This window comes from Pseudomonas kitaguniensis, assembly GCF_049199985.1.
GTDB lineage: Bacteria > Pseudomonadota > Gammaproteobacteria > Pseudomonadales > Pseudomonadaceae > Aquipseudomonas > Aquipseudomonas kitaguniensis.
Genome location: NZ_JBLZPT010000024.1, coordinates 1 through 57671 on the forward strand (window position 1 = coordinate 1; position 57671 = coordinate 57671).

The 57671-nt window shown below is 63.0% G+C and carries 24 protein-coding genes and 3 pseudogenes (1 of these 27 running past the window's edge); 11 read left to right on the forward strand and 16 right to left on the reverse strand.

Annotated elements, in window-relative coordinates; all coding sequences use genetic code 11:
- Positions 1-116: pseudogene (locus tag ACOZK9_RS27500) on the forward strand (IS110 family transposase); the annotation flags it as partial.
- A gap of 13 nt (positions 117-129) precedes the next feature.
- Here ACOZK9_RS27500 and ACOZK9_RS22805 read toward each other — a convergent pair.
- Complete coding sequence (locus tag ACOZK9_RS22805; RefSeq protein ID WP_058411541.1) at positions 130-510, reverse strand: RidA family protein; 381 nt, start codon at positions 508-510, stop codon at positions 130-132.
- Positions 511-709: 199 nt separating this feature from the next.
- Between ACOZK9_RS22805 and ACOZK9_RS22810 the strand changes: the two are divergent.
- Positions 710-1477: pseudogene (locus ACOZK9_RS22810) on the forward strand (PAS domain-containing protein); the annotation flags it as partial.
- Between the two features lie 111 nt (positions 1478-1588).
- Positions 1589-2065: pseudogene (locus ACOZK9_RS22815) on the forward strand (methyl-accepting chemotaxis protein); the annotation flags it as partial.
- Positions 2066-2091: 26 nt separating this feature from the next.
- Here ACOZK9_RS22815 and ACOZK9_RS22820 read toward each other — a convergent pair.
- The 5 genes from ACOZK9_RS22820 to ACOZK9_RS22840 all read right to left on the reverse strand — a co-directional run bounded on the left by ACOZK9_RS22820 (position 2092) and on the right by ACOZK9_RS22840 (position 6159).
- A complete protein-coding gene (locus ACOZK9_RS22820) occupies positions 2092-2883 on the reverse strand; it encodes an amino acid ABC transporter ATP-binding protein (RefSeq protein WP_058411539.1) in 792 nt (263 codons plus the stop codon).
- Positions 2876-3526, reverse strand: a complete 651-nt coding sequence (gene ehuD, locus ACOZK9_RS22825; protein WP_152745232.1) for an ectoine/hydroxyectoine ABC transporter permease subunit EhuD — start codon at positions 3524-3526, stop codon at positions 2876-2878. The genes ACOZK9_RS22820 and ehuD overlap by 8 nt, the downstream gene beginning before the upstream one ends.
- Positions 3523-4203 carry an ectoine/hydroxyectoine ABC transporter permease subunit EhuC gene (ehuC, locus tag ACOZK9_RS22830; protein WP_058411537.1) on the reverse strand — a complete coding sequence of 227 codons (681 nt, stop codon included), beginning with the start codon at positions 4201-4203 and terminating at the stop codon, positions 3523-3525. The genes ehuD and ehuC overlap by 4 nt, the downstream gene beginning before the upstream one ends.
- A gap of 6 nt (positions 4204-4209) precedes the next feature.
- The gene (gene ehuB / locus ACOZK9_RS22835; protein ID WP_421556611.1) at positions 4210-5082 is read right to left on the reverse strand and encodes an ectoine/hydroxyectoine ABC transporter substrate-binding protein EhuB; all 873 of its coding nucleotides are present in this window, start codon (positions 5080-5082) and stop codon (positions 4210-4212) included.
- A gap of 207 nt (positions 5083-5289) precedes the next feature.
- The gene (locus ACOZK9_RS22840) at positions 5290-6159 is read right to left on the reverse strand and encodes an isocitrate lyase/PEP mutase family protein (protein WP_058411535.1); all 870 of its coding nucleotides are present in this window, start codon (positions 6157-6159) and stop codon (positions 5290-5292) included.
- A gap of 202 nt (positions 6160-6361) precedes the next feature.
- On the opposite strand from ACOZK9_RS22840, the gene ACOZK9_RS22845 reads away from it, so the two are divergent.
- From ACOZK9_RS22845 to ACOZK9_RS22865, 5 genes are all read left to right on the forward strand, one after another.
- Positions 6362-7303: a cupin domain-containing protein gene (locus ACOZK9_RS22845; RefSeq protein WP_122251489.1), complete on the forward strand. Its 942-nt coding sequence runs from the start codon at positions 6362-6364 to the stop codon at positions 7301-7303.
- Between the two features lie 191 nt (positions 7304-7494).
- The gene (locus tag ACOZK9_RS22850) at positions 7495-8451 is read left to right on the forward strand and encodes an ABC transporter substrate-binding protein (protein WP_421556612.1); all 957 of its coding nucleotides are present in this window, start codon (positions 7495-7497) and stop codon (positions 8449-8451) included.
- A 22-nt stretch (positions 8452-8473) separates the two neighbouring features.
- Entirely contained in the window at positions 8474-9793 is a 1320-nt protein-coding gene (locus ACOZK9_RS22855) for an LLM class flavin-dependent oxidoreductase (protein ID WP_421556613.1), read from the forward strand.
- Between the two features lie 132 nt (positions 9794-9925).
- Positions 9926-11083, forward strand: coding sequence for an HNH endonuclease (locus ACOZK9_RS22860; RefSeq protein WP_241678149.1), 1158 nt, complete (start codon positions 9926-9928; stop codon positions 11081-11083).
- On the forward strand, positions 11080-12294 hold the full coding sequence (locus ACOZK9_RS22865; protein ID WP_152749167.1) for an MBL fold metallo-hydrolase: 1215 nt from the start codon (positions 11080-11082) through the stop codon (positions 12292-12294). The genes ACOZK9_RS22860 and ACOZK9_RS22865 overlap by 4 nt, the downstream gene beginning before the upstream one ends.
- 18 nt (positions 12295-12312) lie before the next feature.
- On the opposite strand, the gene ACOZK9_RS22870 is transcribed toward ACOZK9_RS22865, so the two are convergent.
- A complete protein-coding gene (locus ACOZK9_RS22870) occupies positions 12313-14016 on the reverse strand; it encodes an ABC transporter ATP-binding protein/permease (RefSeq protein ID WP_421556614.1) in 1704 nt (567 codons plus the stop codon).
- A gap of 226 nt (positions 14017-14242) precedes the next feature.
- Between ACOZK9_RS22870 and fhuF the strand changes: the two genes are divergently transcribed.
- Positions 14243-14899 carry a siderophore-iron reductase FhuF gene (gene fhuF / locus ACOZK9_RS22875; protein ID WP_153000327.1) on the forward strand — a complete coding sequence of 219 codons (657 nt, stop codon included), beginning with the start codon at positions 14243-14245 and terminating at the stop codon, positions 14897-14899.
- Here the strand turns inward: fhuF and ACOZK9_RS22880 are convergent.
- The 8 genes from ACOZK9_RS22880 to ACOZK9_RS22915 are packed head-to-tail and all read right to left on the reverse strand — an operon-like array spanning position 14890 to position 52851.
- Positions 14890-16530: a cyclic peptide export ABC transporter gene (locus ACOZK9_RS22880; RefSeq protein ID WP_421556615.1), complete on the reverse strand. Its 1641-nt coding sequence runs from the start codon at positions 16528-16530 to the stop codon at positions 14890-14892. The two genes, fhuF and ACOZK9_RS22880, sit on opposite strands and share 10 nt — an antisense overlap.
- Positions 16530-20282, reverse strand: coding sequence for a non-ribosomal peptide synthetase (locus tag ACOZK9_RS22885; RefSeq protein WP_152749170.1), 3753 nt, complete (start codon positions 20280-20282; stop codon positions 16530-16532). Before ACOZK9_RS22885 ends, ACOZK9_RS22880 begins: the two co-directional genes overlap by 1 nt.
- Entirely contained in the window at positions 20279-30358 is a 10080-nt protein-coding gene (locus tag ACOZK9_RS22890; protein ID WP_421556616.1) for a non-ribosomal peptide synthetase, read from the reverse strand. The genes ACOZK9_RS22885 and ACOZK9_RS22890 overlap by 4 nt, the downstream gene beginning before the upstream one ends.
- Before the next feature lie 54 nt (positions 30359-30412).
- A complete protein-coding gene (locus ACOZK9_RS22895; RefSeq protein WP_421556617.1) occupies positions 30413-44323 on the reverse strand; it encodes a non-ribosomal peptide synthase/polyketide synthase in 13911 nt (4636 codons plus the stop codon).
- A 46-nt stretch (positions 44324-44369) separates the two neighbouring features.
- Positions 44370-47393 carry a non-ribosomal peptide synthetase gene (locus ACOZK9_RS22900; RefSeq protein WP_421556618.1) on the reverse strand — a complete coding sequence of 1008 codons (3024 nt, stop codon included), beginning with the start codon at positions 47391-47393 and terminating at the stop codon, positions 44370-44372.
- Positions 47394-47427: 34 nt separating this feature from the next.
- Positions 47428-48474, reverse strand: a complete 1047-nt coding sequence (locus ACOZK9_RS22905; protein ID WP_421556619.1) for a TauD/TfdA family dioxygenase — start codon at positions 48472-48474, stop codon at positions 47428-47430.
- A 16-nt stretch (positions 48475-48490) separates the two neighbouring features.
- Complete coding sequence (locus ACOZK9_RS22910) at positions 48491-51862, reverse strand: condensation domain-containing protein (RefSeq protein WP_421556620.1); 3372 nt, start codon at positions 51860-51862, stop codon at positions 48491-48493.
- Between the two features lie 8 nt (positions 51863-51870).
- Complete coding sequence (locus tag ACOZK9_RS22915; RefSeq protein WP_122250729.1) at positions 51871-52851, reverse strand: TauD/TfdA family dioxygenase; 981 nt, start codon at positions 52849-52851, stop codon at positions 51871-51873.
- A gap of 265 nt (positions 52852-53116) precedes the next feature.
- On the opposite strand from ACOZK9_RS22915, the gene ACOZK9_RS22920 reads away from it, so the two are divergent.
- Both ACOZK9_RS22920 and ACOZK9_RS22925 read left to right on the forward strand, forming a co-directional pair.
- Entirely contained in the window at positions 53117-55177 is a 2061-nt protein-coding gene (locus ACOZK9_RS22920) for a TonB-dependent receptor (protein ID WP_058412028.1), read from the forward strand.
- A gap of 117 nt (positions 55178-55294) precedes the next feature.
- Positions 55295-56710: a diaminobutyrate--2-oxoglutarate transaminase gene (locus ACOZK9_RS22925; protein ID WP_152749173.1), complete on the forward strand. Its 1416-nt coding sequence runs from the start codon at positions 55295-55297 to the stop codon at positions 56708-56710.
- Positions 56711-56814: 104 nt separating this feature from the next.
- On the opposite strand, the gene ACOZK9_RS22930 is transcribed toward ACOZK9_RS22925, so the two are convergent.
- Positions 56815-57671: the 3' end of a TonB-dependent receptor gene (locus ACOZK9_RS22930; RefSeq protein ID WP_421556621.1), read on the reverse strand. It continues 1147 nt past the right edge of the window; the window shows 857 of its 2004 coding nt (coding positions 1148-2004); its start codon lies beyond the right edge, outside the window; the stop codon is at positions 56815-56817.

A 57671-nucleotide genomic window follows, 5' to 3' on the forward strand; every position in this document is an offset into this window, starting at 1 on the left:
CGACTCAGGCCCTGGTCATCATCGCCCGCAAGCTGGCTCGCATCGCGTTTTCTCTCATGAAAAACCTGAGCGAATACCAGTCGAAAGCGGTTTTGGAGGCTTCCCCAAAACCATAGAATCTCCCACAATTCAGGCCTTGGCGGCCATCGCGGTGACTTCCACGCGCATGCCGTCAACGGCCAGGGCGGCGACGCCTACCGCGGCGCGAACCGGCCATGGCGTGGCGAAATAGCGTTTGTAGACCGCGTTAAACGCAGCGCGGTCGGCCATGTCGGTGAGGTAGATGGTCAGGTGCATCACGCGGTCCATCGAGCTGCCGGCTTTTTCCAACGCAACCTTCAGGGCTTGCAGGGTGCATTCGCTTTGCAGCGTTATATCGCCAAGCTCCAGGCTGCCATCGGCGCGGGTCGGGATCTGGGTAGACACCAGAATCCCGTTGAAGCCAATAACGTCGGAGGAAATCGAGTCGGCATCGGGGTCGGGAGTGTAGCTCAGGTCGTGGTTGGCCATGTTGTATTCCTGGCGGAAAAAAGAGTGCCAATTTAACCACAGACGCCGCGTACAACCTTACGTTTGCGGGGTTGCAACGCTGGGTAGCCAGCGAATATTTGACGTCAATTAATAATTATTTTTTACCCATCAAGTCGCGTCTTTACGGGTCGATAGCCAACTGGAACACCTGGATTTTCCGCACGGCAGAGGCTACGTCATGTTCAACAAAAAACTCAAAACAGAACTGGCGGCCAGGAGGGCCGACGTTACCGAGTACAAAGGACTGATTGCTGCACTCGAGCGCTCCATGGCCGTGGTCGAATTTGACCTTAACGGCAAGGTGTTACGCGCCAACGATAACTTTATGAGGACGATGGGTTACACCGCCGATCAATTGGCCAGCAAGTCGCACCGTGACTTTTGCTTGCCGGCGCTGACCAACAGCCCTGCCTATACCGAGTTCTGGCGCGAACTCAAAGCCGGGAAGTTTGCTTCCGGCACGTTCAAACGTGTGCACAGCAGCGGCCGCACGGTGTGGTTGGAGGCCAGCTACAACCCGGTGCTGGATGAGCGCGGGCAAGCCATGAAAGTGGTCAAGTACGCGTTGGACGTGACCGACAAGGTCGAACAGGAAGCCGTCACTCGCAGCAAACTGACGGCATTGGATCGCGCCATGGCGGTGATCGAGTTTGACCTGAACGGCCAGGTATTGGACGCCAACCCGAACTTTTTGCAGGTGATGGGTTACGCGTTGGCGGAAATCAAAGGCAAGCACCATCGTCTGTTTTGCGAACCCAGCTTGATCAACAGCAGCGAGTACGCCGATTTTTGGCGACGCTTGAACAACGGTGAGTTTTTTACCGGGCAATTCAAACGCCTCGGCAAGCATGGCCGGGTCACGTGGCTGGAGGCCAGTTACAACCCGGTGTACGACGGTGAAGGCAAGCTGGTGAAAATCGTTAAGTTCGCCAGCGACATCACCGAGCGCGTCGAGAAGTTCGAGGAAGATTCGCGCGGTGCCTCTCGGGCGTACCATATTTCCTCGGAAACCGAGCGGTTCGCCGAACACGGCACACAGGTGATCCAGGACACCGCCAGTGAAATGCGCCGCATCGCCGATAACATCGGCACCTCGGCCAAGCTGGTGGGCCAGTTGGGCGAACGCTCCGAGCAAATTACCGCCATCGTCAACACCATTCGCGGCATCGCCGACCAAACCAACTTGCTCGCGCTAAACGCCGCCATCGAGGCTGCACGCGCGGGTGATCAGGGCCGTGGTTTCGCGGTGGTGGCGGATGAGGTCAGGCAACTGGCCGGGCGCACCAGCCGCTCCACGGCAGAAATTGCCGAGATGATCGGCATGATCCTCTCGGAAACCCGTGACGCCGTGACCAGCATGAACGCCACCCAGGAAGGCGCGCAGCGCGGCGTCAGCCTGGCCGACCAAGCGGGCTCGGTTATCTTGCAAATCCGCACCAGCACCAGCGATGCCGTCGAAGCGGTGAGCATGTTTGCCTCCAAACTGGATGAGTCGGAGGTGATTCCCAAAAGCGCTGTCGGCTGGGTAGGGTAGAACCGGCCCATTAACTGCGCGCGCGATTAACGCTGCTCAACCAGATTGAGGAAGCGTCGCGTGCGCGGGTTGTCGGGGTTGACCAGGATCTGCTGCGGTGAGCCATCCGCGACGATTTTGCCGGCCTCCATAAACAACACCCGATCAGCGATGTCCTGGGCGAACTTCATTTCATGCGTCACCAAGAGCATGGTCATCTGCTGCTCGTGAGCAATCGCGCGTATCACCGCCAACACTTCGCCGACCAATTCCGGGTCGAGGGCCGAGGTGACTTCGTCGAACAGCATCACCTGCGGCCGCATCGCCAATGCGCGGGCAATCGCCACGCGCTGTTGTTGCCCACCAGAAAGCTGGCTCGGGTACGCGTCGGCCTTGTGGCTCAAACCGACCAGGCCCAAGTATTGCTCTGCGCGGGCAGCGGCCTCGTCACGGCTGAGCTTCAATACGCGCAATGGCGCTTCGGTGATATTTTGCTGAACTGTCAGGTGCGGAAACAGGTTGAACTGCTGGAACACCATGCCTACGCGATGCACCACCGGTGCTCTTTTGGCGCCGGGCCAACGCCAGCCGGCAGGCTTTGCGGGCACCGGCGCACCAGCCACTTCGATACGGCCGTGTTGGTAGGTTTCCAGCCCCTTGATCAAGCGCAGTACCGTGGATTTACCGGAACCACTGGGGCCGATCAAGGCGACCTTTTGGCCTTGCGCAATGCTCAGGTCGAGGTGGTCGATGACCCGCGTTTTGCCAAAGTCTTTGACCACTTGCGTGAGCTGAATCTGCGCCGGCGCCAGGCGGTGAGGGTGGGCGAGATCAGTCATGGCTGCGCCTTTCAAGGTAGCGGAAGAACAGGGAGGTCGGCACGCTGATCGCCAGGAACATCAAAGCCATGACCGTGTAGGGTTCGTTGTAACGGTAGGTCATGCCTGCGATCTGCTTGGCCGCCTGGAACAGTTCCGGAATGGTGATCACCGCCAGCAGCGGGGTTTCCTTGAACATGCCGATCAGGTAGTTACCCAGAATCGGCAGCATCGGTTTAAGTGCTTGTGGCAACACCACCCGCCGCCATGTGGTGGCGGTATCCAGGTCCAGCGCCTTGGCGGCCTCCCATTGACCGGCTGGCACGCCCTCGATGGCGCCGCGGTAGGCTTCGGCAATGTAGGCGCCGTAATAAAGCCCCAACCCGATAACGCCGGTCGAGATCGCGGGCAGGGTGATGCCAATCAGCGGGAAGGCGAAAAACAGCACATACAACTGCACCATCAATGGCGTGTTGCGAAAGAAACTCAGGTAGCCGCGGCTCAGCGCGTGAAGCACGCCAACACGCGAGCGTTGCGCAATGGCCAGCGCCAACCCCAACAACACCGCAAGCAGAAAACCCAACACCACTACTTGCAGGGTCACCAGCAAGCCGAGCAACAGGTCGGGAACAATCGACCAGGCAAACGCGTAGTCGAAATTCATGCGCTGCGGTCCTGTCGCCATGCGGTTACGCGTCGTTCATAGCGCCTGACCAGCCAGCTCAACGGCCACGCCATGACGAAATAACACACCAGCACGAGGCTCCAGATCAGCGTTTGCTGCCCCAAGGTGGTCACCAATTGGCCGCCGGAAAAGGTCAAATCACTCAAGGTGATCAGCGACACCAGCGAGGTGGTTTTCAGCAGCTCCACGCACTGGTTACCCAGCGGCGGCAGCATGAACGGCAAGGCTTGGGGCAACAGGATGCGGCGAAAGGCAGTCACTGGCGCAAAGTCCAGCGCACGCAGGGCGTCGTGCTGGCCGCGACTGACGTTGATCAGCGCCGAACGCACGATCTCTGAACCATACGCCGAAAATGTCAGGCCCAGGCCAAGTACGCCGGTGGTCATCGGCGACAGGCGGATGCCGAACAACGGCAAGATAAAAAACAGGTAAAACAGCAGCACCAGCGCCGAGATACCGCGCAGCACTTCGACGTACACCGTGGCGATCCAGCGCAGCGCGCGGGAGGGTGACAACCGCATCAGCGCAATCACCAGGGACAACACCAGCACCAGCACCTCTGCCAGCACGGTGATGTGCACGGTGGTCAGCGCGCCTTGGGCTAACTGGCGCGCAATAAACGCTGCGGTGTCCAGCGTTGACGGTTCAATCGACATGACGCCTCAGAGCGCGCAGCGTTGTGCGGCAGTCACACCTGCTTCCGGCAATTCATTTTCGCTGTAGCCGTATTTTTGCAGGATCTTCAGCAACTCACCGGACGCGCGCATTTTTGCCAGTTGCTCGTTAAACGCTTGAGTGAACTCAGGGTCGTTTTTCGGCAGGCCATAGGCGTGGTAATTCCACGACGGTTGGCCGTGCGCATCAGGGATTTGCTCAAAGGGCAGGGCGCGCTCGATGGCCTGGCTGTTGGCTTTTTTGACCAGGCTGATGATCTCGGCATCCGGGAAATACACCACGTCAACGCGGTCGGCTTCAAGCGCGGCAAGCGCTTCGGTGTCTTTGTCGAACAGCACCACATTGCTCGCGGCAATCTTCGTGTCTCGGGCTTCCTGCACCTGGTTGGAGCCGGTCTGCGTGGCCAGCCGCGCCTTGGGGTTCGCGGCAACGTCCTGCAGGCTGTGCAGCTTCAGCGGGTTACCCGCCTTGACGATAAAGGCACCGCCGGAACGGGTGACGGGGTTGGAGTAGCCAATCACTTTGCAGCGGCTGGCATTGATAAAGAGCCCTGCGCCAATCAGGTCGAAACGCCCCGCCGCGAGCCCCGGCACTAAAGAACCGAAATCGGTGATCGGGGTTTCAATGCGGGTGATGCCCAAGGATTTGAGGATGGCCTCAAGCACCTCGACATTCGCCCCGGTGATTTTTCCATCGGTGCCGATATAGGCGTAAGGCTGTTCATTGGCGATGCCGGCAACCAGCCCGTTGGTGCGGCCTTTCTCGAGCAAACCGGCCATGGCTGATGACGCAAACAGGGCGCTCAGCAGCGCGGCGCACCCCAGGGTGGCGGACAGCGAGCGAAGGTTGATGCCTTTCATGATGAACTCGACGAGGAAGTGGAATCGGGGGATTTGCTGGCGACAGCGCGCGGTCACGGCGACTGAAATCAGGCGCGACAGGCTTTGCCAAGTGTTGGGGGATGACTCTATAGATATAACAAATATTGTTTAAATATCGTTAGAGCATATGCATAGATCGAAGGGGCGGCGGACAGTCGGGCGACTCTCCGCCGGTGTGGGGCAGATTTACTCGTTCACATCCATGAATTCTTCAGCCCAGGCCACGTAGCTTTCCGGCAGCGTGTAGGTGTGCGTCAACTCGGTAGCGCTGAGGTTGGAGGTGCTGTGGGTCAACTTGCGTTGGGCACGCAGGCTGTCGTAAGTCGCCTTGATCGACGCAAAGTAGGCGCCGTGGCCAGCGACCACAATGCGCACGCCCAGCGCGGCCAGGCGCTCACTGTCATTGAGCTTGGGGTTGCCGTAGGTCACCAGCATCAGTGGCACGCTGAGGTTTTGCGCGATCTGCTCAAGGTGCTCGAAGTCTTTCACGCCGACCATGCAGATACCGTCCGCGCCGGCCTTTTCATAAGCTTTGGTGCGCGCGATCACGTCTTCGGTCGGCAACACGCCGGCATTCGTGCGGGCGATGATCGACAGTTCCGGGTCGACGCGCGCTTCAAGCGCCGCCTTGACCTTGCCGATGCCTTCCTCGACCGTAATCAGGTCGGTGGACTTGCGCCCGAATTGCGCGGGCAACAGCGTGTCTTCGATGGTGAGCGCCGCAACGCCTGCACGCTCAAGTTCTTCGACGGTGCGCATCACATTCAGCGCATTACCGTAGCCGTGGTCGGCGTCGGCGATGAACGGCAACTGGGCCACACGGCCGATCCGGGTCGCCTGCTCAACGAACTCACTCAGTGTAATCAGCGCAAAATCGGGTGCCGCGAGTACCTGCAACGAAGCGACTGAGCCACCCAGAATGCCCACTTCAAAACCCAGGTCGGCGGCGATGCGCGCAGACATGGGGTCGAAGACGGAAGCGGTTTCAACGCAGATTTGCTTTGCAAACAGTTCACGGAATTGGCGGCGCAGCGCTGAGTGAGAAATTTTTGGCATGTTCTTTCCTGGCTCTGGTCATCGTCGAGTGACGATCAATGTCTATTCATGGTGGCGCGAGATTACCACGCAGACGAACAGGGGATTATGACGTTTGAGCATGAGCGGCGCGCCAAATGCACAGACGGAGCGCCTATAGTGGTTCTACCGCCCCGTTGATTCACCGGGTGGCCGTGAACGCCAGACAATAAAGGTGAGCATAATGAACCGCGAATTCAAGCCCGACCTGCCCGACGATGTGTCAAACCCCTTAGTCGATGCCGAGTACTTTGAGTACAGCAAAGCGGCCAACCCGATCAGCGCTAATCTGATCAGCCGGATTCCTTACCACAGCTTCCCGGCGTCGCTGTATGACAGCGGCCCCTCACGGGTCGTGCCGCTTGACCTCAGCGCTGAGCTGGGCTGCGAAGGCCCGGCGACCGGGCCTGGGCTGTGCGCCAATTTCATTCGGCTGAACGCCGGTGAAGCGCTGAACCTGCACCCGAATGCCACTTCACAAGTGTTTTATGTGATAGCAGGCGCGGGCACAGTGGTGCAGGGCGAGCACGCCATTGAATGGTCCGCCGGCTGTTTTATCGCGCTGCCTGGCCTGCTGCAAGCGCGCTTTCGCGCCACCCAGGATGCGCGTCTTTACTACGTGCACGATGAACCGCTGTTGCGCTACCTGGGCGTGACGCGCAGCACCGACCGCTTCTTGCCGACGCTGTATCCCGCAGCGCTGGCTAACTTGAAACTGCGCGAAGCGGCAGACGACCCGCGTGCTCAGGACCGCAGCCGTATCAGTATTTTGCTGGGCAATCGCAACTTCCCGCAGACTCGAACCGTGACGCATGTGCTGTGGGCCATGTACGGAATCCTGCCCGCCGGCTCGATCCAAAAGCCCCACCGCCACCAATCGATAGCACTCGACTTCATCATCGACTGCCCCACGGGCTGTTATTCGCTGGTGGGCACCGAGCTGGACGCGCAAGGGCAGATTCACAACCCGGTACGCGTCGACTGGTCGCCCGGCCTCGCGTTCGTGACGCCACCGGGCTACTGGCACGCGCACTTCAATGAGTCCGACAAGGAGGCGTTCCTGATCCCGATCCAGGACGCGGGGCTGCAAACGTATTTGCGCGCGTTGGATATTCGGTTCAGTTGAGGGGCGACGACCAGAGGCGACACTAGGCCAGTAAACGAATGCATTTATTGCATTTTTTGTGAATTACGTTATGCGTTATCAGTATTTTACAGGCGGCGCTCAGGCCTTCATCGTGTGCACCCCTACACAGAATGCCGAGACCGTGCGCGCGGATCGACTTGAAATGCCCGAGAGGGCATCTGGAGACGAACGTGCGTTACCTGACAAAACTCGCGGCGGCCATGGCCGCCGCATTCCTGTGCCTGACCGCGAACGCGCAAACGCTGGTGGTCGGTGACCAAAGTTACAACGCTCAAGCGGTGATGGAAGCGGCGGGCGTGCTCGACGATTTGCCCTATCAGCTTGAATGGAAGCAATTTACAGCGGGGTCGCCGGTCGCCGAAGCGCTCAACGCCAACAGCCTGGATATTGGCTTGCTGGGTGACGCGCCCGTGCTGTTCCTGGGCGCTTTGGGCGCGCCGATCAAGGTGATTGCAGTCAGTCGGCAAAACCTTGACGGCGTGGCCATTCTGGTCAAAAAAGACTCGTCGATCCACAGCCTCGCAGACCTTGCAGGCAAACGCGCGGCCGTCTGGAAAGGCTCCTGGAGCCAGCAACTGCTGCTCACCGCGCTGGACAAAGCCGGTGTGCCACGCGACTCGCTGACGTTGCGCTACCTGAGCGCGCTGGACGCATCACATGCGCTTGAGGGCGGCTCGGTTGACGTCATCGCCACGTGGGAGCCCTACGTGACGCAGCTTGAGCGCCAAGGTGCACGGGTGCTGGCAACCGCCGACGGGTTGATCCCCGCTCAAAGTTTTATTGCCGCCAACGCGAAAGCTGTGGATACCAAGCGCGCGCAAATCAGTGACTTCCTCCAGCGCCTGAAAAAAGCCCGTGACTGGACACGTCAAAGCCCCGCCAACACCGACGCTTATGCAGACGCCTGGGCCAAACGCACCCGCGCCGATGCAAACATCGCACGCGCCTGGTTTGCCAGAGCGCGCACCACGGTCGAGCCACTCACGGCGCAGTCGCCCGTCGAAGCGCAAAAGACCGTGGACTTTTTCGCAGGCCAGGGCCTGGTCAAATCGTACCCGGCAGCCAGCCTGTTCGACCTGTCATTCGCGGCCGCATTGCAGCCCGCCGTCGCCACCACTCAGCCCTGAACGCTTGAAGGAATAGTTCGATATGACCAAAAGACAGCTCAAACTGGGCGCCTTGACCATGGGCTGTGGTGGGCCAGGCCGCCACAACCTGTGGCTGGATCCTCAACTGCCTGCCGACGCCAGCGTAAACGTCGACTGGTACATCGACATCGCGCGCCAGGCCGAGGCGGCACTGCTCGACTTGATGTTTATCGTCGACAGCCAGTTCATCACCGAGGGGTCGCCCTCTCATTATCTGAATCGCCTGGAGCCGCTGACGCTGCTCTCGGCGCTTGCCGTCAGCACGCGGCATATCGGCTTGGTCGGCACGCTGACCACTTCGTACAACTCGCCGTACAACGTCGCGCGGCGCCTGGCCTCACTCGACCTGATCAGCAAAGGCCGCGCCGGCTGGAACGTGGTGACCAGCGGCGACGCTGGCACTGCCGGTAATTACAGCCGCGACGAACATTATGATTACGACACCCGCTATGGCCGGGCGGCCGAACACGTCCAGGTGGTGCAGGGGCTGTGGAACTCTTACGAGGACGATGCGTTTGTGCGTGACAGAGCCACCGGCGAGTTTCTCGACCCACGCAAACTGCACAGCCTGAACCACAAGGGCGAGCACTTTTCGGTGGTCGGCCCGCTGAATATCCAACGCTCGCCGCAAGGCCAGCCAGTGATATTCCAGGCCGGCGATTCGGCACAAGGCCGCGACCTCGGCGCCGCGACGGCCGATGTCATTTTTACCCATGCAGCCAGCATCGAGCAGGGCCAGGCTTTTTACCGCGACATAAAGGCCAGGGCGGCGCAGCACGGTCGCGACCCAGAGCAATTACTGATAATGCCGGGGGCCGAAATCTACGTCGGCGACACCGACGAGCACGCACGTGAAATCGAACAGCACTACCATCAGGCCGACCATAGTTTTGAGCTTGCGCTGAAAGAATTCGGGCGTAATTTCGGCTGGCATGATTTCAGCCAATATGACCTCGATGCGCCGTTTCCGCAGCAGAGCCTGGAGGCCGCACGCAGCAGCTTTTTCACCGCCGCCAAACGCATTGCAGACCAGGCCCGCGAGCAAGGCTTCACCTTGCGCCAAGCCATAGCGTTCGGTCGACAACTGCGCCCCGGCGCTTTCGTAGGCACGGCTGAGACCGTCGCACAAAAGATCGCCGCGTGGTTCGAAGCACGCGCCGTGGATGGTTTTAATCTCTACATCGGGCACCCGGAGCAATTCACGCGCTTTACCCAGGAAGTCATACCGTTGTTGCAAGCACGTGGTGTTTATCGCACGGCGTATGAAGGTACGACGCTGCGGGAGAGCTTGGGGTTGCGGATTCCGCGGTGTGCGCGCTGAGGGGAGTAGTCCGTACCGTTATTGGGTGGTGGCATTTTGCCTGTATTTTGCTCTAGGATTGGCCTGGAAAGAGATCAGCCCGATCACTCATCAGGCCTCTAGGTAGGTTCGATGAGGGCCTGGTACCTCCGAATGACTGCACCACAGAGATTAATCAAGGACGAAAAACCAATGGCCCTGTTTATTCAGAAACCTATTTTTTGGAACACTAACCAGTACCTGGCACCTTCGGGGGTACTTGGGACTAGCGGTTTCCCTGAAGCAAACGGTTATGGGCATGAAGAATGGAACAACTCGCCCAACATGTTACTGTCGCGCGGCGATAGTCGTTTTCGAGTGTTTCACACTGAGAGGGTCGGCGCGGCGCCCATTGACGAAAATGCCGGGCAGACATTTGTATTCTTGACCGCCTCTCACGATGGTATTCAGCAGTTGGTCGGCATCGCAGGGAATGCAATCGGTCTGTTAGAACAACACCATAAAGTACAACGGGAAGCCATCGCTCGCGAGTTATCGTTGAACGATCTTTGGGACGAAGTGTGGGGTGTTGAAAATGTCCGACAGCGGTTTGGAGGCGACCAAAAGAAGTTTTTGAAAGCGTGGGAAAAAGACCTGAACTGGATTCCAAACTGGATCTGTCCCGAGGAGTTTTTTTGGTGGTTTGACACACCGATCACCTTAGACCCACGCACGATCACGGGAAAGCAGAGGCTACTTGGGATGTACAGTACGTACACCGATTTGGACCTACCGACGGTAGGTCGAATTCTGGATGCTATACCGGCGGCGCAGCGCAACGAAAAATGGGATCGCCTGATTGACGCTATTCAATCTGCGCCTTCCGAGCCATTGCCGGCCGAGGACATGGCCAGCGGCAATGAACCTGTCACGCAGGTACTGACTCGGGTTAACGCGCGCCGTGGCCAGGGCAAGTTTCGTGAGGACCTGATGCAGATTTGGGGTGGAGCTTGCTCGGTGACGGGTTTGGCGTGCAGGCAGATTCTTCGTGCGTCTCATGTAAAACCCTGGATCAAGTCCAATCCCAAGCAACGCCTGGACCGGCATAACGGTCTTCTACTGTCGGCGAATTTAGATGCGTTGTTCGACAAAGGGCTCATTGCGTTTGATAGCGCGGGCCAGATGCAGATATCGAAGCGCCTGGATCAACGGCATCGGCAGGCGCTGGGGTTACCCAAACCGCTGCGTTTTGTACCTAAGGAGCTTGTCGCTTACCTCAAATACCATGAGAAAGAGGTCTTTCAGGACAACCGGAGCGCGCTGACGCAATGAATAACCTAGTCGCATTACCTGTAAACGGAGATGCATTTTTGTTGCAGCGTGCTGGTCGCACGGTACTGGTCGATGGCGGCACAACAAGTGCGCGTCTTGCTGCAGAACTGGCGAACTTTTATGTCGACGACTTGGACATCGTGGTGTGCACGCATGCCGACGCTGACCATGCGGGTGGCCTGGTAGATATCCTTGATACTTCCAATGTCACGGTGCGAGAGTTCTGGCTGCCAGGCGAGTGGCTGCATTCGCTGCCTGTTTTACTGCCCCATCCAGAGCAGGCTATGGAGCGTTTGGTAGAAGAAGCCGAGTCATTCAGAGGGGACGTATCTCGAGATTTGGACAATCACGGCGATTTTATGCCCGAGCCTGTTTATGAGCAAACAGGCCATGAAAGAGAGTATTGGCGAGCATATAAATATTCTGAAAGTCCTGACGAGGACAATGATGGTTTGGGCTGGCTCAAGGAATGGGCAGCTGCTGCGGAAGTCAAACAGGGCGCTGCGGCGGCGAGAGTGTTTCGCAATGCTGAGAACAGGATCAGGTATCGCGCTCGTAGAGGAAAGATCACCTATCAAGTGGCTTCGGCTTGGATAGCCATGATCAAGACTGCCGACCGGATTAGAAAAATTGCGCTGCAGGCCATCCGGCATAATGTCTGCGTACGTTGGTTCGATTTCTCCGAATTCAAAAAGAAAGGCTACTGCGCAGGAGGCGAGCCTGATTTGCTGATCCCGCTCAACGCTGTGGAACTTCGAATGCCTCCGGTTCCGACTAACAGTGCGTTCTATCTTTACTTGACGGCTTATAACAGAGAGTGCCTAGTGTTTTTATCGCCCTCTTACGATGGGTTGTTTCCTTACAGCATTGTATTTACGGGTGACTCTCCGTTAGGCACGGGGCGTAACTACGCAACCAGCTGGTTAGTGTGGCCGCGTCATGTTTCTACTGAAGTTATAGCCACTGCCCCTCACCATGGCTCTGAAAGTAACGCCCATGCATATGGCCACCTTACGCGGGTTGCAAATGTGTTGATGTGGCTTCGTTCTGGTGGTGGTGCAAGTCATCCCGGCGCCACCTACCGGAGAATACCGCCTTGGATTCGTTATTGTACGCATTGCCCGCGCTTGAATCAGTCAAGGCAGGCGATCGTGGTGGACATGAATTGCCCATTAATGGCGCGCGCTCACGGTCGTCAATGCGTCTGTTAGAGCAAATTGATCTGCCGCTTAAACCGGTTGCCTCACCTCACGACGCACCCATTTCACCTCACCCTGCAACTCCAGCACCTGCTGATGAAAACCCTCCAGCGAGACAGTGTGTCCAACGCTGATCAGGATCGTTTCCGGAAGCATTTCCTTGAGCAACTGATAACACCGCGCTTCGTTGGCGGCGTCCATTGCCGAGGTGCTTTCGTCGAGGAACAGCACCGCAGGGCGGGCCAGGAGCGCGCGCACGAAGGCGCAGCGCTGTTGTTCGCCGATGCTCAGGGTTTGTGCCCAGTCGCGCTCTTGGGCGAGTTGCGGGCACAGGTGTTCGAGGCCGACTTGCTGCATCAGCTGCTGCAACAGGGCGTCCTCTGCGGCAGGCGCGGGGTTCGGGTACCAGAGCGTTTCGCGCAGGCTGCCGAGGGGCAGGTAGGTTTTTTGCGAGAGCGTCAGCGTACGCTCACGGTCATAGGCAACCGTGCCTGACGCGTGGTGCCAAAGCCCGGAGACGGCGCGAATCAGCGTGGATTTTCCGTACCCCGACGGCGCCCTGATCAGCAGGCTGTCGCCGGGCTTGAGCGCGAGGTTAAAGCCGGTAAACAGGCGTCGGCCATCCGGCAGCCAGATGTCCAGGTTGCGAATCAGCAAACCGTCGCGCTGTTGCGTCAGCACTACGTCGGAGTTGACCTTGACGTTATCCAGGCGCTTCTGGAAGCCGTCCAGCCGGTCGATCACCGATTTCCACTCGGCCAGCTCTGGAAACACGCCAACCAGGTAGGCCACGGCCGAATGCACTTCGCCAAACGCCGCGCTGATCTGCGTGAGGCGCCCGAGGGTAAAGGCCCCGGCGAAGAACTGCGGCGCCATGATAAACATCGGAATCACTGTGGCGCTGCGCAGGTAGAAGGTCGAGTAGCCCATGATCAGCTTTTGCTTTTTCACCAGTACCCAAAAGTTTTGCAGCGCGGCTTCGAGGCGTTGGTTGAACCGCTGATTTTCCACGGCTTCGCCACGGTACTGGGCAACCGAGTCGGCGTTTTCGCGCAGGCGCATCAACGAGAAACGAAAATCCGCCTCGCGGCGTTGCTGCATGAAGTTCAGATGGGGCAGGGCGCGGCCGAGCCAGAACGCGAAACCGGTGCCCAGCAGCGCATACACCAGCGCCACCCACACCAACAGCCCCGGGATGACCACGCTTTGATCGCCCAACGGAATGCTGATCAAGCCCGAGGCCTGCCACAGGATGTTCAGGAACGAGAACAGTGACACCACTGCCGTCAGCAACCCAAGGCTCAGCTTGAGCGACTTGATGATAAACAGGTCGATGTCTTCAGCGATGCGCTGGTCAGGGTTGTCGACATCGGTCTCGGTCAGTTTCAGCTTCTGGTAGCGCTGATTGTCCAGCCACTGATCGAGCATGTTGCGCGTGGACCAGCGCCGCCACAGCAAGGTGAGTTTTTGCTGAAAGTGAAACGCGCCGACGGTAAACGCCGCGAGCCCAACTTGCAGCAGAATGAATTGCAGCCCGCCCACCAAAAAGCCCGGGTAGTCCTTCTCTTGCAGTGCGTTATAAAAATGCAGGTTCCAGAAGTTGTTGAGGATATTCACGCCCACCAGGCACAGGTTCATCAGCACGGTGGCCAACAGCAACAGCAAGGCCGGGTATTTCTGCTCGGAGGTCCAGAATGGCCGTGCCAGGCGCCAGAAATTACGAAGTGTATGCATGAGGGCTGAAGAGGTCCGGTCGTTGGCGACGTTGAGTTTGCAGGGGAGGGAGGATAGGATCTGCCAATGCTAATCGCTTGCATTCATAAGGGAAAGCCACAGGAGCCGCGTTATCGAATTTCCAGACTGGCTCAAGCAGGCGTGGCCGCCTATTCAACGGGTCATCCAGCTTGAACCGAATGATCAGCCGTTCATCCCACTGAGCCGCGCCGCCGCCCCCGCGTTGTTGCACGCGGTGCTGGCCGAGTTTGCCCTGCGTTACCCCGGCATCAACCAGCCGGCCGTGGTGTCGCAGTGGTCGATGAACTACATGAGCATCGTGGTGCCGGCAACACTGGCCTGCGTGCTCACCGGGCAGCGCGCAATCGACTTTTGGGGCGATGACGCGGTGTTGCGCCTGGATGCCGGCCAACCGTTGGCGTTGTATTTTTCCAGCGCCTTGCCGCCCATCACCGCAGCGGAGCGCGCCGCGTATTGGTCGCGCTGGGTGCATGAACACCTGGCGCCGTTGTTCGCCAGCCTGGCAGTGGCGGGTGGCTTGGCGCCGAAGGTGCTGTGGGGCAATTTTGTGGCGATCTGGGACGGCGCGTTTGACCGGCTTGACCCCGACTTGAGCCGCGAAGGCTTTGCCGAGGCGCACCAGTGGCTGGAAACGGTCAGCGTCAACGACGGGCGCTTGAAATTGCGCGGCCTGCAACGCCAGGTGCCGTCGCCGGCCCCCGAGATTTGCCCGCGCCTGCCGCTGCGTCGGCATTGCTGCCTGCACTATCAACTGCACCCGCTGGTTGAAGGCGAGCCGTTGGTGCTCTGCGAATCCTGCCCCAAGCTGCACCGCCTGCCCGTCGCCGAGCAGGTCAGTTATCTGCATTCGCTTTACGACTGAAGTTCAACCTCGGCATGCGCGCTCAGGCGTGCTTCGCTCAGCCGTCCGTGTTCAATGCGCAGCAGCCGGTCGGCCAGGCCGAAATACGCATCGTCGTGGGAGATCACGATCACCAGTTTGCCGCGCTCACGCAGGTCCGCAAGAATCCGCGTGTAGAAAAAGTGCTTGAACACCGGGTCCTGATCCGCCGCCCACTCGTCGAACAGGTAGCACGGGCGGTCATCCAGGTAAGCACTGAGCAGCGCCAGGCGTTTGCGTTGCCCGGTCGACAGGGCCAGCGTGGTCAGGCGGCCTTTTTCGATTTGCACCTTGTGGTCCAACTGCAAGTGCACCAGGTAATCCTGCGCCTGCTGCACCAACTGTGGGTTGTCACCGTCGAACAGATTTTCGAACAGGCAGAAGTCGGTGAAGATCGCCGAGAAATGCTGGCGGAAATGGTGGTTGTCGTTGCTTGACGAGACCTGTTCGTCGAGCATTACGTCACCGCTTTCCGGGCGATATAGCCCCGTCAGCAACAGCGCCAAGGTGGTTTTGCCGCTGCCATTGCCGCCAGTGATGAACACCACTTCGCTGGTATTCAACGTGACATTGATCGGCCCCAGCGTGAAATGCCCGTCCTCGCGTTCGCGGTAGTAGGTGTGGGTGACGTCACGGCACACCAGGCTGCGCACCTGAGTCGGCGCGAAGGTTTCGAGGGTTTCGCTGGCGCCGTGCATTTCGCTTTCCAGGCTGCGCACCTTGTTCAGCGCGACGCTGGCGCGGCCGAGTGTCGGCAGGGCGTGCATCAGTTCCGACAGCGGCGTGATCATGTACAGGATCGTGAGGATGTAACCGGTGACCAGGCTGACGCTCAGGTCGATAAAGTGCGGCGCGACAAACAGCACCACACCGATCAGCATATAAAACACCGCATTGCCCCAGTTGAGCACCACGGCATAAATGCTCATGCCGCGCACAAAGTCGCGGCGGTATTGCTGGCTGACCGGCAACAACAAGCGGGTAAAAAAGTGCTGTCGACGCGGGTGGTTGAGCTGCAGTTCTTTACTGCCATCGGTGAGCAGGCGGTAATGCTCGAACAACTGGTCCTTCAGCTCGCGCGCACGCGAGATCGAGGTCAGCGCGCGGCGTTGCGGCCAATTGAAACTCAAGCTGCCGAGCACGATCAGCAACACCGTCAAGCCCAGCAACGGCAAACTGAGCCAGCCGAGGTAGCCGAGGCAGGCAATGATGATTCCGCCATTTACCAACAGAATCGGCACCAGCTCCACCGCTTGGCTGATGGTTTGCGTGTCGTCGGTCAACATCGCCAGCAGCCGGTGTTTGCCCAGGCGCTGCAACTGCGCATAGGGCGTGTCGATCAGCTTGGCGCTCAGGTGCAGGCGCATATCGTTGACTGCCGCCTGGCCCAGGCGCAGCAGGCTGATGTCGGAAATAATCCGCGACACCGCTACCAACAGCACCAGGCCGCCAAAGTACAGGCCGTCAATCGGTCGCAGTTGATCGAACACCGTGAGGCTGTGGTTGATCATCGCGATCAAGCCTGCCGCCGCGAGCCCGCAGGCCAAGCCCGTCAGCGTCGCCACCAACAGCGCGCGCCACGAGCGCTTGGCCATGAGTATCAGCAAATCCATTAAACCGCTCCATCTGTTGCCAGCGCCGCAAGGGCGGCCGCCAATTGTTCATGCACCGCCGGGTGCTCAAGAATGTTCAAGTGCTGCGCCTGCACCACTTCACACGCGAATGGCCCGCTGCTCAGTTGTTGCCACTGCGGGTCGGCAAAGTCCGTCTCGCCCAGCGTGGCGTCGGCCCACCACACATGCACCGGGCAACTCAGCCGTGGCGGTTGGAAGCTGCCGAGTAACTGCTGCGTATGCTGTTGGTAACCCAGCCGCGTGTGCAGGTGCTCCCAACTGTCGCCATCGAGTTGCAAGCCCTGCTGCTGTGCCCATTGCGCGAGCGCGGGCAGGCGCTGCGCGACCGGCAGTGTAGCGAGGTGTGCGCTCAACGCGGCGGATACCGCTGCCGGCAACTGGCGCAGCAGCGCCTGACTGTCCACGGTCAGCGCTTGCGCAGCCGAGGCAATCAGCGCCGCGACGCTGTCTTGCGCGGCCTCGCGCTGGTATTGCGAGTCAAGAATGCCGAGAAACGCCACCTGTTCGCCGCAACGCTCCAATTGCGCCGCGGCGCTGATCGCCAGCAGCCCACCGAGCGAGAACCCGAGCAGATGATACGGCCCAATGGGCTGTTGTTGGCGCAGGTGTTCGACGTACAGCGCAGCCAGGCTATCGATGTCGCCGTCGGCCAGGCGTGCGCTGTCATCGCCCAGATACGCCGCCTGCAAGCCCCACAATTGCCAGTTCGGCAAATGCGGCAACAGCGTGCGGTAATCCTGTACATGGCCGGTGGACGGGTGGAAGCAGAACAGCTTCGCGCCGCCGTCCGCTGGCGACAACCGCACCAGCGGCGACAGTTTGAACTCGGACTGCACCAGCGCTGCAAACGCCGCGACACTCGGCGCATTGAACACCGCGTTCACCGTGACCGGCGCCGACAGTACGCTTTGCAAGCGGCTGGCCAGGCTTACCGCCGCCAGCGAATGCCCGCCCAGCGCGAAAAAGTCATCCTCGATACCCACCCGCTCCAGCCCCAGCACCTGCGCCCAGACCTCGGCCAGCAGCGCCTCCAATGGCGTGCGCGGCAAGGCACCGCCAACGCTGTCGAGGACCTTGTCGGCCCATTGCTGCAAGGTCTTGCGGTCGAGTTTGCCGTTGCCCATCAGCGGCAAGGCGTCGACGATGCGCAAGCTCGGCAGCATGTAATCCGGCAAGCGGTCCTGCGCCTGGCCGTGCAGTTGCGCCACGCTCACTGAATGCCCCGGCGCGAGGGTCAAGAAGGCAAACAATTGCTGGCCCAGCTCGCCTTTGGGCAAGCATTCCACCGCCGCCTGCGCCACGCCCGGCAGGCTGGCGAGCTGCGCCTGGATCTCGTCGAGCTCGATGCGAAACCCGCGCACCTTGACCTGGCGGTCCGAGCGGCCGGTGATTTCCAGGCTGGCGTCGTGCCGATAACGCGCGCGGTCGCCGCTGCGATACAGGCGTTCGCCGTCGCGCTGGATAAAACGTTCGGCGTTGTGTTGCGCATCGAGGTAGCCACGCGCCAATTGCGGGCCGGCGATATACAGCTCAGCGTGTTGCCCCGGCGCCGCCAGTTGCTGTTGCTCATCCAGCAGGTACAGGCGCATGCCGTCGAGTCGATCGCTCAGCGGCAATCGACGGTAGTCACAGGCCGGGTCGAGCGTGTGCATCGCTACGCCGACGGTGGTTTCCGTCGGCCCGTAGTGGTTGAACAGCTTCAGTTGCGGTGCGAACTGGCGGATCGAGTGCAGCAAGCGCTGCGAGCAGCTTTCGCCGCCCACAATCAGTTGCTTGCGTGGCAATACCGCGGCGCTTTGCGCGCTGATCAGCCAGGCGTCGAGCAGCGACGGCACGATTTTCAGGTGATCAATCGGGTAGCGCAACTGCCAGGCGGCCCACGCCTGGGCATCCATCGCAGTTTGTTTGTCGAGCAGGTGCAGTTCGCCGCCGCTGAGCAGTGCCGGGAACAGCAGGGTGTAACCCAGGTCTGCGGCCAGCGAGGTGACCACGGCGCTGCGCTCGAAGGCTTGCAGTTGCAGGCGTGCGGACACGCTGTGGACGTAGCTGGCGAGTTGCGCGTGCTCGATGATCACGCCCTTGGGCACGCCGGTGCTGCCCGAGGTAAACAGCACGTAGGCCGCGTCATTCGGTTGAATTTCGTGGCTCACGTCGGTCATCGGCGTGTGTTGCCACGCGGCGCTATCGCGCAGGTCAAGGCTGCCCATCGACGCCAGCAGCGGGGCATTGCCGTCGGCGCCAGTGAGTACAAAGCGCGCTTGCGCCTGTTGCAGGATCGCCAGGCAACGCTGCGCCGGCTGGTGCACGTCCAGCGGCACAAACGCTGCGCCGCTCTTGAGCACCGCGAGCATCGCCAGCACCATCGGCGCCGAACGGTCCATGTACAGCGCCACGCGGTCTTCGCGGCCAATGCCTTGGGCGCGCAGGTAATGCGCCAACTGGTTGCTGCGCGCGTGCAGTTCGGCGTAACTCAGGTGCTGGCCGGGGTCGCGCAACGCCAGGTGTTCGGCAAAGCGTGCAGCGCCCGCATTGAAGCGCGCAGGCACACTGACAAAGGCCGGTGCGACGCTGGCATGCCTTGCCGCCAACGCCTGCGCAAAGCCCGGCGCGTGCAGCGACAGCTCGGCCAAGGGTTTGGCCGGGTGGGTGAGGGCGTCGAGCAGCAGCGATTGCAGTTGTTCCAGCAAGGTCTGTGCGGCCTGCACGCTGTAACGATTGGCCTGATGGCACAGCGTCAGGCGGTAACTGCCCGCCGCATGCGCTTCGGCGACCAGCAGCAGTTCGATGCCGGCGGGGATCGCGTCTACCTCCAGCACGTTGAATGGGCTGCCCGCAGCAACATCGGGGGCCGCGCTCCACTGAAAACCATAGGCTGAGGGGGTGGCAGGCGGCGAGTATTCCTGCCATTCGCCGACTTGCTCGCAGAGCGCTTGCAAAGTCGCGAGTGCCGGGCCGAACGGGCGCTCGAGTGCCGGTTGCCAAGGCAATGGCAAGGCCTTGGCGAACAAGCCCCAGCACTCGGCGAGTTCTTCATAGTCGTCACGGCAGTCATGCACCCAGTTCAGGCTCAGGGCCGGGTTGTCACTCGCGCTCAAACGCTGTAACAGCACACCCCAAGCGGCCATCAGCAGTTGTTCGGCGGGCGCGCTGTGCGCTTGCAACGCGGCGCTTAACGCCGGGTTGAGCGCGCAGCGCGTGGTCAGCGGCGTATCGGCCTGATCGCTGCGTGCTTCGCGGTACAGCAACTCGCTGCCGGCGTGCTCGCCCAGCGCCAGGCCGGCCCAGTATTGCCGGCCTTGTACCGCGTCTTCATCGGCCTGCAAGTCGTGAATCCAGGCGCTGTATTGGGTGTAGGTCATCGCCTCGGCGTCAGCCACCGGCGCTTGCGCCGAACCCAGCGCCCGCGCCAGCCGCAGCAGCGTGCCACGGTCGGCGGCGAGGGCGGGCAGTTGCAACGTGACCCGCTGCACTTCATCGCCCAGCGCTTGCACGTCTACAGCGATGGCGCTGGTGGCGGCGACGATCTGCAGCGGCACCTGCAAGCCCGGTTCAGGCCGGGTGTGCAGGCGCAGTGCATCGTGAACCGTGGCCAGCGACGCCAGCCGTTGCTGCAACTGTGCCAGCGCGGTGGCGCCGCGCACCTCCAGCACCAAGCGTGCCGGTGGCGCGTTCGCCAGCCATTGGCTGCGTTGCTGGGGGGACAGGGCGAATGCTGCCGGGTGGTTACTCATGCCTGTTCCTCGGTGCGGTTCAGTGGTTCGCGGTTCATCATCTGGCCCATGGCAACGCAGATTTTGCGTTCACCCTCAAACGGGTCGCGAGCATGCGCCACCAGCATATTGTCGAGCATCACCATGTCGCCCTTTTGCCAGGCGAAGCGCACCGCACAGGCTTCGTACGCCGCGCCGATCACTTCCATCACCGCGTCTTCAATCACGCTGCCATCGCCGTAATAGACGTTGCGCGGCAGGTTGCCCGCGCCGAACAGGTTGATCAGGTTGCGCCGCACTTCCGGCTCCAGGCAGGCGCTGTGATGCAGTTGCACCTGGTTGAAAAACGACGCCTCGCCGGTGTCCGGGTGCGCGACAATCGCCGGGCAATACTGGGCGATTTTCAGGTTGTCTGCCCCCAGCCATTGCCACTGCATGCCCGATTGCCGGCATTGGCGCTCGACCTCTTCGCGCTGCTCGGTTTTGAAAAAGTCTTGCCAGCGCACATCCAGCTTGTCGGTGAAATGCCGCACGTAGAGCAGGCCCAAGGCCTTGAAGCGTTCAACGATGTCGGCCGGCAACTGCGCAAGCACCTGGCGGCAGTCGACAATCGGCGTGCAGCCACCGCGTGGCGCCGGTATCTCGCAGTAAAACCACTGCTTGCGCGGCCATTGCGGCAAGTGCGAGCTTTCGTTGTGGAACAGAATCATGTGTTGTTCCGGGTACGGCGTGGAGTGGTAGATATTCTTCCCGGACTTATTCTTCGGCAGGTCGCCATACGTGCCGAACAGGTCCGGTTCGATGGCTTGGGCGAACTGCTCGAAGGCGCTTGCGTCCGGCAGGTTAAAACCGCGAAACAGCAGGCCGCCGTGGGTGCGCAGTTGCGCATTGATCCACTCACGCGCTTGCACGGCCCAGTGCACCGGGTCCAAATCCGCCAACAGCGGTTCAATCACCAGCGGCAGCGGTTGCGCGTCACTCAAGGTGCGCGTGCGTACCTGCTCATGCGCCACCTGGCTGACGGCGGTGGCGCGGGTGTTTTTCAGCTTGCTCATCTTCGACTGCTTGCGCTCACTGCGCGCTTGCGCCTCGTCTATGGCCACCGGCGCAGGCTGGCTGTCGCCTTCCAGGCGCCATGCCCACGTCTGCAGCGTCAAGCGTTCAAGCAGTTGCTCGAAGCCTTGTTCCAGCCGCGCAATGGTCTGCGCCTGCAGCACGCTGGTGCGATACACCCAGCGCACGTTCAGGCCGCTTTCGTCTTCCTCGACAAACACCGCGAGGTCGAACTTGCTGGTCTGCTGCTGCGGCTCCAGGTGTTCCACCTCAAGGCCCGACAGGCTGGCCGTGCCCTGCGGGGTGTTCTGCATCACGAACAACACCTGCACCAGTGGGTTAACCCCCGGCGTGCGTGGTGGTTGCAGCGCTTCCACCAGCTTGTCGAACGGCACTTGCTGGTGCTGGAACGCCGCCAGGCAGTCTTCGCGCAGGCGTTGCAGGCGGCTGTCGAAGCTGTCGCTGTCGCTCAGGCGTGCGCGGATCGGCAGCACGTTGACGAAGAAGCCGATCAGTTGTTCCAGCGCCGGTTGCTCGCGGTTGGCAAGGTCGGTGCCGACGATAAAGTCGTGCGTGCCGGTGGCGCGTTGCAACAGGCTGTTGAAGGCGTTGAGCAAGACCATGAACAGCGTGGCGCGCTGGGTGTGCGCGTACGCCTTGAGCACCTGCGTTTGCGCCGGGCTGAAGTGCTGGGTCAGCACCGCGCCCTGGTAGTCCGGCTGCGTCGGGCGCGGCGCATCCAGCGGCAACGCGATCAGGGTTGGCGCGCCGTCGAGCTGACGCCGCCAGTAGTCAATCGCCTGCGCCAATTGGCGCTGCTGCGGTTCACTGCGCTGCCATTGCGCGTAATCGGCGTACTGGATCGGCAGCGGCGTGAATACCGGCGCCGAACCGCTGGCGTAGGCCTGGTAGCCGGTGATCAACTCCTGAATCAGAATGCCCATCGACCAGGCGTCCGTGGCGATGTGGTGCAACACCAGTTGCAGCACGTGATCATCCGCGCCCACCTGCAGCAGATGCGCACGCAGCATCGGTGCATGTTGCAGGTCGAACGGCTGCGCCGCGTGCTGATCAATCAGGCGTTGCAGGGCGTGCGCTTGCACGCTGATCGGCGTGAGGTTGAGCATCGGCGCCGGGTTGATCACCTGGCACGGCTGGTCGCCTTTCAGGTGGAAGCTGGTGCGCAGCGATTCATGCCGTTCCAGCACGCGTTGCAGCGCTTGCTGCAAGGCGCCGATGTCGAGCGCGCCGCGCAGCCGCACCACGCTGGTCATGTTGTAGGCGGCATTCGGGCCTTCGAAGCGGTCGAGGAACCACAGCCGTTGCTGGCTGTACGACAACGCCAGGGTCTGGTTACGCGGCACCGGCACGATATGGTTGTCGTCGGGCACCTGAGCCTGTTGCTCTACCGCCAGCGCCAATTGCTCCAGGGTGCCGCCTTCGAACAAGGTGCGCAGCGGCAGGCTGACGTTCAGGCGTCGACGAATGCGCGAGAGCATTTGCGTGGCCAACAGCGAGTGCCCGCCGATGGCAAAGAAGTCATCGTGCACGCTGACAGTGGCCACGCCGAGAATGTCCTGCCACAGCTCGGCCAAGACGTGTTCTGTCGGCGTACGCGGCGCCACCGATTCGCCTTCGGCCTGCTCGGCGTGCGGCACGTCGAGTGCCGCCAAGGCCCGACGGTCAACCTTGCCGTTGGCGTTCAACGGCAACTGCGCGAGGTTCAGCCAGCGCGCCGGCAGCATATAGCTCGCCAGTTGCTGCGCAAGGTGCGCGCTGAGTACCTGCTGCGCGGGGTGCCCGCCGAGGTCTGCGGTGTTGTCGAGCACGTACCAGGCCACCAGTTGCAACGCGCCGCGCGCATCCGGCAGCGCCAATACCGCCGCGCTGTCGACCGCCGGGTGCTGCATCAGGCGGTTTTCGATTTCGCCCAGTTCGATGCGATAGCCACGGATCTTCACTTGCTGGTCGCGGCGCCCGAGGTATTCGATCACTCCATCCGCGCGCAGGCGGCCAATATCACCGCTGCGATACAGGCGCGCGCCCGGCTCGAACGGGTGCGCAACAAACGCTTCACGCGTGCGTTGCGGGTCGTGCAGGTAACCACGGCCGACACCCACGCCGCCGATGCACAGTTCGCCCGGCACGCCGATGGGCACGCTGCGCAGCTCGGCATCCAGCACAAACACTTGGTTGTTCGCGGTCGGCCGACCAATCGGCATGTGCAGGCAGTCATCGCCCGGCGCCTCGGTGATCGGGTAAAAGGCCACGTCATCCGAACACTCGGCGGGGCCGTAGGCGTTCATCAATGGCACCGAGGCGAAGCGCGCAAACCAGTCCTGCGCCAGCGCCGGTGGCAGCGCTTCGCCCGTCGGCAGCAGCCAGCGCAGCGTCGACAGGCTGTGCTGCGCACGCGCCTCCTGCAACATTCCGCGCATCAGCGCCGGTACGGTTTCGAGCAGGCTCAATTGCTGCGCCTGCACTGCGTCGAGCAAGGCCAGCGGGTCATGCGCCTGGCTGTCCGGCAGGATGTGCACAGTGGCGCCTACCAGCGGCGCGGCGAGGAACTGCCACACGCAAATATCGAACGCCGGCGAGGCGGTTTGGGCGATGCGGTCGTGCTCGCCGAGGCCCAGCGCCGGAACTTTGCCGAAAATGTTGTTGAGCATGCCGCGCTGTTCGACCATCACCCCTTTGGGTTTGCCGGTAGAGCCGGAGGTGAAAATCACGTAGGCCAGTTGCTCGGGGTGGTGCGTGTAAGCCACGGCCGGCTTGGCCTCGCCTTGCCAGAGTGGCTGCGCGATCAGGCAGGTGGGCTGCTTGAGAATCTGCGGCAGCACCGCATCAAGCGCAGCGGCGGCGCTGTCGCACACCAGCAGCAGCGGCGCCGCACTCAGGTTCAGCAGTTCGGCCAGGCGCGCGGGCGGCTGTTGGATGTCCAGCGCCTGGAACGCAGCGCCGGCTTTGAGCGTGCCGATCATCAGCGTCAGCAAGGCCAGGCCACGTTCGGCGAACAGCGCCACCAGGCTTTCCGGGCCCGCACCGGCGGCTTGCAACGCGTGCGCCACAGCGTTGGCGCGACGGTCCAGCTCGGCGTAGGTCAGCGTCTCGTGCTGATGCACGGCGGCGATCTGTTGCGGCCGACGGCGTACCTGATCGGCGAACAGCGCCGCGTAGCCCTGGCTCAGCGGGAAGTCGACCGCGCTGCGGTTCCAGTCCACTTGCAGTTGCTCACGCTCTGCGTGCGGCAGCATGTGCAGGCTGCCCAAGGGCGCTTCGGGCGCATCAAGCATGCTCGACAGCAACTGCACCAAGTGGCCGAGCATGCGCTGCACGGTGTCGCTGCTGAAACGCTGGCTGTCATACGACAGGCGAATACCCAAACGGTCGCCGGGGTACAGCACCACGGTCATGGGGAAGTTGGTGTGCACGCGGTCTTCATAAATGTCGATGCTGAAGGCATCCAGCTGCACGCTGCTGATGTCCAGCGGCGCGTTTTCGAACACCACCAGGCTGTCGAACAGTGGTTGGCCGCGCGGTACACCGCTGCTGCGCTGAATATCCACCAGCGAGGCACTTTCGTGTTCGCGCAAACGCGCGTTGTGCGAGAGCAAGGCCTGCAACCAATTGGCCACCGGCGCTTGCGGGTCCACATCAATGCGCAACGGCAGGCTGTTGATGAACAGGCCGACCATTTCTTCGACACCCGCAAGGTCAGTCGGGCGACCGGCCACGGTCACGCCGAACAGCACGTCGCGGTTGCCGCTGTAGCGCGACAACAACAATGCCCACGCACCCTGAATCCAGGTGTTGGGGGTCAATTGGTAATGCTGGCAGAGCTGCTGCAACCGTTGGGTCTGGCTGATGCTCAGGGTCTGGTCGAAGTCGCCGACCTGTTCCGGCGCTTGTTCCGGGCGGGCGAGGGCGGTGTCTACGTGCAGCGGCGTCGGCTCGCTGAACCCGGCCAGGTCGGCCTGCCAGAAGGCGTGCGCGGCGGCCATGTCCTGGCGTTCGAGCCAGCTCATGTAGCCACGGAACGAACGCAAGCGCGGGCGCGCTACCGGCTCCTGACGCACGATGGCTTGATAGATCGCCAACAGGTCTTCCATCAGCAGGCCGAAGCACCAGGCATCGGTGAGGATATGGTGGAAGCTGCGCACCACGGCGAAGCGTCGCTCATCCAGCTGGAACACGCGCAAGTGCGTCAACGGTGCGCTGCTCATGTCAAAACCCTGCACGCGTTGCGCTTCCAGCGCCTGGTCCATCGCTGCGCGTTGCTGCGCGTCATTCAAGTGGCGCAGGTCTTGCCAGTCGAACGCCGGGTCGGTGCTGCGGTACACGCATTGCAGCGGCTCATGGTCGTCCTGCCACCAGAACGCGGTGCGCATCATCGGGTGCCGATCAAGGAACACTTGCCACGCTGCCTGCATCGCCGGGCGCTGCAACACGCCGTCCCAGCTGTAGCGTTGCTGCATCAGGTAGATGCCGCTGTTGGGCTGCAGCAAAGTGTGCAAGAGCATGCCCTGTTGCATCGACGACAGCGGGTACACGTCTTCGAGGTTCGCCCAGTCCAGCGGTTCGGCGGCGAGGGTGGCCGCCTGTTGGTGGCACAGCGGGAACGCTTGACTCGCCGGGCGCAGCTCAGGTTCGGCGAGCAGTGCCGCCAATGCGTTGAGGCGTTCGGCGAGTGGCGCGGCCCACTCGGCGGCGAGTGCGCCTTCGCAGCGCAGGTGCAATTGGCCGTCCTGCCAATGCGCATCGATGCGCAACGCGTGCGCCGAGGGTGTCGGCGTGTTCGCTGCCGTCACCTGCTCAAGCAGGCCGCGCTGTTCGCGGTGGCTGTCGAGGTCGCCGCGCCAATGGATCGCAACCGCTGCCGGCGGCAACTCGCGCAAGGGTTCTTGCAGGTAGGTGTTATCCGACAGGTAGCGCAAGGCGCCATAGTCGGCGCCGTGTTGCGGGTAGTCGCGCAGTTGCGCCGCGACTGCCTGCACGCGTTGCAGCAGCGTCGCGCCTTCGGTGTGCACGAACACCGGCACGGCCAGGTCCAGCGCGCCGATGATCAGGTGCGGTTGCAGGTCGGCGAGGACGATGGGCGCGTTGACCGGCAAGCGCTCGGCAGTCGCACGTGCGGCGTGCAGGTCTAACGCGAGCAGGCCGTCGCCACAGTGGGCGCGGCATTCTTCAACCACGGCGCTCGCGAGCAGGCTGTTCCAGTCCAAGTGCAGCACGTCGACCAAGCGCTTGAGGTCGCCGCTGGGCTTGGCACTCAGGCTGTGCTCGAGCACTTGGCTGGCGTGCTGGCTATGCGGCAGTTGCAGCGTGTCTACCGCGGCGTATTGCAGCCAGTGTTCCCACGCGTCGTCGAGCGCATCGCTTTCGGCGTAGGTGTGCTGGTGGCGTGCCCATTGGGTGAAGTTACCGCCGGTGTAAGACAAGCGCACCGGCCGCTGGAAGCGCAATTGGCCCAGCGCCAGGTTGAGGTCGTTGAGCAGCAACGGCCAGGACGCGTCATCCACACACAACGGGTGCGCGGCCAGCAGCAGGTGGTGCTCGCCCAACAGGCTGGCATGCAGGCTTTGCCCGGCGTGCAGTTCAAGGCGCTCGACAGCGGCTTGGGCGACGTTGTGCAACTCGGCCTCGGTGTACTCGCCCAGCGAAACCGCTGGCGCTGTGGGGGCGACCAGCACGCGCTGTTGCCAGTCGCTGTCGAGCGCCAGCCGCAGCGCTTGATGATGTTGCTGCAGCGCGCCGAGGGCTTCGGCGAGCAGTTGACTGTCCAGCGGCTGTGCGAGTTTCACGCAACGCCAAGTGGCGGTCAGCGGGCCTTGTTCGAGGCGTGCGCGTTGGCCGGCGCTCAGTGGCAACGCATAACCATCGGCAAGTTGCTCGGCCACCGCATGGCTGGCATCGGCGCCGAGTACGCGGGCGATGTCGGCGATGGTGCGGTTTTCGAACAGTTGCCGTGGGGTGAGCTTGAGCCCTTGCTGGTTGGCCCGTGCGATGATTTGCAGGTTGAGGATCGAATCACCGCCAATCGCGAAGAAGTTATCGTTGACACCGACCTGCTCGCGCTTGAGCACGTCTTGCCAGATCGCCGCCAACAGCGTTTCGACTTCATTGCGCGGGGCGACGTGGGTAGCGCTGTCGTCGTTGGCGGGTTGCGGCAGCGGCAGGCGGTGTACGTCGACCTTGCCGTTGCGCGTCAGCGGCAGCTCATCCAGCGTGATGAAATGCGCCGGCACCATGTAATCCGGCACGCGGCTGCTCAGGTCGTTACGCAGTTTGACCGCTGACAGCGACTGGCTGGCAACCAGGTAGGCGACCAAACGCACACTGCCTTCCAGCTCGACCGCGCGCACCACCACTTGCTCGATCAGCGGCGACAAGCGCCGTATCTGCGCCTCGACTTCGCCCAGCTCCAGGCGGTTGCCACGGATCTTCACTTGGCTGTCGACGCGGCCGAGGAACGCCAGTTGCCCGTCGACCAGCCAGCGCACGCGGTCACCGGTGCGGTACCAGCGTTGCTGCTGTGCATCGCTGTGAAAGCGCTCGGCGGTCAGGTCGTCACGGTGCAAGTAGCCACGGGCGAGGGCACCGCTGATCAGCAGTTCGCCGCTGACCCCGGTGGCCACGTCGCGACCTTGCGCGTCGACCACCCGCAGTTGGCGGTTGGGCAGTGGCTTGCCCAGCGCGATACTGCGCTGGCCCGCTGTGAGTTCGGTGGCGAGTGCGCCGACCGTGGCTTCGCTCGGCCCGTAATGGTTGAACACGCGCAGGCCGGGGGCCAGGCTGTTGACCTGGGCCAGCAGCGCGGGGCTGAGGGCATCGCCACCAAACACCAGCAGCGCGGTGGGCAACAAGCGCGCATCCGGCAGCGCCTGTAACAGGCCGCCGAGGTGGCTTGGGGTGATTTTCAACACATCCACCGGGTGTTGGCTGAACAGCTCGGCGAGTGCCAGTGGGCTGAACCCGCTTTCGTCATCCACCAGCAACAAGCTGCCGCCGCTGCACAGCGCGCCGAACAATTGGGTGTGGCCCAAGTCGGCGGCAATGCTCGACAGCAGGCCGTAGCGTGCGGCGGCTGGCGGTTTGAGTACGCTGTGCACCGCCGTCAGGTAGTCGACGATGGCGCGGTGCTCGACCACCACGCCTTTTGGCGTACCGGTGGAGCCCGAGGTGTAAATCACGTAGGCCGCAGCATCCAGCGCGTGCGTGATTACCGGTGCGGTGTCGGGCTGGGCGGCAATCACGGCGGCCTGTTCAGCCAGGCACAGCAGTGGTGTGTGCTCGGCCAGGCGGGTCAGCAATGGCGACGCCGTCGCGCCGATCAACAGCGCGGCGCGGCTGTCTTGCAGCACATCGGCCAAACGCCCGAGCGGTTGTTTCAGGTCCAGTGGCAGGTAGGCGGCGCCAGCCTTGAGGGTGGCGAGCAGGGCGATGACAAAATCGGCGCTGCGCTCCAGCGCCAGGGCGACCAGGCTGTCGTGGCCGATGCCTTGGGCGCGCAAATGCTGGCTGAGGCGATTGGCGCGCTGGTCGAGTTCGCGGTAACTCAGCGCGCCGTGTGCGTCACGCAGCGCCGGTTGGTCGGGGGCGGCTGCAACCTGTTGCTCAAAGCGCTGGTGCAGGCACAGTGGCGCTACGGCGAGCTGTGCACCGCGCCCGAGGGCTTGTAACTGCGTGCGCTCGGCAGCGCTGAGCCAGTCGAGTTCGCCCACGCGGCACGCTGGCTGCGCGGCCATGGCCAACAGCACACTGCGCAATTGCGTCGACAGCAGCGCAATTTCTGCATCGCTGAAGCGCTTGCGGTCGTAGCTGAACAGGTAATGCAATTGCTCGCCCGGCACCACGATCAGCGACAGCGGGAAATGGTTGCGGCCTTGGGTCAGCGTCAGGCCATCGACGGCCTGCGCACGGTTCGGGTCGGCGAAGCTCAAACCGCCTGCGTCCTGGTTCAGCGCGTCGGTGACCGGGAAGTTTTCGAACACCAGGATCGAGTCGAACAGCGCCTGCTCGGCGGCGATCTTGCTCATCGCCTTGAGTTTGCCCAGCGGCAGGTAGGCGTGGTGGCGCAGGTCGCTGTTGGCCTGCTGCAACTGTTGCAACCAGTCCACCAACGCCGGGCCTTCGGACCATTGCACGCGCAGCGGCAGGGTGTTGATGAACAGGCCGACGGTGCTGTCGATAGCCGCCAGTTGTTCCGGGCGACCGGCCACGGTGACGCCATAGATCACGTCGTCGCGCCCGGCATGTTGGCCCAGCAGCAACGCCCAGGCGCCCTGGATCAGAGTGTTCAGGGTAAGGTGATGACGGCGCGCAAACTGCGACAGTTGCTCGGTTTCGTCGACACTCAAGCGGTGTTCGCGCTCGGCGCACGGCGCGTCGGTGGGCGGCGTCAGGCGCAGGCCGAAGTCGGGCAATGGCGTTGGTTCGCTGACGTCATGCAGTTGCTCACGCCAAAAGCCTTCGGTGGCGGCCATGTCCTGCTCCGCCAGCCAGGCGATGTAGTCGCGGTAAGCGCGGGTCGGCGGCAGGTTGGCCGGGCGACCATGCGCGTGCTGGTAGTAGAGCGCCAGCCATTCCTGAATCGCGATGCCCACGCTCCAGCCGTCCATGATGATGTGGTGGAACGTCCAGATCAGGTGCCAGCGCGCAGGCGCAAGCCGCACCAGTGCGAGGCGCATCAGCGGCGCGTCATTCAGCTCCAGTGGCTGGGCGCGTTGCTCCAGCGCCAACTGCTGCAGCGCGTTTTGGGTGTCGGTGCGCGTTTGCCAGTCGAGTTCGGTCAACGGCAGTTGCAGGTCGCCCTGGACCACTTGATAGGCGTCGTCGAGGTCTTCCCACAGGAACGCGCTGCGCAACACCGCGTGGCGTTGCATCAGGGCTTGCCAGGCGCCGCGAAACGCGTTCAGTTGCAGCGGGCCGTTCATTTCCAGGCTCAGTTGCTGGTAGTACACCCGCGAGTCGGGCTCCACCACGCTGTGAAACAGCAAACCGTGTTGCGTCGGCGAAAGCGAGTAGATGTCTTCGATGTTGTTCATTGGTGTGCGATCCATTTCAAATACGGGGAGAAAACGGCGAACGACGCAGCGTTTTCAGGCATTCGGTTTGCGCTTGAGCTTGCTCAGCAACGTGTCCAGCGACTTCTGATTCAGCGCCTTGGCCAACGGGAAGTCGGACGGCATCAGTGCTCCGGCGTGTGGATCAAGGCAGTGTTCGAGCAGTGCTTGCAGGTGCGTCAGCAGGCGCCCCGGCAGGTCGCGGTCGGCGGCCGGGCTGACGCTGTGCCAGTGCAGGTGCAGCACGCCGTCTTCCAGCCATGCCACCACTTCACGGGCATGGCTCACCCGGTTAATGCCGGCAACCTCGGGTGGCGCCGCCAGCGTGCTGGCGCGCAGCCAACCGGCGGGCGGTTGCTCGTGGCCCAAATAGTTGAACAACACGTCACCGGTGGCCGCCGGCAATTCACCGCGCAGGCGCAGCAAACCGTGGCCCAAGCCCTGGCCTGGAACCGCGCGCAAGGCCTCTTTGGCCTGGCGCACCCAGTCGCCGACGCTGCCACGCGCGTTCACCCGCAGCGGGAACAGGGTGGTGAACCAGCCCACGGTGCGGCTGACATCCAGCCCCGCAAAACCTGCATCACGGCCGTGGCGTTCCAAGTCGACGACGATGTCCTGGCGCTGCTCGACTTCCGCCAGCGTTGCGACGAGCGCGGCGATCAACAGTTCTTCGGGCTGGGTGCGATAGGCCGCATGGGACTCGGTCAACCATTGATGAGTGCGCGGCGCATCCCAACGCGCCGCCAGGGTCTCGCGCTCGGCCACCGTTGCCTGTGGCCGAGGGTTAGCAGCGACCTGGCTGGCCCAGTAAGGCTGTTCGGCGCCGACGTTGGCCGCGTGCGCGTGCATCTGCTCGGCCCACTGGCGATAAGCCGTGGTTTTCGCCGGCAGTGTCGCCGGCGTGCCGTTCTCCAGCGCGGCATACAGCGTCTGGAAGTCTTCCAGCAGCGGCGCCCAGGACACCGCATCGATCACCAAGTGATGCGCCACCAGGTACAGGCGTTGCGGCGTGCCTTCGAGCAGCGCGGCGGCGAACAGCGGGCCGTGTTGCAGGTTCAGGCTTTGTGCGACCTGTTGCAGTTGCTCCACGTGCGTCACGCGGGTCAACTGCGCAGGTTCGACCGCAGCGATGTGCGCTCGCCATGCGCCGTCCACTTCGGTGAAGCGCAGGCGCAAGGCGTCGTGATGCGCGACCAGCCGATCGAGTGTCGCTTGTACGTGGGCGAGTTGCAGCGGGCGCTCGCTGTCGGCCAGCACCGACTGGTTCCAGTAAGCGGCCTGCGGTTGTTGCTGGTCAAAGAACCATTGGTGCAGCGGCATCAATGGCATCGGGCCAACGATGTCGCCTTGCTCGGCCACGGCCAGCAGTGGCGTGATCACCAAGGCCAGTGCCGCCGGGGTTTGCGCGCGGAACAGGTCTTTCGGCGTCAGCGCGTAACCGTGGTCGCGCAGGTGTGAGATCAACTTCAGGCCGAGGATCGAGTCACCGCCCAAGGCGAAGAAGCTGTCTGCAGCACCGACCGCGCGGCCAGCGGTGAGGCTGTCGCCAAGCAACTCGCTGAACAGTTGGCACACCAGGCTTTCCAGCGCAGTGCGCGGCGCCACTGGTTCGTGCTGCGCCTGCGGCAACGGCAGCGCCGCCAGGGCTTTGCGGTCGAGTTTGCCGTTGCTGGTCAGCGGCAGGCTCGGCACCTCTACCCAGACCGCAGGCAGCATGTAGGCCGGCAACTCGGCGCCGAGCGCAGCGGCCAGGTCCGGCTGCGGCGAGTGGCTGCTATAGAACGCCACCAAGCGGTTATCGATGACCAGCGTGCACGCGCCGGTGATGCCCGGTTGAGCCAGTAGCACGGCATCAATTTCGCCCAGCTCGATGCGCTGGCCACGCAGTTTGACCTGATGGTCGAGGCGGCCGAGGTAGTCGACATTGCCGTCAGCGAGGAAGCGGCAACGGTCGCCGGTGCGGTACAGGCGTTCGCCGTCGACCATCAGGAAACGTTCGGCGCTGAGGTCGTCACGCTTCAGGTAGCCCCGTGCGACGCCGACACCACCGATGTACAGCTCGCCGATGCTGCCAATCGGCAGCGGTTGCTGGGCGTCATCGAGGATGTGCAGGCGCAGGTTGGCAATCGGTTTGCCGATCGGCACCACGCTATCGGTGACCGAACAGCGCCATACCGACACGTCAATTGCCGCTTCGGTCGGCCCGTACAGGTTGACCAACGCGGCCGGGTGTTGCGACATAAAGCGCTGCACCAAGTCGACCGGCAGCGCTTCACCGCTGGCAAACACTTGGCGCAGGCTGCGGCAGTCGGCCAGGCTTGGCTCTTCAACAAACGCGCGGAGCATCGACGGCACGAAGTGCAGCGTGGTGATCTGTTCCTGCTGGATCAACTCGCTCAGGTAAGCCGGGTCGCGATGGCCGTCGGGGCGTGCAACCACCAGCGTAGCGCCAGTGATCAGCGGCCAGAAGAACTCCCAGACCGACACGTCAAAGCTGTACGGGGTTTTCTGCAAGACTCGGTCGTTCGGGCCAATCGGGAACGCGTCCTGCATCCAGTGCAGGCGGTTCATCAGCGCGCCATGTTCGTTCATCACGCCTTTGGGCTGGCCGGTGGAACCGGAGGTGTAGAGCACGTAGGCGAGGTCACTGGCGTGGACGCTCAGCGGGTCTGCGGCAGGTGCCTCTGGCAGCGTCTCCAGCGTCCAGGCGGAGTGGCCTGCGGGCAAGTGTGGCAGCCACTGCGCTTGCGTCAGCGTAACGTGTGCGTCTGCGTCAGCGATCAAAAACGCCAAGCGGGCAGCCGGCAATTCCGGGTCCAGCGGCAACCAGGCCGCACCGGCATGCACCACGCCGAGCAAGGCAACGACCATCTCCACCGAACGCTGCATGCACACCGGCACAATCGACTCGCGGCCAATACCGGCGCTGCGCAGAGCGCGGGCGACGGATTGCGCGCGCTGGTCCAGCTCGGCATAGCTGAGGCGCTGGCCTTCAAACACCAATGCCGGTGCATTCGGGGTCAGTGCGGCTTGTTGGGCCAAGGCCGTGTGCAGGTTGCTTGGGCCTTTATAGTCACGCTCGGTCGCGTTCCACTGCGCAAGCTGCGCCTGATCCTGCGACTGCGGGAACAGCTCGACCAGCGCGCGTTCCGGCGCAGCCACCAGTGCATCGAGCAGGGCACACCACTGCGCGCTCCAGCGTTGCATCGTCGCGGCGTTGAACAGCGCGGCCTGGTATTCCAGCGTAAGGCGCATGTCGCTGCCGTCGTCGTGGACTTCCCAGCTTTGTTCGAACTTGGCGTCGATGGCCGGCAGCGTCTGTTCCGTCAGGCTCAGGCCCGGCCACTGACGACTGTCCATGCGGCCGTGGTTGAGCGAGAACAGCACCTGAAACAGCGGCGTGCGGTTGAGGTCGCGGCGCTGGGCCACGGCGCCGACCAAGGTGGCGAAAGGCAGGTCGGCATGTGCCTGGGCGGCGCGCAGGTCGGCTTCCAGGTTGGCCAATAAGGTCGCCGCCGGGGCCTGTTGATCGATCTCGCTGCGGATCACCAGCGTGTTGACCAGGCAGGCCAATAGCGCTTGGGTTTGCGGCTGGTCACGCTGGTCGGCCGGAGTGCCCAGGCGAATCTCACGCTGGCCGCTGTAACGTGCGAGCAGTGCACTCAGGGCCGCCGCCAGCACCACGTACGGCGTGCTGCCGCGCAGCCGCGCGAACTCGCGGATCGCGGCGGCGCGCTGGGCGCCAAGGCTGACGCTCAGTTGACCGGCGCGCCGATCCGCTTCGGCGGCGCGTGGCTGGTCGAGTGGCAGTTCGAGGGCATAGTCGTCCTGGCCGAGGTGCTGTTTCCAGTAGTCCAGACTGAGCTGGCGCCGGGCCTGAGTGTCTGCTTGGTGTTGCCACACGGCGAAGTCAACATAGTCGATCGCCAGTGCCGCCCAGCCCGGCGCTTGCGCGTCGAGGCCGGCACGGTAGGCCTGCGCCAGTTCGTCGATCAACAACTGCATGGCCCAGCCATCGGTGGCGCTGTGGTGCAGGCACACCAGCAGCAGGTGTTCGTCGCTGCCGTGGCGTTGCAGCAACTGCGCGCGCCACGGGGCGGCGTTCGCCAGGTCAAACGGGGCCATCAAGTCAGTTTGTGCCTGGCTGCACGCGGTCTGCCAGTTATCGGTGGCAACCTCGGTCACGCGCAGCGCCGGGCCTTGCGGGTCGATCAGCAATTGCGCTTCGCCGGCGACTTCGACAATGCGGCTGCGCAACACCAGGTGGCGCTCACTGACCAGGTCAAATGCCTGCCGCAACACGGGCACGTTGAGGCTGCCGCTCAAGCTCAGTGCGAACGGCATGTGGTATTCGCGCGACTCCGGCACCAAGCGGCTGAGCATCCAGAAGCGCTGTTGCGCCAGGCCCAGCGGCAATACTGCCGGGCGCGGTTGTGCAGTGATCAGCTCGCCGGGCAACGCATCGCGCAGGTGCGCGGCCAACGCCGCCACCGTCGGTTGGGCAAACAGCAGCGCCAATGGCAAGCTGACGTTGAGGCGTTCACGCACACGGGCGACCAAGCGCGTGGCGAGCAGCGAATGCCCGCCGAGCTGGAAGAAGTTGTCGTCGATGCCTGGCAGCGGGCATTCCAGCACCTCGCTGAACAGTTCGCAGAGCAGCGTTTGCGTGGCGTTTTGCGGCGCCCGGTGCGGCTGTTCGCGGGGCGCGTCCGGCAGGTTGATGGCGGCGAGCGCTTTGCGGTCGAGCTTGCCGTTGCTGTTCAGCGGCAGGTGGTCGAGCTGCACCAGCAGGCTTGGCAACATGTGCGTCGGCAACTGATTGCCGAGTGCCGCGCGCAGGCTGGCTTCATCAGCGTCGCCACTCCAGAAACTCACCAAACGCTGATCCAGCAACACGGTGGCGGCGTCACGCACGCTAGGCTGAGCCAGCAACGCGGCGTCGATTTCGCCCAGTTCGATACGCTGGCCGCGAAGTTTGACCTGATGGTCGAGGCGGCCGAGGTAGTCGATATTGCCGTCGGCGAGGAAACGGCAACGGTCGCCGGTGCGGTACAGGCGTTCGCCATTCACCATCAGGAAGCGTTCGGCGCTGAGCTCATCACGCTTCAGGTAGCCCCGTGCGACGCCGACACCACCGATGTACAGCTCGCCGATGCTGCCAATCGGCAGCGGTTGCTGGGCGTCATCGAGGATGTACAGGCGCAGGTTGGCAATCGGTTTGCCGATCGGCACCACGCTATCGGTGACCGAACAGCGCCATACCGACACGTCAATCGCCGCTTCGGTCGGGCCGTACAAGTTGACCAGCGCCGCCGGGTGTTGCGACATAAAGCGCTGCACCAAGTCGACCGGCAGCGCTTCACCGCTGGCAAACACTTGGCGCAGGCTGCGGCAGTCGGCCAGGCTGGGCTCTTCGACAAACGCGCGGAGCATCGACGGCACGAAGTGCAGCGTGGTGATCTGTTCCTGTTGAATCAGTTGGCTGAGATAGGCCGGGTCGCGATGGCCGTCCGGGCGTGCAACCACCAGCGTAGCCCCGGTGATCAGCGGCCAGAAAAACTCCCAGACCGACACGTCAAAGCTGTACGGGGTTTTCTGCAAGACTCGGTCGTTCGGGCCAATCGGGAACGCGTCCTGCATCCAGTGCAGGCGGTTCATCAGCGCGCCGTGCTCGTTCATCACGCCTTTGGGCTGGCCGGTGGAACCGGAGGTATACAGCACGTAGGCGAGGTCAGTGGCGTGCACATCGAGTGCCGGGCTGTTTTCAGCGGCGGGCAGCGTGTCCAGGGTCCACGCCGTGTGCCCAACGGGCAAGTGTGACAGCCACTGCGCTTGCGTCAGCGTCACTTGGGCGTCTGCGTCAGCGATCAAAAACGCCAAGCGGGCAGCCGGCAATTCCGGGTCCAGCGGCAACCAGGCCGCACCGGCATGCACGACGCCGAGCAACGCTACGACCATCTCTACGGAACGCTGCATGCACACCGGCACAATCGACTCGCGGCCAATACCGGCAGCGCGCAGGGCACGGGCGACGGTGTGTGCGCGCTGGTCCAGCTCGGCATAGCTGAGGCGCTGGCCTTCAAACACCAGCGCCGTTGCATTCGGGGTCAACGCGGCTTGTTGGCTCAGGGCCGTGTGCAAGTGCGTCGGCCCGGGGTAATCACGCGCGGTAGCGTTCCATTCAAGCTGCTGCTGACGCTCGGCGGGCGTCACCGCCGACCAGTCGCCAAGGCGCATCTGTGGCGTTTCCAGCATGGCTTCCAACAGCGCTTGCCATTGCGTCAACCAACGTTGGGCGGTGGCGTGGCTGAACAGCGCGCTGCGGTATTCGAGCAACACCGACAGCACCTCGCCGTCGTGCACTTCCCAGTTCAGGTCGAATTTGGTTGCGCTGGCGGTGACCGCACGTTCGCTGACCTGCAATTGCGGCCACTGGCTGGCACTCGCGGCGCCGTTCTGCATCACGAACAGCACTTGGAACAACGGCGTCTGGCCGAGGCTGCGCTGCGGCGCGAGGTGTTCGACCACTTGGTCGAACGGCACCTGTTGATGCTGTTGCGCGTCCAGCACGGTATTACGCACCTGATCGAGCAAACCGGCGAAATCCAGGCTCGGCTCCAGGTCGGCACGCATCACCACGGTGTTGACGAAGCAACCGATCAGCGGCTGCAACTCGGCCAATGGCCGCTGGGCCACCGGGCTGCCGATGCGCACGTCGCGCTGGTTGGCGTAACGCCCGAGCAACAGTTGTGCGGCACTCAGCAACAGCATGTACAGGGTCGCACCGCGCTGTTGCGCGAACTGGCGCAAACGCGCGGTCAGCTCGGCGGGCAGTTGCAACTGCACCGAACCGGCGCGCGGGTCGAGCACCTGCGGGCGCGGCTGGTCGGTGGGCAGTTCGAGCCGGTAGCCTGGGTCTTCAAGCTGCGTGCGCCAGTACGCCAGTTGGCTGTCGAACAGCGCCTGCTGCGCAGGCTCGCGTTGCCACACGGCGTAATCCGCGTAGTGCAGCGCCAGCGTTGGCAGGTTGGGCGTGCGGCTCTGGCAGTGTGCGCTGTAGCACTCGGCCAATTCGTCGAGCAGGTTCTGGGTGGAGGCGTCGTCGGTGGCGCAGTGATGCAGGGTCAGCACCAACAATGCCTGGCGGTTGCGCTGAAGCAACGTCGCGCGGATCGGCACTTCGTGCGCCAGGTCGAAGCGCTGCGCGGTGGCGGCCTGGATCGCGGCGTCGGTCAGTTGCTGCCAGCGTTGGTCGTCGACGGCATCCAGCGGCGTCAGGCCCAGCGCCAGCTCAAACCGCGGCTCAATCACCGACGCCAATTCACCTGCGGCTTCACGCACGATGCGGCTGCGCAGGATTTCGTGGCGTTGAATCACCGTGTTCAGCGCCGATTGCAGCGCCGCCAGGTTCAGCTCACCGTCGAACTGCACCGCGCTGACCACATTGTATTCACTGACGCCGCTCAGTTGTTCGAGGAACCACAGGCGCTGCTGTTCGAACGACAGCGGCAAGCTGGCGGGGCGCTGCGCCGGTACAAAGGTTGCGGCAGGGCTTTGCAGCGGCTGCGCCAGCAACGCGGCCAGCGCTTGCAAGGTTGGGTGTTCGAACACTGCACGCAGCGGTGGCACCGAGGCAAATTGCTGACGCAAGCGTGCAAACAGCACCGCCGCCAGCAACGAATGGCCGCCGAGATAAAAGAACTGGCTGTCACGCCCGATCGCGCTCACCGGTACAGTCAGCAGCTCGGCCCACAAGGCCGCAAGTTGGCGTTCGGCGTCGGTACGCGGCGGGTCTTGCGCGTCCGGTTCGGCTTGGGTGTCTGGCGCGGGCAAGGCCTTGCGGTTGAGTTTGCCGTTATCGGTCAGCGGCAATTGGTCGAGCACCACGAACGCTGAAGGCACCATATAGTCGGGCAGCGCGGCGCCGAGGCTGTTGCGCCAGGCATTTACATCAGCCGCGTGGTCGGTGGTGACGTAGGCCACCAGGCGTTTGTCGCCGGGCATGTCTTCACGCGCCAGTACCACCGCCTGACGCACGCCGGGTTGCGCGCCGATCAAGGCTTCGATCTCACCGAGTTCCACGCGGAAACCACGAATTTTGACCTGATGATCCATGCGGCCGAGGTATTCAAGCTGGCCGTCCGGCAGCCAGCGCACCAAGTCGCCGGACTTGTACATGCGCGCCTTTGGCAGCGGCGAAAACGGGTCGTCGATAAATACCTTGGCGGTTTGTTCAGCGCGGTTGAGGTAACCCAAGGTCACCCCGGCACCGCCGATGTGCAGCTCGCCGGGCACGCCCACCGGCATCGGGTTAAGGAACGCATCCAGCACGTAGGCACGCACGTTGGCGATTGGCCGGCCGATGATCGGGCGTTGCGGGAAATCCTCCACCGCGCAACCGGTGGCGTCCACCGTGCATTCGGTCGGCCCGTAGGTGTTGAAAAAGCGGCTGCCGCGGATCGACGGCAGGCGCTGCCAGAGCTGTGCGTCCACCGCGTCGCCGCCAAACAGCACAAAGCGCGGCAGGTAGGTGTCGCCACGGCGCACGCCGTCGGTTTCGAGCAGGTTCTTCAGCTGCGCCGGGGTGCATTCGAACGCGTCCAGGCGCGTCTCTTGGAAAAACTGCGCGAGTGCAGCCGGGTCGTAACGCACGTCTTCGGGCGTGAGGTACAGACTGTGGCCGTCGAGCAGCAAGATCAGCTCGGCGACGGAACTGTCGAACGCGAATGAATAGTTGAAGCTGGTGCGCATCGGCTGGTCGGTGTAGCGCCGGTACAGGCCGTGGATACGCGCCCACGCGAGGTTGACCACGGACGCGTTGGTGACCAGCGTGCCTTTAGGCTTACCGGTCGAACCCGAGGTGTACATGATGTAGGCCAGGTCATTCGGCCCCGCGATTGGCGCGAGGTTGTGGCCTGGCTGCGCGGCGAACAGCGCGGCATCAGCGTCCAGGCGCAAGCGCGGCAACTGGCTGCCGAGCTGTTCGAGCAGGCCTTGCTGGCCGAGGAACAACAGCGGTTGTGCGTCTTCAAGCATGTACGCCAGACGCTCCACCGGGTAGCTCGGGTCCAGCGGCACGTAGGCGCCACCGGCCTTGAGAATGCCCAACAGGCCGATCAACAGCTCCAGCGAACGCTCGACACACAGCGCCACCGGGCTATTGGCAACCACGCCTTGCGCCCGCAGCGTGTGCGCGACCTGGTTGGCGCGCCGGTTCAATTCGGCGTAGCTCAGGCGTTGACCTTCAAAGCACAACGCATCGCGCTGCGGGGTGCGCTCGGCTTGCTGTTCGAACAACTGGGCGAAGGTCAGGTGCTGCGGCACCTCCATCTCGGTGCGGTTCCACTCGACCACAGTGCGTTGCCATTCGGCCGGCATCAGCAAGGGCAGGGCGGCGACTGCGCGCTGTGGCTCGGCCAGCGTTTGTTCCAGCAAGTGTTCCAGGCGCGCGAGGGTTTGGCGCGCGCTGTCTTGGGTAAACACGTCGAGGGCGAACATCAGCTCCAACTGGATCGGCGCATTGGCCGGGCACAGCACGTGCAGGTCGAGGTCGCATTCGGAATGTTTGAGCGGCGTGTCGAGGGCTTCGAAGGCCAGCCCCGGAAACTGCAAGCGCGACTCCATGGCCAATTGCTGCGCGACCATCACTTGATACAGCGGCGCATGGCTGAGGCTGCGCGGCAGTTGCAGGCTGTCGACCAACTGCTCGAACGGCAAGTCCTGATGCTGCAGGCCTTCGCGCAAACGGCTGGCGATTTGGCTGACCAACTCACTGAAGTCTGTTTGCGCGGTAAAATCAGCGCGAATTGCCAGGTTGTTGAGCAAGATCCCCAGCAAACCCTCGGTGCCTGGTTGCTCGCGGTGAGTCACCGGCGTGCCGATCAGCACCGTGGCCTCGCCACTCAAACGGTGCATCAGCACCGCAAAGCCTGCGAACAACACGCAGAACGGCGTGGTGCCCAAGCGACTGGCGAAGGCTTGCACGCGGCCGCTCAGGTCGGCGCTGAGTTCACGCTGTACCAGGCCTGCGCGGTAGCTTTGCACCGACGGCCGTGGGTGGTCGGTGGGCAACGCCAGCAACGGGCTGGCGTCCTGGTCGCGGCGGTCGAGGGTGCGCGTCCAGTAATTGAGTTGACGCGTGAGTTCGGCGCCTTGCAGGTGCTCGCGCTGCCACAGCGCGAAGTCGGCGTATTGCAGGGGCAGGGCGGGCAATTGTGCGGCGCTGCCGTTGCAACGCGCTTCATAGCCCAGCGCCAGTTCGCGCAGGGCGATGGTTGCCGACCAGGCGTCGGAGACCAGGTGATGCAAGGCGATGCCCAGAACGTGTTGGCCCGGCGCCACTTTGAGCAGGCGCGCACGCAGCAGCGGTGGCGCCGTCAAGTCGAACGGTTGTTCAAAGGTCGCTTGCAGCGCGCTGAATTGCGCGCCCTCACGCGCCGTGGCGCTCAGGTTCGACAAATCTTCGAACGGCAACGCGAAGTCCAGCGCCGCGCTGATCTGCTGGCTCGGCACGCCGTCAACGCTGCGGATGCCGGTGCGCAGGATTTCGTGACGTACCAGCAAGTCATTCAGGCTCGCCTGCAGCGCTGCAATGTTGAGTTGACCTTCGAGGTGCAGCGCAAACGGGATATTGAACAGCGTGGTGCCCGGTGTCAGTTGCTCGATAAACCACAGCCGTTGTTGCGAGAACGACAACGGCAGCAGCGCTGGCCGAGGCTTGGCCTGCGGCGCACTGTGCGCGGCGGTGTGCGCTGTGGCGGCGTGCGCCTCACGCTCGGCGATGGCCACGGCCAGCAGCGCGACGCTCGGCTGTTCGAACAGCACGCGCAGCGGCAGGTCGAGTTTGAACTGGCTACGCAGGCGCGCGACGATCTGGGTCGCCAGCAGCGAGTGGCCGCCGAGGGTGAAGAAATTGTCTTCCACGCCGACGCTGTCGCGACCGAGCACCTGCGCCCAGATAGCGGCGATGGCGGCTTCGCGTTCGTTGCGCGGTGCGATGCTTTCCAGCGTGTCGGCCTGCCAGTTCAGTTGCAGCGCGGCGAGGGCTTTGCGGTCGACCTTGCCGTTGTTGTTCAGCGGCAAACGTGACAGGCATTCAAACGCCGCCGGCACCATGTACGGCGGCAGTTGCGCGCGCAGGTGTTGGCTTAAGCCGCTGTCGCCCAGCGTGTCGTCATGCGCCGACCAGTAGGCCACCAACCAGGCTTCACCGACGCTGTTCTCGCGCAGCAGCACGGCGGCTTCGCGTACGTTCGGGTGCTGCGCCAGGCGGTGTTCGATTTCAGTCAGTTCGATGCGGTGCCCGCGCAATTTGACTTGCTGGTCGCGCCGGCCGAGGTATTCGATCACGCCATCGGCGCGCCAGCGGCCGAGGTCGCCGGTGCGGTACACGCGGCCGTCGAGGTGCGGGTGCTGGATAAAGGCCTCGGCGGTACGCTGCGGGTCGTGCAGGTAGCCAAGGCCGACGCCGACGCCGCCCACGCAAATTTCCCCGGCGACGCCAATCGGCACTGGGCGCAGGGCTTCATCCAGCACGTACAAGCGGTTGTTGGCCGTCGGCTGGCCGATTGGCATATGGCTGATGCTGGCGTGCGGCGCTTGGGTAATCGGTTGGAACGCCACGTCATCCGAGCATTCGGCCGGGCCGTAAGCGTTCATCAGCGCGATGCCGGGGAACCGCGCAAACCAGTCGCGGGCCACCGTCGGCGGCAGTGCTTCGCCGGTCGGCAGCACCCAGCGCAGGTCCGGCAGTTGCAAGTCGCACGGGCACAGCGCAAGCAGCGTGCGCATCAGGCTCGGGACGATTTCCAGCACATTCAGGCGCTCGCTCGCGAGCACCTGCAGCAGGCGTTGCGGGTCGTGGGCAACCTCGTCCGGCAGAATATGCACGGTCGCGCCGAGTACTGGCGCGGCGAGGAACTGCCACACGCAAATGTCGAAAGCCACCGACGCGGTCTGCGGGATGCGGTCAGCCGCGTTCAGCCCCAGCGCCGGAACTTTGCCGAAAATATTATTGAGCATGCCGCGTTGTTCGATCATCACGCCCTTCGGCGTGCCGGTCGAACCCGAGGTGAACAGCACGTAAGCCAGGCTGTTCGGGCTGCCAAGGGGCGCCAGCGGCGCGTCGTTCGGGGTGTTCCAGGCCGCTTCGGCAAACAGCGCCGTGGGCGCGAGGTCGAGGCCGCTGAGCAGTTGATCGAGTAGCGCGTGGCAATCTTCAGTCGCCACCAGCAGCGGCGCGCGCGACAGGGTGAGGATCTCGCGCAGGCGCTCCGGCGGGTGGTTGACTTCCAGCGGCAGCATCGCCGCGCCGGCCTTGAACACGGCAATCATGCAGGTTAACAACGCCAGGCCACGCGGCGCGACCAGCGCGACCAACTGGTCTTCGCCAGCACCGGCTGCGCGCAGCGCATGCGCCAGGCGGGTGGCGCGCCGGTCCAGCTCGGCGTAGGTCAGCGACTCACCGTCGCACACTGCGGCAACCTGCTCGCCGCGCTCTGCGACGTGCCTGGCAAACAGCTCGGCGTAACTTTTGTCCAGCGCAAAATCGTGCGGGTTCACGGCCCATTCGCCGAGCAATTGCTGACGCTCGTCAGTGGCCAGCAGCTCGAAACTGCCCAGCGGCGCCTCGGGCGCGGCGAGCATGCCGCGTACCAGGCTCGCCAAGTGGCCGAGTAAACGCTGCACGGTGTCGGCCTCGAAACGTTCACGGTCGTACGACACGCGAATGCCCAGTTGCTCGCCGGGCAGGATCACCACGGTCAGGCCGTAGTGGGTGTGCACGCTGTGGTCCATGCCATCGAGGGTGAACTGGAAACCACCGTGCAGAATCTGTTCGTCAATCGGTGCGTTTTCAAACACCAGAATGCTGTCGAACAAGGTTTCGCCACGCGGGAAATCGCTCCAGCCCTGAATGTCGGTGAGCGGCGTGTGTTCGAAGTCGCGCATGTCGACGTTCAGCCCTTGCAGCGCGCTGAGCCAGTCACCCAACGGCGCTTGCGGGTCGACGCTGACGCGCAGCGGCAAGGTATTGATGAACAGGCCGATCATCTCGCCGACGCCGGTAAGCTCGGCCGGGCGCCCGGCCACGGTGACGCCGAAGACCACGTCGCGTTGCCCGCTGTAGCGCGACAGCAGCAGCGACCATACGCCCTGGAAAAACGTGTTCGGGGTAATCCGGCGGCTGCGGCAGAAGCTGGCGAGCGCCTGGGTTTCGCTCGCGCTGAGGTGAATCAACTGATCGGCGACCAGCACCGCGTCGGTGTAGCGGTCGCGCGTCACGCCATTGTCGACCGTCAGCGCGGTCGGTGCATTAAGCCCCTGCAACTGCCCGCGCCAGAACTGCTCGGCCTTGCCCGCGTCCTGGCGTTGCAGCCATTGAATGTAGTCACGGAACGGCCGAGGGCTTTTGATCTGTGGCGTGCCACCGTTGCACAAGGCCTCGTAGACCTTGAGAAAGTCCACGGTCACCAAGGAGATGCACCAGGCGTCCATCAGGATGTGGTGGAAGCTGCGGATGAATTCATACGACTCGTCCGCCAGACGCACCAGGCGAAAGCGAATCAGCGGCGGTTTGGACAGGTTGAAGCCGAGCTTCTGCTCGTCTTCGAGCAGCGTACGAATACGCGCTTCCTGTGCCGCCGGCGCCAGCCCGCGCAGGTCGAGGGTATCCAGCGGCACCTTGACCTCGCGGTGGATCACCTGCACCGGTTGCTTCTGGGTTTTCCACTGGAAGCTGGCGCGCAGCGACGGGTGCAACGCGACCACTTGACGCCAGGACTCAAGGAACGCGCCTTCATCAATGGCCCCACCGATGCGGTAACGATCCTGCATCAAGTACACGCCGGAGTCTTCGTGCAGCAGGGAGTGGAACAGCATCCCTTGTTGCAGCGGTGACAGCGGGTAGACATCTTCGATCGGATTGCGGGTGGTCTGTTCGGTGGTCATTCAAAACGTCCTGCAAAAAAAGGGGCTACGGCGCCAGGCGCGGCGGTTACAGGTCGGCGTCGTTGAGCTCGGCCATCAGCGCGTTGAGTTCGTCTTGCGACATCCCGGAGGCACTGAACTCGGCGCTCTCGGCTTCGACATGGCGAGCGTCCAGCGGCTGCGCGACGCTGGCCATGGCGGCAATAGTCTGGTGTTCAAACACATGCTTGGCCGACAGCGCGATGCCGTGTTCATGCGCCTGCGCCACCACTTGCAGGCTGAGGATTGAGTCGCCGCCAATCGCAAAGAAATTCTCGGTGACGCTGATGCTCGACAGCTTCAAGACCTTGGCGACGATGCCGTGCAGCGTGGTTTCCATCGGCGTGCGCGGGGCAACGTGGGTGCTTTGGTCAAAGGCGTCCGGGTCGGGCAATTGGCGCGTGTCGAGCTTGCCGTTGGGCGTGCGCGGAAACGCGCTGAGGGTCAGCACGCGCGCGGGCACCATGTACGACGGCAAGCGCTCGCCCAGGTAGCGCTTGAGCGCTTCCGAATCCGGCGCGTAGCCATGCGCGGCCAGCACGTAGGCGAGCAGGCGTTTGCCGGCAGGTTGGTCCTGCACGATCACCGCGGCTTCGCGCACGTCGCTGTGGCTGCACAGTTGGCGCTCGATTTCGCCCAGCTCGATGCGGTAGCCGCGCAACTTGACTTGATGGTCCTTGCGCCCCAGGAACGCCAAGCGCCCGTCGGCCAGCCAGCACGCCAGGTCGCCGGTGCGGTAGGCGCGGGTGCCATCGGCGAGGGTCACGAAGGCCTTGGCGGTTTCAGCGGGTTTGTTGCGATAACCGCGCGCCAGGGTCGGCCCGGCAAGCACAATTTCGCCGGGTTCGCCGATACCGCTGGCGGCCTCGTGCTCGTTCAATACGCGCAGGTCCATGCCGGCAATCGGTCGGCCGATGGTCAAGGCGCGCTCAGGGCTGAGCACGTCGCAGGTCGCCCACACGGTGGCTTCGGTCGGCCCGTATTCGTTGACCAGCAGGGCGTGCGGCAAGGCTTTACTGTGCTGGGCGATCAGCGACGGCGGGCAGGCCTCACCGGCGACGATCCAGCAGTGCAGGCTGTCGGCGCTGCCGAGTTGATCGAGCAACGCCTGGTACAACGACGGCAGCGACAGGCCATGGCTGACGCGGTGCGCGGCGATCAACTGCGCCAGGCGCGGCATGTCGAGTTCTTCACCCGGCGCCGGCAATACCAGGCGCCCGCCTTGGGCCAGGGTCCAGAAAATACCCGCCACCGAGCTGTCGAAGGCAAACGAGGACAGCAGCAGGTAAGCGCTGACCGGCGCCGCATACGCGGCCATGCGCACCTGCGTTGAATAGCTCAGCGCGGCGTGGCTGATTTCCACCGCCTTGGGTGCGCCGGTGGAGCCGGAGGTGTAGATCAAATACGCCAGGTCTTCAGCGTCGGGCAGTGGCAACGATGGCAGGGCATCGCCGCTGTGCAGGTCGTCCAGCACAAAGCATTGCAGGCCAGCCGGCACGCTGTCGGCCAGTTCCGGGCTGACCACGATGTGCGCGATGCCGCTGTCGGCGAGCATGTAGGCGCGCCGGTCCTGCGGGTAGCTCGGGTCGACGGGCACATAGGCGCCACCGGCCTTCAGCACGGCGAGCATGCCGACGATGGCGGCGTTGCTGCGCGGGAACAAAATGCCCACCGGCACGCCCGCGCCGATGCCGGCGTTGACCAGTTGGTGCGCCAGTTGCGTCGAGCAGGCGTCGAGTTGCGCGTAGCTCAGGTCGCCGTGTTGGTCACTGAGGGCGACGGCGCTGGGGTGTTGCTGCACTTGGCGAGCGATCAGCTCGACCAGCGTGACCGCTTCGATCTGCGGCGGTTGCGCCTGGCTCGCGATGATCTGCGCCTGCAGCGGGCCGTTCATCGGCAGTTGCGCCCACGTGTGTTGAGGTTCGGCCAGCGCCGCCAGCAGCAACTGCGACCATTGTTCGGCGAGGCAGGCGGCCGCTTCCGCGCTGAGCACGTTGCGGTCGTAGATGATCTGCGCGTTGAGCTGGTCGGCGCCTTGATGCACGTGCAGGCATGCCTTGGCCGGGCTCATCACCGCGCTGGCGTCGCGTTCGCGGGCATCGCTTGCACGCCAGGCAAACGCGTAGCCGCCCTTGAGGTCTTGGGTGTAATAGTCTTGCCAGCCCGTGGCATGTTCGACCACGGCGCTGACGTGGCGGCTCTGTTCCAACAGCGTGGTCTGGGTTTGCAGGTCGATGCGCACGGGCAGGGCTTGCTCAAACAGGCCCACGGCGCTGTCGAGTTCCGGGCCTCGGCTGGCATGCATCAGGCTGATCGGCACGTGTTGTTGCCCTGACAAACGCCCCAGCAGAACGGCCCAGGCCGTCAGCATCAGGTCGGCGGTCAATGCCGGCTGCAATGCCGGGTGGTACGCCAGGTTTACCGCCACGCGCGCCGGTGCAAACCCGCCGCCCAGCGGGGTTTCCAGCGACAACTGCAAGGCGTGCTGTTCGCTGTCGGCCGAGGGTTTCCAGAACGCCGCACCGGGGTGCTCGGGCGCGTCTTCGCTGAGGCTCCAGCGCCACTCCGCGTAGTCCGCGTATTGCAGGGTGTCCGACAGGTCGGGCGGGGTGTCTTGCAGCAAGGCTTCGGCCAGCAATTTCAGGCTGGTGAGGTCGAGGTGGCTGCTCGCAGCGGCCAGGTGCAACTGTGGCCCATCGGGCAGTTGCAGCAGCGTGACCGCCAGCGGTTGGCTCCAGTCGCGCGTGGCCAGTGCGGCCTGTTGCTCAGCCGGGCAGAGGTGACGCAAATCCTTCAGCGTAACGCTCAGCGAGGTGGTGTCATGGATCACCTGCACCGGGTGGCGCAAGCCCGGCACGCTGGTCAGTTGAGTGCGCAATATCTCGCTGCCGTTGGCCAGCGCTTGCAGGCGCTGGGTCAACGTGTGGGCGTCCAGCGTCTGGCTGATCGACCATTGCAAATGGCAACTGAACGGGTGTTCGGTTGCACCGTTGAGGTGTGGGTACAGCGCCGCCTGTTGCGGCGAGATGCGAAAACCTTGAAGTCCGTTCATGTTCAACTCAACTGCAAAATGGGGTAAGTGGCGCTCACACAGCCACGTCGCTGGACAGCAAGGCCTCGGCCATGCCGGTCATGATTGCGCGCTTGCCGGTGAAGGGCTCGCGACCATGCACCGCCAGCATGTTGTCGATAAACAGCACGTCGCCCTGTTGCCAGGTGAAGCGCACCAGCGAATCCAGGTAGGCGGCGCGCAGCGACTCCAGCACCTGCGGCTCGATCGGTGTGCCGTCGCCATAAAAGGTGTTGGTGGGCAGGTCGAGGTCGTTGAAGTTGCCTTGCAGCGAGTCGCGGATGGCCGGTGGCAGGGTGCTGATGTGAAAGAAGGTCGCGTGGTTGAACCAGACTTCTTCGCCAGTGCGCGGGTGACGCACCGTCGCAGGCCCGCGTTGGCGGGTGCGCAGGCGGTTGTTTGGTTTCCATTCGACTTCAATGCCGACGCTGGCGCAGTAGGCTTCGACTTCGCTGCGCTCCGAGGACTGGAACACGCTCTGCCAGGGCAGGCCGAAACCGTCGCCGTAGTTGCGCACGTAGAGCACGCCTTTTTCACGGAAGCGTGCTTCGATTTCCGGGCTTATGCGGGTTTTTACCGCACGCGTCGAACCGATTGGGGTTTCGCCGCCGGTCTCGGAAGGCAGTTGGCAATAGAAGAACAGCCGCAGCGGAAAGCGCGGCGAATACGAATGTTCGTTGTGCGGGAAAATCATCTGGTCGGCCGGGTAATCGGTCGAGGTGTAGATATTGCCGCCGACGCGGGTACGCGGTGAGGCGCGGAACATGTATTCCAGCGCGCCGGGCGACAGGGCAGCGATCACCTGGTCGAATTGCTCCACCGACGCCACGCCGAACCCGCGAAACAGCAGGGCGCCGTAGTGCAGCAGTTTTTGTTCGAGGCTTTCACGTTCGCTGGCGGCCCAAGCGGCGAGGTCGACGCCGCTGACCCTCGGTTCAATCACCAGCGGCAAGGCGTGGTCGGGGCTGAGCAGGCGTTCGCTGACCAATGGCTGTTGCGCGACGTTCAGCGCTTTGCGGCGTACGCCGCCGAGTGTGCGGGGTGCTGGGGGCGCGATAGGCATACAGGCATCCACCTTATCAAAGGGTCAGTGAGCGACGTTTGGTGTGCAGCAACTGGCTGCGACCGGCGAGGGCTTGCGACTGTTGGGCGTCACGGCGCACGGCCTGGTCCCAACCGTCGAGGCGCTCGGCCAATGCCGTCAGCGGCTCGCCGAGCAGGTCGCGGGCTTCGCCCAACAGGCGCGTCCACAGGTGCTGCAGGCGCTCGGCGCGCTGCGGGTCGAAGTACTCGCCACGGTATTTGAGGGTGGCGTCGATACCGTGGGCGGCATGCACCAGGTCGAGTACCAGGTGAAAATCCCCCGGCGCCTGTGCCACCGCCATTGCCGTTAGCTCGGCGCCGGCGAGGGTGGCGGGTGCCACGCGTGACGGCTGATAGTTGAGCTTGACCTGAAACAGCGGCGAATGCCCCGGGCGTCGTGCGGGTGCCAACGCGGCGACCACCAGGTCGAACGGCAGGTCTTGATGGGCGTAAGCCAGTCGCGCCTGATCGCGCACCTGCTGGAAAAACTCGGCCAGGGTTAACTCACCCTGCACGTCGCAGCGCAGCGTGAGTTGGTTGACGAAAAAGCCGATCACCTCGTTATGCGCGGCCAGCGGGCGGCCGCTGACATCGGTGCCGAGCAGGAACTGCGCCTGGCCGCCCAATTGCTTGAGCACCAGTTGGTAGCTGGCCAATAACAGCATGAACAGGGTCATGCCGTGTTCGCGGGCAAGGCTTGCCAGGCTGTCGCAGGTGGCTTGAGGCAGGTTGAAGTTCAGGCTGTGTTCGGCGTGCGTGCTGCCACTGCCGCCCAAGTCGAGGCTTTGCGGCACATCGGCCAGGTGCTCGCGCCAGAATGCTTGCTGCGTGGCGATGCGTTGCGGCGTCCAATGCGCGGCTTCCCAGCGCGCAAAGTCGAGGTACTGCACGTGGCTGGTTGGCGCGGTTTCGGCGGCCAGTTCGGCGAGCAATAGCTGCGCGGAACGCCCATCGAAGGCAATGTGGTGCAGCGTCAGCAACAGGTGGTGTTGCGGCGCGTGGCTGATCAGATGAGCGCGCAGCACGGGGCCGTGCTTCAGATCGACCGGGCTTGCGTGTTCACGGTCCAGGCAATCCTGCAACTGAGCGTGACGGCTCAGCACCACGGCGCGGGTGGGCAATACCCGCTGTTGCGGCCCTTCGGCGCTGTCGTGGTAGACCGTGCGCAGCACACTGTGACGCTCGACCAGTGCATTCAGCCGTTGCGATAACGTATCTACATCAAGTGGGCCTTGCAGCGTGAGGTGCAGCACCAGGTTGTGGCGGCTGTCCTGCGGGTTCAATTGATGCAGGAACCACAGCCGGCGTTGCGCGAAAGATTGGCGGCTGTGGTTGGCGGTGGTGCTGGTTGCGGCCTCGGCAATCGGCGCCGGCGTGTTGAGGTAGACCAGCAGCGCCTGTGCCCATTCGGCCAGGCTTTGCTCGCCGAACAGGCTTTGGGTGTCGAGGTTCCAGCCGAGGTCGCGGTGCAGGCGCGCGGCAAAGTCAGCGACGCCGATGGAATCCAGGCCCAGGCCGATCAGGCTGAGTTCGAAATCGACTGCCAGGTACGGGTTGATTTCAGCCAGGGTCTGTTGCAGCCACTGGCGGCACGTCGCAGTGCTGGCGTGCTGACGCAGGTGATCGACGTCAATGCGTTCGACAGGCGCGGCAGTTGCAGCACCGCTCTGGGCGATGATGCTCAGCGTACCGGCGGCGAGTTGCGTGCGCGCCCCTTGGCGGGCAATTTTGCCGCTGGTAGTCATCGGAATGGTGCCGGCTTGCACCAGCACAATCTGGTCAATGCCGCAGTCAGCGGCTTCGCGCACGGCGGCTTGCATTGACGCAAACAGCGCAGGGTGATGCGCCGGTTCGACGAATTTGCGCTGCGGTTCGGCGACGATCACCAGTTTTTCGCGGCCCAACAGCGGGTCCATCTGCGAAAAGGCGGCGATGCGCCCGGTGCGAATGCCTGGCTCGCTGTCGGTGATCGCAAACTCGATGTCGTGAGGGTAGAGGTTGCGGCCGTTGAGGATCAGCAAGTCTTTCAGGCGCCCGCAGATTACCACTTGGCCTTTGTGCATAAAACCCAGGTCGCCGGAGCGCAGGTAATGCCCAGGCTCGCCGACAATTTGCGCCTCGAACGCGATGCGGCTGGCTTCGGGGTTTTGCCAATAGGCCTCGGCGTTGCTTGGGCCTTGCAGCCAGACTTCGCCGATGCGGTCGGCGGCGCAGCGCTCAAAGGTCTGCGGGTCGGCGATGGCGATACGGTGCAGGGCCTGCGGGTAACCGCAGGCGACAAATTCCACGGCCGCCGCGTCGCCGCCTGCGAGCACCGCGCGGCCGCTTTCCAGCACGTTCTTGTCCAGGCGCAACACCACCGGCAGCGCGTCGGCGGGCGTTGCGCTGACACACAAGGTGGCTTCGGCCTGGCCGTAACCGGGGCTGATCGCCAGAGGGTTGAGGCCGCAGGCGGCAAAACGCTGGGCGAAGGCGTCGAGGGTGCCGGGGTGGATCGGCTCGGCGCCGTTGATGGCGTGCCGCCAGGCGCTCAAGTCGAGCTGGGCGATCAGGTTGTCGCTGACCACACGGTTGCACAGCGCGTAGGCGAAATTCGGCGCGAAACTGGCGGTGGCGCGATAACGGCTCAACGCCTGTAACCACGTCGACGGCGAATTGACGAAGGTTTGCGAGGCGATCAGGTAGCACGGCATGCCGCTGTAGAGCGGCGCGAGTACACCGCCGATCAGGCCCATGTCGTGGTACAGCGGCAGCCAGTTGACCATCGCGCCGTGCTCATCGAAGCCATAGGCCTGGCGCATCAGTTCGACGTTGGCGAGCAGGTTGCGCTGGCGAACTTCAACCCCTTTCGGCGTGCCGGTGGAGCCCGAGGTGTATTGCAGGAACGCGACGCTGGCGCCGTCCACCGAAGGCCGTTGCCATTGATCGGAGGCAGGCGTGCCGAGGTCGTTGACGGTGAACACGTCGATGCGCTGCTCCACCAGCTCGCGCAGCGCTTCGCAGTGCTCAAGCGGGGCGAGGATCAATGCCGGCTGCGCATCAATCACCACATTGCGCACGCGGTCCAGGTGCCGCGGTTTGCGCGACGGCGGCGGGAACAACGGCACGGCGATCAGCCCGGCATATAAGCAGGCGCAGAACGCGCGAACATAGTCGAGGCTGCTGGGCAGCATCAACAGTACCCGCTCGCCTGGTTGGCAACGCGCTTGCAAAGCGGCTGCCAGCGACTGGGATTGTTCGTGCAGTTGGGCAAAGGTGAGGGTTTCGCCGATCTCGACGCCGTCGGGCAAAAAATGCAGGGCGGCACGCTGCGGGAAGTGCAGGGCGTTAGCCTCCAGCACGTCGATCCAATGATTGAAGGTAAACATGCTGGGATTTACGCCATGGCCACGATGACTTTACGGTCACCGGTGTAAGGGTTGCGCCCGTGGGCGACCAGTCGGTTGTCGAGCATCAGAATGTCACCGGCTTGCCACGGGAAGCTCACGGCGGTCTGGTCGTAGACCTCACGCACCGTGGCGAGCATCGCGTCGGGGATCGCCGAGCCGTCGCCGAAGTACACGTGGCGCGGCAGGTTTTCTTCACCGACCGCCGCCAACAGGCTGGCGCGTACGCCGGGTTCAATGGCCGAGACGTGAAACAGGTGGGCCTGGTTGAACCAGACCCACTCGCCGGTTTGGGGGTGCTGCAACACGGCTGCGCAGCGCTGGCGGGTGCGCAGGTCACCGTCGGGTTTCCATTCCCACTCGATGCCGTTGGCCTGGCAGTAGCGCTCGACCTGGGCGCGGTCTTCGGTGTTGAACACCTTCTGCCAGGGCAGGTCGAGGGCGCCGCTGTAGTTGCGCACGTAAAGCAGCTCACGGCTGGCGAACAGGTCGCGGATCTCGGCGGGCATGCGCTGGTAGATCAGGCGGCTGTCGCAGATCGGGGTTTCGCCGCCGGTTTCACTGGCCTTGATGCAGTGAAACCAGATGCGCGACGGCCACGGCCGGGTGTAGGCCTGTTCGTTGTGCAGGGGAATACATTGATGGGCCGGGTATTCAGTCGAGCTGTAGACCCCGGCGAACACTTTGCTGCGTGGCGTGGAGCCGAATTCGTAGCTGGCCAGCGGCGCGCCGAAACTCGCGGCAAAACGCTTGAAGTCGATGGGTGTGGCCACATTAAAGCCGCGAAACAGCACACCGCCGACGCTGCGCAAGGTCGCATCGAGGCTGTCTCGGATCGACGGGTCGAGGGCGTGGATCGATTGCCCTGGTTCGGCCTGAATCAACCTCGGCAGCGTCGCTGCAGCGGGGGCTCCATCTGTGCTGATGGAAACAGGCGCGGAACGTCCGTTGGGGTGTTCGATTGAGGTCATCCTTTGCACATCCTGTTGTTTTTCTGGCTCTGTAGCAACGTCAAAGCGGGCCTTGGAAGCTGGGCAGAGGCCTTCACAAAACATTGAAACGAAATGTGTGCATCTCGATACTGAGGCCATACTAGGTGTGAATGCGAGGGATTATCAATACTATTCCTTTAATATTTTTTTTCGACTAGACTCCGCCCCGCTGGGAAAAAACAGCGGTTTGCCGACGGATAAAAATACCAATAACTGCATAAACAACTGCGGTAGGGGGCGGGGCGTGAATTACAAAATTAATACACTTGCGTTGGCGGTAGGGTCTGCTATGTGCCTGATGAACAGCGCATGGGCCGACGATCAGCCAGCCGCACTGGAAATGGCTCCGATCACCGTCACCGGTGAAAAAATCAACCGCACGCTTGAGCAAACCCAGTCGAGTGTAGCCGTGGTGACGGAACAGCAACTGCGCGACAAGGCGGATCACAGCCTGATCGACGTATTTGCGCGTACCCCTGGCGTGTACAACCAGGCCGGTAACGAAAACTGGGGCATCCGCGGTGTGCCGGTGTCGGGTTTCGATGACCAGGGCCCGGCCACCCTTAATGGTGCAGTCTCGGTGTACGTTGACGGCGCCCAGCAACCCAACCGCGCGCTGACCCTGAGCCCAATCGGGCTGTGGGATACCGAGCAGGTCGAAGTGTTCCTTGGCCCGCAATCCACCACCCAGGGCCGCAACTCGCTGGCCGGCGCGGTGGTTATCCAGACCAAAAACCCAACCTTTGACCCGTCGTTCTCCGCGCAGACCAACATTGGCAACTACGGTGAACGCGGTGTAGCCGTGGCGGGCGGTGGCTCGATCGTCGACGACAAGATCGCCGGGCGTATCGCCATCGACACCCAGGACGGCGACGGTTATATCCGCAATACCACCAACCACGACGATGCCAACCCGCACCGCACCAGCAACTATCGCGGCAAGTTGTTGATCACGCCGAACGACGACACCGATGTGCTGCTGACCTACGCGCACAGCGAACACCGCCAGGGCGACAACTCGATCACCCGCATCGGCGACAAGGTGCAGTATTACAAGATCGACTCCAACACCAAGGCCTACGACAACCTTAACCAGGACACCCTGAGCGCGAAGATCGACTGGCGCCTCAACGATGCCTGGACGCTGACCAACCTGACCACCTACACGCATTCGGACTACACCGCGCGCAAGGACTTCGACCAGACTGCCACGGCCAACAATGTCATCTATCGGAAACAGTCCGGCGATATGTTCAGCCAGGAACTGCGTTTGGGTTATCAGTCCGACACCGTGCGCAGTTTTGGCGGGGTGTACTTCGGCAACACCACCAACAGCTTCCACGACCGTTTGGAGTTCAACAACGTACCGCGTGGTGCCGCCAAGGGCGACGTCGATATTAAGAACGCTGCGCTGTTCGGTGAAGTGGACTGGGACTTCGCGCCCAACTGGACGCTGATCACCGGCCTGCGCTACGACTACGAAACCAACGATACCGACATCAAGCAGGACGACTTCTCCAGCCCTGGCAAGGTCAAAAAGAGCTTCAATGCGTTCTTGCCGAAAATTGGCGTGGACTATCAATTCGTTCCCGACCAATACGTCGGGTTCATGGTGCAGAAGGGCTACCGTGGCGGTGGTGTTAACGTGCGGGCAGGTGGCGGTCACCAGGCTTACGATCCTGAATACACCACCAACTACGAGCTGTCGTACCGTGGTTCGTTCCTCGAAAAGACCCTGCGTGCGCGTGCCAACCTGTACTACACCGACTGGAAAGACCAGCAGGTCAGCGTGCTTGACCCGTCGGGTGATTTCTTCCTGGTTTACAACGCCGGGCGCAGCGACATCAAAGGTCTGGAAGTGTCTGTCGAAAAAGACTTCGGTGAGCAGTTGACCCTGAACGTCGGCGGCGCCGTCACCGACGCCAAGTACAAGGACTTCAACACCGGTGATGGCCTTGACCGCAGCGGCCAGCCGTTCCTTTATTCGCCGAAGTACAAAATGTCGGTGGGCGGTACGTACCGCTGGAACGAGCGCCTGACCCTTAACACTGACCTCACCTATCAAAGCACGGCGCCGTCCGACTTCGAGTTCGATGATAACGGCCAAGTCAGCAAAGTACGCCGCAGCGACAACTATGTGCTGACCAACTTCAGCACTGAATACAAGGTCACCAAGAATGTGGCGGTGTCCGGTTACCTGAAAAACGCGTTCGGCAAGGAATACGTTACCAGCAACCGCATCGGCGACATCATTGACGTGGGCGCCCCGCGTACGTTCGGCCTGGTGCTGCGTTACGACATGTAAGTCGATGGGCGCAGGGATGCGCGTTCCCTGCGTCTGGTTTCAAGAGTTTGGCTGCCGGGCGCATGCGTGCCCGGGCAGCGCTGCTTGCTTCCAAACCCAGCCTCCGTGGAGGACGTAATGAACGCTTTTTCGAATGCCACAACCGGTGGCGCGTCACAGCTACGCCTGTCGCACACGGGCCTGTCGCAGCCTTATTGCCTGGACCTGACGCCGATGCTGGAGCGCCAGCAACAGCAGGAATCGAACGCCCGCAGCTACCCGCGCCGCATCCCGCTGGTGCTGGAGCGCGCGCATGGGATTTACGTACAGGACAGTCGCGGCCAAGTGTTTGTCGATTGTTTGGCCGGTGCCGGCACCCTGGCGTTGGGCCACAACCACCCGGTGATCATTCAAGCAATCACCCAACTGATGGCCGCCGGTGTGCCCATGCACACGCTGGACCTGATGACACCGGTAAAGGACGCCTTTGTTCAGGAAGTCTTCGGCTGCCTGCCCGCCGATTTCGCGCGCACTGCACGTATCCAGTTTTGCGGCCCGAGTGGCGCGGATGCGGTGGAAGCCGCGCTTAAATTGACGCGTACCGCGACCGGGCGGCATTCGGTGCTGGCGTTCGAAGGTGCTTATCACGGCATGACCTTGGGCACCTTGGCGATCAGCGGCAACCTGTCGCCAAAAAATGCCCTCGGCGCATTGATGCCGGGTGTGCAGCGCCTGCCGTACCCGCACGATTATCGCTGCCCGTTTGGCGTTGCAGGCGAGGAGGGCGTGACCCTCAACGTGCGTTATCTGGAACATCTGCTTAACGACCCGGAAAGCGGCGTCACCTTGCCGGCCGCGATGATCCTGGAACCTATCCAGGGCGAGGGCGGTGTGATCGCAGCGCCAGACCGCTGGCTGCAGGAACTGCGCCGCTTGACCAGCGCCCACGGTATTCCGCTGATCGTCGACGAAATCCAGTGCGGTATCGCGCGCAGCGGGCGCATGTTCGGCTTCGAGCAGTCGGGCATTACCCCGGACGTGATCACCTTGTCCAAGGCCATCGGCGGCGGCTTGCCGTTGTCGGTCGTGGTCTACAACGATTCGCTGGATGTATGGCAACCCGGCGCGCATGCGGGCACCTTTCGTGGCAACCAACTGGCGATGGCGGCCGGCACGGCGACCTTGCGCTTTATTCGCGACAACCAATTGGTGGCGCACGCCGAGAGCGTGGGCGCACACCTGCGCAAACAGTTGCAGGCGCTGCAAAGCGAATTCGCCTGGGTCGGCGATGTGCGCGGGCGCGGGCTGATGCTCGGCATGGAAATCGTCGACCCGCACGGGGTTGCCGATGTACAAGGGCACCCGCCGGTCGACGCTGTGCGCGCCAAGGCGTTCCAGCAGGCCTGCTTGCGGCACGGTTTGATCGTGGAATTGGGCGGGCGTCACGGCGCAACCGTACGTTTTCTGCCGCCGCTGATCATCACCGAGCAAGAGATCGACTTTGTTGCGCAGATCCTGTTCAAGGCCGCGCATTCGATCACTACGCAGCCCTGATCGGGCGATGCCCGGCTGTTCCATACGGGGCCGATACGCTCGGTGTACGTGCGCGATCCGGACCTTAACCTGATCGAGATTTGCGGGTACGTCGAGGTTGCCGGTTAGAAGTCCAGAGTGACTCCGGTATACAGCGCGCGACCGTCTCCCGGAGAGTGCAACGACCCTTGGGCACCGTCCGGGTCGTACCACACGTATTCGTAATAGCGGTTGGTGAGGTTTTTCAGCTGCAGGTCGACGCTCACCGACGGCGTCACTTTGTAGGTTGCACCGAGGTTTATCAGTACGTAACCGCCATACGTGCCCTGGGTGTTTTCGCGCTCCAGGTAATAGTCGGTCTGGCCGTTCATCCACGCAGTCAGCTGCAACGCAGGTGTCGCGTTGTAGCTGATGCCGGCGTTGTAGAGGTGATTGGGGATGTGGTCGATTTGCTGACCTTTGCTGTCAGGCAAGGTGGCACTTGGCTGGAGTATTTTCGAATACTGCCAAGAGTAGGCCAGCCACAGTTCTGTGCGGTCGTTGGGGTGCAGGTTCACCTGTAAATCGTAACCCCAGCGCCGGGTTTCGCCGACGTTATCCGACTCGCCGCTCGGGTCGTTCAGCCTGCGACTGACTTCCCCGGAGGCCTCTTGCTGCCAATAGGCGACACGCCCGTCCACCCAGTCAGCCGGTGTGAACTTGATGCCGGTTTCCCAGCCGTCGTTGATCGACGGTGCCAGGTCGGTATCCCTGGGCGGAATTTTGTACGCCGCCGCACCCGTGCCGACTTGAAAGGTACGCCCCCAGTTCGCGTAGACGCTGGCGACGTCCCAAGGCGAATAGACCACGCTGAGCTTCGGCTGCTTGATCAGCCCGTAGTGGTTGATGTCGTAATCGGTGCCGGTCATTTCATTGGTGAAGTTGCCCTGAATTTTATCGACGCGGTAGGCCGGTACGATCTTCAGGGACTCGAACGGTTTGA

Bases quoted from the DNA above. Each gene is read 5' to 3' on its own strand.
- ACOZK9_RS22805 (WP_058411541.1), bottom strand. From the start codon at position 510: ATGGCCAACCACGACCTGAGCTACACTCCCGACCCCGATGCCGACTCG.
- ACOZK9_RS22820 (WP_058411539.1), bottom strand. From the start codon at position 2,883: ATGACTGATCTCGCCCACCCTCACCGCCTGGCGCCGGCGCAGATTCAG.
- ehuD (WP_152745232.1), bottom strand. From the start codon at position 3,526: ATGAATTTCGACTACGCGTTTGCCTGGTCGATTGTTCCCGACCTGTTG.
- ehuC (WP_058411537.1), bottom strand. From the start codon at position 4,203: ATGTCGATTGAACCGTCAACGCTGGACACCGCAGCGTTTATTGCGCGC.
- ehuB (WP_421556611.1), bottom strand. From the start codon at position 5,082: ATGAAAGGCATCAACCTTCGCTCGCTGTCCGCCACCCTGGGGTGCGCC.
- ACOZK9_RS22840 (WP_058411535.1), bottom strand. From the start codon at position 6,159: ATGCCAAAAATTTCTCACTCAGCGCTGCGCCGCCAATTCCGTGAACTG.
- ACOZK9_RS22845 (WP_122251489.1), top strand. From the start codon at position 6,362: ATGAACCGCGAATTCAAGCCCGACCTGCCCGACGATGTGTCAAACCCC.
- ACOZK9_RS22855 (WP_421556613.1), top strand. From the start codon at position 8,474: ATGACCAAAAGACAGCTCAAACTGGGCGCCTTGACCATGGGCTGTGGT.
- ACOZK9_RS22860 (WP_241678149.1), top strand. From the start codon at position 9,926: ATGACTGCACCACAGAGATTAATCAAGGACGAAAAACCAATGGCCCTG.
- ACOZK9_RS22865 (WP_152749167.1), top strand. From the start codon at position 11,080: ATGAATAACCTAGTCGCATTACCTGTAAACGGAGATGCATTTTTGTTG.
- ACOZK9_RS22870 (WP_421556614.1), bottom strand. From the start codon at position 14,016: ATGCATACACTTCGTAATTTCTGGCGCCTGGCACGGCCATTCTGGACC.
- ACOZK9_RS22880 (WP_421556615.1), bottom strand. From the start codon at position 16,530: ATGGATTTGCTGATACTCATGGCCAAGCGCTCGTGGCGCGCGCTGTTG.
- ACOZK9_RS22885 (WP_152749170.1), bottom strand. From the start codon at position 20,282: ATGAGTAACCACCCGGCAGCATTCGCCCTGTCCCCCCAGCAACGCAGC.
- ACOZK9_RS22890 (WP_421556616.1), bottom strand. From the start codon at position 30,358: ATGAACAACATCGAAGACATCTACTCGCTTTCGCCGACGCAACACGGT.
- ACOZK9_RS22895 (WP_421556617.1), bottom strand. From the start codon at position 44,323: ATGACCACCGAACAGACCACCCGCAATCCGATCGAAGATGTCTACCCG.
- ACOZK9_RS22900 (WP_421556618.1), bottom strand. From the start codon at position 47,393: ATGAACGGACTTCAAGGTTTTCGCATCTCGCCGCAACAGGCGGCGCTG.
- ACOZK9_RS22905 (WP_421556619.1), bottom strand. From the start codon at position 48,474: ATGCCTATCGCGCCCCCAGCACCCCGCACACTCGGCGGCGTACGCCGC.
- ACOZK9_RS22910 (WP_421556620.1), bottom strand. From the start codon at position 51,862: ATGTTTACCTTCAATCATTGGATCGACGTGCTGGAGGCTAACGCCCTG.
- ACOZK9_RS22915 (WP_122250729.1), bottom strand. From the start codon at position 52,851: ATGACCTCAATCGAACACCCCAACGGACGTTCCGCGCCTGTTTCCATC.
- ACOZK9_RS22925 (WP_152749173.1), top strand. From the start codon at position 55,295: ATGAACGCTTTTTCGAATGCCACAACCGGTGGCGCGTCACAGCTACGC.